This is a genomic window from Streptococcus mitis subsp. hohhotensis (genome assembly GCF_000722775.1).
GTDB classification, from domain to species: Bacteria; Bacillota; Bacilli; order Lactobacillales; family Streptococcaceae; genus Streptococcus; species Streptococcus carlssonii.
On the sequence record NZ_JPFZ01000009.1, the window covers coordinates 921,244 to 978,914 of the forward strand.

Annotated in this window: 49 protein-coding genes and 1 pseudogene (2 of these 50 only partly in view); 1 reads left to right on the forward strand and 49 read right to left on the reverse strand. The window is 40.5% G+C overall.

Going from position 1 to position 57,671, the window contains the following annotated elements; translation table 11 throughout:
* The 30 genes and pseudogenes from SK608_RS07130 to SK608_RS07270 form a co-directional block, all read right to left on the reverse strand.
* Positions 1 to 3,705, reverse strand: the 5' portion of a protein-coding gene (locus SK608_RS07130) for a ZmpA/ZmpB/ZmpC family metallo-endopeptidase (RefSeq protein WP_033677666.1). 2,352 nt of this gene lie to the left of the window's left edge; the window shows 3,705 of its 6,057 coding nt (coding positions 1–3,705); its start codon is at positions 3,703 to 3,705; the stop codon falls past the left edge of the window.
* 2 nt (positions 3,706 to 3,707) lie between these two features.
* A complete protein-coding gene (locus SK608_RS07135) occupies positions 3,708 to 4,271 on the reverse strand; it encodes a TIGR01440 family protein (protein WP_000659516.1) in 564 nt (187 codons plus the stop codon).
* Positions 4,272 to 4,385: 114 nt separating this feature from the next.
* Entirely contained in the window at positions 4,386 to 6,077 is a 1,692-nt protein-coding gene (locus SK608_RS07140; RefSeq protein WP_033677667.1) for a cache domain-containing sensor histidine kinase, read from the reverse strand.
* Complete coding sequence (locus SK608_RS07145; protein WP_000222629.1) at positions 6,074 to 6,811, reverse strand: response regulator transcription factor; 738 nt, start codon at positions 6,809 to 6,811, stop codon at positions 6,074 to 6,076. The genes SK608_RS07140 and SK608_RS07145 overlap by 4 nt, the downstream gene beginning before the upstream one ends.
* Positions 6,812 to 6,881: 70 nt before the next feature.
* Positions 6,882 to 7,994: a peptide-methionine (R)-S-oxide reductase MsrB gene (msrB, locus tag SK608_RS07150; RefSeq protein WP_000998572.1), complete on the reverse strand. Its 1,113-nt coding sequence runs from the start codon at positions 7,992 to 7,994 to the stop codon at positions 6,882 to 6,884.
* Positions 7,995 to 8,003: 9 nt separating this feature from the next.
* A complete protein-coding gene (locus SK608_RS07155) occupies positions 8,004 to 8,567 on the reverse strand; it encodes a redoxin family protein (RefSeq protein ID WP_000759252.1) in 564 nt (187 codons plus the stop codon).
* Between the two features lie 13 nt (positions 8,568 to 8,580).
* A complete protein-coding gene (gene ccdA2 / locus SK608_RS07160) occupies positions 8,581 to 9,291 on the reverse strand; it encodes a thiol-disulfide oxidoreductase-associated membrane protein CcdA2 (RefSeq protein WP_000368754.1) in 711 nt (236 codons plus the stop codon).
* Positions 9,292 to 9,620: 329 nt separating this feature from the next.
* Entirely contained in the window at positions 9,621 to 10,520 is a 900-nt protein-coding gene (locus SK608_RS07165; RefSeq protein ID WP_033677670.1) for an Rpn family recombination-promoting nuclease/putative transposase, read from the reverse strand.
* A 141-nt stretch (positions 10,521 to 10,661) separates the two neighbouring features.
* Positions 10,662 to 11,213, reverse strand: a pseudogene (locus SK608_RS07170) (GNAT family N-acetyltransferase).
* Positions 11,214 to 11,560: 347 nt separating this feature from the next.
* On the reverse strand, positions 11,561 to 12,385 hold the full coding sequence (nadE, locus tag SK608_RS07175) for an NAD(+) synthase (RefSeq protein WP_033677672.1): 825 nt from the start codon (positions 12,383 to 12,385) through the stop codon (positions 11,561 to 11,563).
* Complete coding sequence (locus SK608_RS07180; RefSeq protein ID WP_033677674.1) at positions 12,382 to 13,842, reverse strand: nicotinate phosphoribosyltransferase; 1,461 nt, start codon at positions 13,840 to 13,842, stop codon at positions 12,382 to 12,384. The genes nadE and SK608_RS07180 overlap by 4 nt, the downstream gene beginning before the upstream one ends.
* Before the next feature lie 115 nt (positions 13,843 to 13,957).
* Positions 13,958 to 14,446 carry a DUF6773 family protein gene (locus SK608_RS07185; RefSeq protein ID WP_000247409.1) on the reverse strand — a complete coding sequence of 163 codons (489 nt, stop codon included), beginning with the start codon at positions 14,444 to 14,446 and terminating at the stop codon, positions 13,958 to 13,960.
* Positions 14,436 to 14,909, reverse strand: a complete 474-nt coding sequence (locus SK608_RS07190; RefSeq protein WP_000797307.1) for a DUF6773 family protein — start codon at positions 14,907 to 14,909, stop codon at positions 14,436 to 14,438. The genes SK608_RS07185 and SK608_RS07190 overlap by 11 nt, the downstream gene beginning before the upstream one ends.
* Complete coding sequence (locus tag SK608_RS07195) at positions 14,899 to 15,108, reverse strand: helix-turn-helix transcriptional regulator (RefSeq protein ID WP_000164725.1); 210 nt, start codon at positions 15,106 to 15,108, stop codon at positions 14,899 to 14,901. The genes SK608_RS07190 and SK608_RS07195 overlap by 11 nt, the downstream gene beginning before the upstream one ends.
* A gap of 198 nt (positions 15,109 to 15,306) precedes the next feature.
* Entirely contained in the window at positions 15,307 to 15,717 is a 411-nt protein-coding gene (locus SK608_RS07200; protein ID WP_082242443.1) for a GNAT family N-acetyltransferase, read from the reverse strand.
* Between the two features lie 98 nt (positions 15,718 to 15,815).
* Positions 15,816 to 17,153, reverse strand: a complete 1,338-nt coding sequence (locus SK608_RS07205; protein ID WP_033677676.1) for an amino acid permease — start codon at positions 17,151 to 17,153, stop codon at positions 15,816 to 15,818.
* Positions 17,154 to 17,365: 212 nt separating this feature from the next.
* Positions 17,366 to 17,848: a transcription elongation factor GreA gene (greA, locus tag SK608_RS07210; protein ID WP_000818750.1), complete on the reverse strand. Its 483-nt coding sequence runs from the start codon at positions 17,846 to 17,848 to the stop codon at positions 17,366 to 17,368.
* A 61-nt stretch (positions 17,849 to 17,909) separates the two neighbouring features.
* Positions 17,910 to 19,652, reverse strand: a complete 1,743-nt coding sequence (gene mltG / locus SK608_RS07215) for an endolytic transglycosylase MltG (protein ID WP_033677677.1) — start codon at positions 19,650 to 19,652, stop codon at positions 17,910 to 17,912.
* An 80-nt stretch (positions 19,653 to 19,732) separates the two neighbouring features.
* Positions 19,733 to 20,227, reverse strand: coding sequence for a GNAT family N-acetyltransferase (locus tag SK608_RS07220; RefSeq protein WP_033677680.1), 495 nt, complete (start codon positions 20,225 to 20,227; stop codon positions 19,733 to 19,735).
* The gene (locus SK608_RS07225) at positions 20,203 to 20,685 is read right to left on the reverse strand and encodes a GNAT family N-acetyltransferase (RefSeq protein WP_033677682.1); all 483 of its coding nucleotides are present in this window, start codon (positions 20,683 to 20,685) and stop codon (positions 20,203 to 20,205) included. Before SK608_RS07225 ends, SK608_RS07220 begins: the two co-directional genes overlap by 25 nt.
* A 9-nt stretch (positions 20,686 to 20,694) precedes the next feature.
* Entirely contained in the window at positions 20,695 to 22,029 is a 1,335-nt protein-coding gene (gene murC, locus SK608_RS07230) for a UDP-N-acetylmuramate--L-alanine ligase (RefSeq protein ID WP_033677684.1), read from the reverse strand.
* Positions 22,030 to 22,039: 10 nt separating this feature from the next.
* Positions 22,040 to 22,657 carry a divisome accessory protein ZapJ gene (locus SK608_RS07235; protein WP_033677692.1) on the reverse strand — a complete coding sequence of 206 codons (618 nt, stop codon included), beginning with the start codon at positions 22,655 to 22,657 and terminating at the stop codon, positions 22,040 to 22,042.
* A gap of 47 nt (positions 22,658 to 22,704) precedes the next feature.
* Entirely contained in the window at positions 22,705 to 25,803 is a 3,099-nt protein-coding gene (locus SK608_RS07240) for a pilus expression-regulating Snf2 family helicase (RefSeq protein ID WP_033677694.1), read from the reverse strand.
* Positions 25,804 to 26,433: 630 nt separating this feature from the next.
* Positions 26,434 to 27,393 (reverse strand): Abi family protein, encoded by a 960-nt coding sequence (locus tag SK608_RS07245; RefSeq protein WP_050489917.1) that lies wholly within the window; start codon positions 27,391 to 27,393, stop codon positions 26,434 to 26,436.
* A gap of 290 nt (positions 27,394 to 27,683) precedes the next feature.
* Positions 27,684 to 28,850 (reverse strand): MalY/PatB family protein, encoded by a 1,167-nt coding sequence (locus tag SK608_RS07250; protein ID WP_033677696.1) that lies wholly within the window; start codon positions 28,848 to 28,850, stop codon positions 27,684 to 27,686.
* A gap of 7 nt (positions 28,851 to 28,857) precedes the next feature.
* Positions 28,858 to 29,952, reverse strand: coding sequence for a cystathionine gamma-synthase (locus tag SK608_RS07255; RefSeq protein WP_033677698.1), 1,095 nt, complete (start codon positions 29,950 to 29,952; stop codon positions 28,858 to 28,860).
* A gap of 138 nt (positions 29,953 to 30,090) precedes the next feature.
* Positions 30,091 to 30,330 (reverse strand): hypothetical protein, encoded by a 240-nt coding sequence (locus SK608_RS11745; protein WP_050489918.1) that lies wholly within the window; start codon positions 30,328 to 30,330, stop codon positions 30,091 to 30,093.
* A 67-nt stretch (positions 30,331 to 30,397) separates the two neighbouring features.
* The gene (locus SK608_RS07260; RefSeq protein WP_033677700.1) at positions 30,398 to 30,859 is read right to left on the reverse strand and encodes a hypothetical protein; all 462 of its coding nucleotides are present in this window, start codon (positions 30,857 to 30,859) and stop codon (positions 30,398 to 30,400) included.
* 316 nt (positions 30,860 to 31,175) lie between these two features.
* On the reverse strand, positions 31,176 to 33,134 hold the full coding sequence (locus SK608_RS07265; RefSeq protein ID WP_033677702.1) for a peptide ABC transporter substrate-binding protein: 1,959 nt from the start codon (positions 33,132 to 33,134) through the stop codon (positions 31,176 to 31,178).
* Between the two features lie 207 nt (positions 33,135 to 33,341).
* Positions 33,342 to 34,964 carry a putative polysaccharide biosynthesis protein gene (locus SK608_RS07270; protein WP_033677704.1) on the reverse strand — a complete coding sequence of 541 codons (1,623 nt, stop codon included), beginning with the start codon at positions 34,962 to 34,964 and terminating at the stop codon, positions 33,342 to 33,344.
* A gap of 105 nt (positions 34,965 to 35,069) precedes the next feature.
* Between SK608_RS07270 and SK608_RS07275 the strand changes: the two genes are divergently transcribed.
* Positions 35,070 to 36,515 (forward strand): UDP-N-acetylmuramoyl-L-alanyl-D-glutamate--L-lysine ligase, encoded by a 1,446-nt coding sequence (locus SK608_RS07275; protein ID WP_033677706.1) that lies wholly within the window; start codon positions 35,070 to 35,072, stop codon positions 36,513 to 36,515.
* A 45-nt stretch (positions 36,516 to 36,560) separates the two neighbouring features.
* Here SK608_RS07275 and SK608_RS07280 read toward each other — a convergent pair whose 3' ends face one another.
* The 19 genes from SK608_RS07280 to SK608_RS07380 form a co-directional block, all read right to left on the reverse strand.
* A complete protein-coding gene (locus tag SK608_RS07280; RefSeq protein WP_033677708.1) occupies positions 36,561 to 36,755 on the reverse strand; it encodes a CsbD family protein in 195 nt (64 codons plus the stop codon).
* A gap of 99 nt (positions 36,756 to 36,854) precedes the next feature.
* Positions 36,855 to 37,505 carry a DUF1803 domain-containing protein gene (locus tag SK608_RS07285; protein ID WP_033677710.1) on the reverse strand — a complete coding sequence of 217 codons (651 nt, stop codon included), beginning with the start codon at positions 37,503 to 37,505 and terminating at the stop codon, positions 36,855 to 36,857.
* Positions 37,489 to 38,001 carry a YiiX/YebB-like N1pC/P60 family cysteine hydrolase gene (locus tag SK608_RS07290; protein ID WP_033677713.1) on the reverse strand — a complete coding sequence of 171 codons (513 nt, stop codon included), beginning with the start codon at positions 37,999 to 38,001 and terminating at the stop codon, positions 37,489 to 37,491. The genes SK608_RS07285 and SK608_RS07290 overlap by 17 nt, the downstream gene beginning before the upstream one ends.
* A gap of 86 nt (positions 38,002 to 38,087) precedes the next feature.
* A complete protein-coding gene (locus SK608_RS07295; RefSeq protein ID WP_033677715.1) occupies positions 38,088 to 39,023 on the reverse strand; it encodes a manganese-dependent inorganic pyrophosphatase in 936 nt (311 codons plus the stop codon).
* 92 nt (positions 39,024 to 39,115) lie between these two features.
* Complete coding sequence (locus tag SK608_RS11750) at positions 39,116 to 39,271, reverse strand: hypothetical protein (protein ID WP_033677717.1); 156 nt, start codon at positions 39,269 to 39,271, stop codon at positions 39,116 to 39,118.
* On the reverse strand, positions 39,249 to 39,545 hold the full coding sequence (locus SK608_RS07305) for a GIY-YIG nuclease family protein (protein WP_033677719.1): 297 nt from the start codon (positions 39,543 to 39,545) through the stop codon (positions 39,249 to 39,251). The genes SK608_RS11750 and SK608_RS07305 overlap by 23 nt, the downstream gene beginning before the upstream one ends.
* A complete protein-coding gene (locus SK608_RS07310) occupies positions 39,535 to 40,284 on the reverse strand; it encodes a tRNA1(Val) (adenine(37)-N6)-methyltransferase (protein ID WP_033677721.1) in 750 nt (249 codons plus the stop codon). The genes SK608_RS07305 and SK608_RS07310 overlap by 11 nt, the downstream gene beginning before the upstream one ends.
* Positions 40,285 to 40,336: 52 nt before the next feature.
* Positions 40,337 to 40,699: a S1 RNA-binding domain-containing protein gene (locus SK608_RS07315; RefSeq protein ID WP_033677723.1), complete on the reverse strand. Its 363-nt coding sequence runs from the start codon at positions 40,697 to 40,699 to the stop codon at positions 40,337 to 40,339.
* A 1-nt stretch (position 40,700) separates the two neighbouring features.
* Entirely contained in the window at positions 40,701 to 42,101 is a 1,401-nt protein-coding gene (locus SK608_RS07320; RefSeq protein ID WP_033677724.1) for a bifunctional Cof-type HAD-IIB family hydrolase/peptidylprolyl isomerase, read from the reverse strand.
* Positions 42,102 to 42,181: 80 nt separating this feature from the next.
* Entirely contained in the window at positions 42,182 to 42,685 is a 504-nt protein-coding gene (locus tag SK608_RS07325) for a GNAT family N-acetyltransferase (RefSeq protein WP_033677816.1), read from the reverse strand.
* A 217-nt stretch (positions 42,686 to 42,902) separates the two neighbouring features.
* A complete protein-coding gene (rpsR, locus tag SK608_RS07330; RefSeq protein WP_000068664.1) occupies positions 42,903 to 43,142 on the reverse strand; it encodes a 30S ribosomal protein S18 in 240 nt (79 codons plus the stop codon).
* Between the two features lie 31 nt (positions 43,143 to 43,173).
* Positions 43,174 to 43,644: a single-stranded DNA-binding protein SsbA gene (gene ssbA, locus SK608_RS07335; RefSeq protein WP_000609602.1), complete on the reverse strand. Its 471-nt coding sequence runs from the start codon at positions 43,642 to 43,644 to the stop codon at positions 43,174 to 43,176.
* 11 nt (positions 43,645 to 43,655) lie between these two features.
* On the reverse strand, positions 43,656 to 43,946 hold the full coding sequence (rpsF, locus tag SK608_RS07340) for a 30S ribosomal protein S6 (RefSeq protein WP_001151778.1): 291 nt from the start codon (positions 43,944 to 43,946) through the stop codon (positions 43,656 to 43,658).
* A gap of 163 nt (positions 43,947 to 44,109) precedes the next feature.
* Positions 44,110 to 53,136 (reverse strand): mucin-binding protein, encoded by a 9,027-nt coding sequence (locus tag SK608_RS11755; RefSeq protein WP_050489919.1) that lies wholly within the window; start codon positions 53,134 to 53,136, stop codon positions 44,110 to 44,112.
* Positions 53,137 to 53,705: 569 nt separating this feature from the next.
* Positions 53,706 to 55,049: an asparagine--tRNA ligase gene (gene asnS / locus SK608_RS07360; protein ID WP_033677725.1), complete on the reverse strand. Its 1,344-nt coding sequence runs from the start codon at positions 55,047 to 55,049 to the stop codon at positions 53,706 to 53,708.
* Positions 55,050 to 55,068: 19 nt separating this feature from the next.
* A complete protein-coding gene (locus tag SK608_RS07365) occupies positions 55,069 to 55,434 on the reverse strand; it encodes a VOC family protein (RefSeq protein WP_033677727.1) in 366 nt (121 codons plus the stop codon).
* On the reverse strand, positions 55,427 to 56,614 hold the full coding sequence (locus tag SK608_RS07370; protein WP_033677730.1) for a pyridoxal phosphate-dependent aminotransferase: 1,188 nt from the start codon (positions 56,612 to 56,614) through the stop codon (positions 55,427 to 55,429). Before SK608_RS07370 ends, SK608_RS07365 begins: the two co-directional genes overlap by 8 nt.
* Positions 56,611 to 57,099: a cell wall elongation regulator TseB-like domain-containing protein gene (locus SK608_RS07375; RefSeq protein ID WP_033677733.1), complete on the reverse strand. Its 489-nt coding sequence runs from the start codon at positions 57,097 to 57,099 to the stop codon at positions 56,611 to 56,613. Before SK608_RS07375 ends, SK608_RS07370 begins: the two co-directional genes overlap by 4 nt.
* Positions 57,100 to 57,400: 301 nt before the next feature.
* Positions 57,401 to 57,671, reverse strand: the end of a protein-coding gene (locus tag SK608_RS07380) for an MFS transporter (RefSeq protein WP_033677735.1). The gene runs 926 nt beyond the window's last position; only the last 271 of its 1,197 coding nucleotides appear in the window; its start codon lies beyond the right edge, outside the window; it ends in the stop codon at positions 57,401 to 57,403.

A 57,671-nucleotide genomic window follows, 5' to 3' on the forward strand; every position in this document is an offset into this window, starting at 1 on the left:
AGTCATTAATGGACTATCAGCGGCTAATTTATTTCCTTGATTTACAATCCATTCTTTGTTGTAGAACGGTTGAAGTTTTTCAACATTACGATAAGCAAGTTCACGAGATGCATCATAGTCATCAATATTTTTGTATTGATCAGCTTTACTTACAATATTGTTCAGTTTGTCTTCAATAGGAAGTGTGCTTTCGAATTTATCAGCAGTGATTCCCATTTTAGCAATTAATTCATCAGCTTTTTCTTTAGTTATGCTAGGAATTTTTTTAGAATTTTTATAAGTTGTTTTACCTTCACTTACACCCTCAACACTGTAGTTGCGCTTCGTTCTAGAGTATGTAAAGTAATCATCAGCATCAATATCAGAATGACCAAAGACCATTTCACCAGTCTTAACTTTCATCATAGTGATGTTGTCTTCTATAGCCCCTAGTGCCCAGTTAGTCCCTAACAATCCACCAGACATAACGGCTTCTTTGAGTTCAATAGAGCCTTTTGCTACAGAGTTTCGAAGAGTACCTTCTTTACCTAAAGTATTGTTGTTACCACCGTTTTGAGATGAATATACAATTCCGGCAGCCTTAGCTTTGTTACCTGTGATTTCAGCATCAACATAAGCTTTTTCTACAATACCTTTCCAGTTCTCACCGACAATACCTGTTAAGTAACCACCTCGATTTCCAGCAGCGTGTACTTTACCGATAAATGCAACGTTACTTAATTTTCCACTACCATCAATTTTATTGATAACACCAGATACATCATTATTACCAACAACGTTACCTGTTACTTTAATGTTTTCTACAGTAGCATTATTTTTGATAACATTTGCTATCGGTGCAATCCTATCAGTCCCTGACATGTCGATATTTACATTTTCAAGTAGTAAATCTTTAACAGTACCACCGACAATATCACCGAATAAAGGTCTGTTCATATTACTAATGGTAAATTTATTACCGTCAGTGCTTGTTAATGTTCCTTTAAAAGCATTAGTAACATAAGATTTTCCTGCTGGTTTAACGTTAGCAGCATTGATATTGCTACCAAGCTTAAATGTGCCAGTCGGGTCTTTTTGCATAGCTTTTACAAGGTCGTCAAAGCTATAATATACATCACCTTCGTGTGTTTTTTGTTTTTCAAAGTAATGAACATACTCTTCGTTCAGTGTGTTGTCAGCATTCCGTTGAACTAAGTCTGGTGCTTTGGCAGTAACTTTATATAAAGTTTTTCCGTCTTTTTCTACTTCTTCAATCTTGTCAACAGCAAGTCGTGTAACCTTGTTGTCGTGAGTGGTCACTCGTAGATAAAGTGGGGCAACATCAGCTGGTTTTTCTGTAAGCAAACTAGTATCTGTTTCATTACCGTCAGCGTCCACACTCATCAAGCTTGTTTCTTTGATATTTTTGATTTCAACTTTTTTGAGGTCAATTCTTAGAGGTTCTTCATTCAGAACTACTTCCTCATCGCCTTCACCACGGTCATAAACCATCTTAGTTTCAATCTTATAATCTTTGTAGTATTGCAAATCTGTCAGGCTAGCTGTTAAGTTGTCAGGTGAAACATTCAATGTTTTCACAATCTCATCACCTTTTTTCAAAGTTAAGGTGATAGATTTAATGGCCGCCTTGCTTGGATTTTCTAGACTGTATTTAACATCTGAAGTACGTTTCAAATCCTTAGGTTCAACTGCAGTGAGGGTCAATACTGGTTTTTCAAAGGTCTTGGTACCACGTTTCAAAATTCGGTCTTGAGGTGCCTCAAGGATTTCCTCTGTAACTTTTGGAGCATCCTCTGTTTTAACTCCTTTGATGGTGTTAAAGGTCTCGGTGATTTTTTTCTGACCTTCTTTACCTTCTTGAGCTACAACTTCTAAGCCTTTTTTCAGTTGAGCATCTTCTTCAACTTTTTCCTTAAATGGAATCTTTTCAATACTTTCTTCTACCAGAGTTCCTTCAATTGATTTTGTTCCACGACTTACCTGTTGATTTATAGGCTCCTTGGTCACTTCCGTACTAGTTGAAAGAACTTGGTCAGTTTTGACACCTTCTACCGTTTTATAGGTTGTTTTTGTAACTTGACTTCCTTTTTCACCATTTCGTAGGACAGTTTCTTCGTCTGTATACTTAGTTGGATCCTCAGTCGTTTCAGTTTTGTAGTCAATTTCTGTAGTTGATTCTTCAACAAGGGTTCCCTCAGTCACCTTATACTCAGGTAATTGATCTTGAACAAGTGCTTGACCTTCTTTACCTGCCTCTTGGGTTCCTTTAGACTCTACTATAGCTTCTGGTAGTTCCGGTTGTGTTAGAGCTTGACCTTCCTTACCTGCCTCTTGAGTTCCTTTAGACTCTACTATAGCTTCTGGTAGTTCCGGTTGCGTTAAGGCTTGTCCTTCCTTACCTACCTCTTGAGTTCCTTTAGACTCTACTATAGCTTCTGGTAGTTCCGGTTGCGTTAAAGATTGACCTTCCTTACCTGCCTCTTGAGTTCCTTTAGACTCTACGGTAGCTTCTGGCAATTCTGGATGTGTTAGTGCTTGACCTTCTTTGCCTGCCTCTTGGGTTCCTTTAGACTCTACGGTAGCTTCTGGCAATTCTGGATGTGTTAGTGCTTGACCTTCTTTGCCTGCCTCTTGCGTCCCTTTAGCTACTTGGTGGCTTGGTTCAGTTTGTGGTACTGGAGTTGGGGCAGGTTGCACCTCTTTCTTAGTTCCGACTGCAATGACTTGCGACACAGGATTTTGAACCACTTGGTCTTCAATGACTTCTCTAACTTCTTGACCATTGACCATCGATACTTTAGTTACAAGACGACGCTGACCCTTTACTCCTGCTGTGACGATACGAGTCTGTCCTTCTGCTAGATTCGCATCTGGGCTTGTGACCGTTTCAAACGGAATCTCCACCAAGCTCTCTTCCTGTCTAACCTGAGGCTTCTCAGAAACTGGTTTTGCTTCAACCGCAGGAGCAACTGGATTCTCTACTACAGGTTTTTCGATGACAGTTTCTGGAGTGACAGCAGGTCTTTCTTGAACGACTTCAGTTTTCTCGATTTCTTTTGAACTTTGCTTTTCTACTGGCAACTGAGGATGGTCAACTGAAGCTGGTCTTGATGGATGGAGTTCCGCTTCCTTAAAGTATCCAATATACTCATAGCCATCAATGTGGATAATCCCTTCAGCCAAGCCTTCATGTGTAGAGGCTGAAATAGTTTGGTTATAAGAAAGCAATTCTTTATTTTCAAATGCAAATGTCCCATAAGGTACAAAGGTACTAGCTCCTAAAGAACCAATCAAGAGAACACCTAGAACTTCTCTACGACCTTTTTTAGACACCAAAAAGACTGCTAGAGAAGCCGTTGCCAAGCCAAGACCTGCTAGGGCTAGCTCCTTACTTCCGGTATAGGGAAGTTGTTGACTGTTAGTTGCCTTCTTACGATAAACTACATAAAGAATATCATCATCTTGAAATTCTGTAGGAACCTCATGGTGAATCAGGGTTTTTTCAGACTCGGTCAATTCCTGCTCCGCCAAATAACGGTAATGAACACTATGAGCACTGCCAACTTCATTGGCTTGAACCTTATCTACTGAAAGGGCACTGGCTCCAAAAAGGAAGGCTCCGATGGCTACAGGACCTACCCCAACAGTTAGCTTACGAATCGAATATTTGGTGATTTTTTCTAGTTGTTGTTTTGTTTTTCTCATTCTCACGACTTTCTAATAGAATCTTGTGGATAGTGCGCACGCGCACCTCCAATTAATTTTGGACGACTAGCCAGCGCCGTTACGTGGGCATGACCAATTTCTCTCAAAAGAGGGCGAATCGGAACCTGAACATGCTTAACATGCATGCCAATTGCAGTGTCTCCGATATCCAATCCAGCATGGGCCTTGATAAATTCAACCTCAACTGGATCCTTCATAAACTTGAAGGCTGCCAACTGACCTGAACCTCCTGCATGAAGGGTAGGAAGGACACTGACGATTTCCAGACCAAACTGCTCTGCCACCTGACGTTCAACGACGAGGGCCCGATTGACATGTTCACAACCTTGAACAGCTAGATGAATTCCTTTTTCCTCTAAGATATCTAGGATGGTCTTCACAATGATTTCCCCAATTTCTTGGCTGGATTCCTTGCCAATCTGACCACCTATCACTTCACTAGAAGAAAGGCCCAAAACAAAGATGGATCCCTGCTTCAAATTGGCCTTTTCCAATACATCTTTTACAATCTGGCTTGTTTCTCTTTGAATGTCTTTTTCCTTCATACTTGATACCTCTTTTGTCATTATCTATCATATCGTTTTTTCTACTTTTTAGCAAGATAGACAACCTAGAAAGCTTGCCCAATTACGCATAAAACTCCCAGAATTGACTGGGAGTTAGCTAGTTTCTATTCTATTTATGTATATTTCAACTGTCGTACCTTTTGAGGGAATAGAATCAATCTTCATTTGGTAATCTTCTCCAAAATGAAGTTTGAGCCGCTGATCAACATTTTGAAGACCAACTCCCCCACGTTTGAGTTGACTTTGACTACTATCGCTAGCATCTTGGAAACCAACGCCATCATCCTCAATACGGATGACCAATCCTGAATCCTGTTTCTGAACAGAAACTTTAATATGACCCTGACCTTCTTTTTCCTTAATGCCATGGTAAAGGGCATTTTCTACCAAGGGTTGTAACACCAGCTTGGGCAAGACTAAATTATCAAAGGCAGGATTTTCATCAATCTCATATTCCAGCTTATCTCCATAGCGTTGTTTCTGGATAAAGAGATACTGGCGAACATGATTGATTTCGTCAGACAGAGAAATCAAGTCCTTGCCTTGATTGAGCGCTAGGCGGAAATAGGTTGCCAAAGACTTGGTCACCTGCACCACTCGCTGACTATCTTGAAATTCAGCCATCCAGATGATGGTGTCCAAAGTGTTATAGAGGAAATGCGGATTAATCTGACTTGATAGGGCTTGAAGTTGGTACTGACGGGTCGTTTCTTCCTGCCTGCGAATATCTGCCATCAGCTGATCAATCTGATCCAACATGGCATTGAACTGACGAGTCACTTCTCTCAGTTCATAAGCACCAACTTCCTTGGCACGAAGATTCTGATTACCAGAAGCGATTTCCAGCATAGTTTCTCTCAAGTCATTCAGAGGAGCAATCCAGCGTTTGAGACTGAACCACACCAAGCAGAGACAGGCAAAAAGAGATGTGAAACTGGCTACAAGCAAGGTCAACATGAGTTGACTCCGAACCTGGTCTAACTTCTCCAACGAAGACACGCCAAGCACCGTCCAATCAGTTCCAGCAATCTTTTCTTGACTGACATAGGATTGGTGGTCTGGAGTGTAACCCTGCCCTGTCTTAATATAGGGTTTCATGACCTCCATTTCGCTAGACGAGCTGTAAACTGTATGTTGAGGATGGTAGACAAATTCATGATTTTCATTGATGATAAAGGCAAAACCCTGCTGGCCCAACTGTAGCTGGTTGAGATAGGCTTCCAGAGTTTCATAAGAAATATCCAAACGAAGTACACCCAGATTGGCTCCCTTTGCATCAACAAGTTCTTGAGTGACAGAAATGACCCACTGACTATCTGATTTACGAGCTGGAGTCAAAACGGGCTTAGCCCCCTGATGAATGGCCTTTTGGTACCAATCCTCAGCCATCATATCAGAGGAAGTTTTCATTTGCACACTATCATCTGTAGAAATGACCTGACCTGATTTGGTGACCAGAACTACCGTTTTCAAGTCTTGGTCTGCCTTTAAGATGGTCAAAAACAGATTTCGGATTCCCTTGACCTTGTCTTGACTGGGATTCTCAGCATAGGCTAGGACATCCGTCTGCTGGGTCAAACTAGTCGAGGTGGTTTCTAATTTTTTGATATAAGACTGGATAAAGTGGCTAGTTTGGCTGATAGTCGTCTGGCTATTGCCTTCAATGGTAGCCTCAATAGCTGATGAACTAGATTGATAGTAGAAAGTCCCAACCAGAGCTAGGAGAATGAGAAAGACCAGAAAGATGGAAATAACCATTCTGACTAGAAGAGAAGAACGCTTCATCGACCTCCCCCTTTCTTAAACTGACGAGGTGTCACACCTGCAATCTGTTTAAAACGTTGGGTAAAGTAGTTCATATCTTCAAAACCAACCTTTTCTGCGATCTCATAAATCTTCAAATCTGTAGTTAAAAGCAAGAGCTTGGCTTGTTTGACACGTTCTCTCACCAGATAATCCTGAAAAGGTAGGCCCAACTCTTTCTTAATCAAAGAACTCAGATAAGTCGGACTAAAGCCCAAGTCACTGGCCAAAGACTTTAAACTAAACTGGCTATCAGCCAGATGGGACTGGATTTTCTGGGCCATGTTTCCTTCAAACTTATCAGTTAATAAATCTTGTAACTGCTCTTCTTTTTCTTCCTTATCCAACTTTTGCTTGATTTTCCTCAACATTTCCTCAATATCCTGACGAGAAAAGGGCTTGAGCAGGTAGTCATCCACACCGAGTTTGACGGCAGACAAGGCATAATCAAAATCATCGTAGCCAGTTAAAAAAACCAAATGCACCTGAGGATAGGTTTCTCGGACCAGACTGGCTAACTGGATGCCATTTAGCTGAGGCATGTTGATATCGGTTAAAATGATATCTGGCACCTGCTTTTGTATCAATTCCCAAGCCTGTCTTCCATTTTCAGCTTGACCGATGATTTCCATATCGTAGGCTGCTACATTAACCAGTTTGGTCAAGCCTTGTCTTACCAGATATTCATCTTCTACAATTAAGATTGTATAGGTCATGCTTCTCTCCTTTGTCACTTACTAGTATCAGTATAGCAAAATTCTCCTCTAACTGCTTAGGAAAGCCCTCTTAATCGACATAATCTAGTAAATAAGCGTAGCCTTTTTCTTCCATTTGGTCTTTGGGAATAAAGCGGATAGAAAGGCTATTGATACAGTAGCGCAAGCCACCCTTGTCCTGTGGTCCATCCGTAAAGACATGGCCAAGGTGAGAATCTCCAACTCGGCTCCGCACTTCCATGCGTGTCATATTGTAAGACTTATCTTCCTTGTAGGTAGCCACATCTGGACTGATGGGTTGGGTGAAACTAGGCCATCCGCAACCAGACTCAAACTTATCCTTTGATGAAAAGAGGGGTTCGCCAGTTGCTACATCCACATAGATACCAGATTCAAATTTATCCCAGTAACGGTTTGAGAAAGCCCGTTCTGTTTGATTTTTCTGGGTAACTGCATACTCCTCAGGTGACAGGGTCTTTTTCAATTCCTCATCACTTGGTTTGGGGTATTTGCTGGCATCGATGACGGGGTAGGCCGCCTGATTAACATTGATATGGCAGTAGCCATTTGGATTTTTCTTGAGATAGTCTTGGTGGTAATCCTCAGCCACTACAAAATTCTTCAAGGCCTCCTTTTCAACTGCTAGAGGTTGGTCGTATTTCTTAGCCACCTCATCAAAGACCTGGTTAATCACCTCTAAATCCTTGTCATCTGTGTAATAAACACCAGTACGGTACTGGGTTCCCACATCATTTCCTTGTTTATTTTTGCTGGTTGGATTGATAATACGGAAGTAATGAAGCAGGATTTCCTTGAGGGAAATTTGCTTGGCATCATAGGTGACATGAACAGTCTCCGCATGACCTGTTTGATTAATCAACTCGTACTTGGTTGTTTCCCCTCTACCATTTGCATAGCCTGAAACGGCATCCGTCACTCCGGGAACTCGAGAAAAATACTCCTCAACTCCCCAGAAACATCCCCCAGCTAGATAAATTTCGTGCAAGTCTGCATCTTTACTCACTTCTCTTTTTTTCACTGTTTTTCCTCCTTGGCTAACTGCCGCTTTCTCAATTTGCGAGCTATCTGTCTGCCCTGCATTTCGCATCAATAGAAAATAGAAACCGGTTATGGCTAGGAAAAAGATTCCTGCCAAGACAAACAATTTTACTTTATCATTCATGACCTTTCTCTACCCCATTTCTTTCAATGTTTTTAAAATCATATCCTTATCCATAAAACCAGGTTGCGTTTTGACTAGCTTACCTTCCTTGTCTATAAAGGCTTGAGTTGGATAAGAACGAACACCATAACTTTCCAAAAGTTTGCCTGACGGATCAATTAGAACTGGGAAATTTTTATAATCCAAGCCCTTGTACCAGTTCTTAAAGTCAGCTTCTGCTTGTTCACCCTTATGTCCTGGTGACACTACCGTCAAGACCACATAGTCGTCTCCAGCAGCCTTAGCAATTTCATCCGTATCTGGAAGACTGGCTAGACAGATGGAACACCAAGAAGCCCAGAATTTGAGATAGACTTTCTTTCCCTTGTAATCAGACAAGCTGTATGTCTTGCCATCTACTCCTGTCAGTTCGAAATCAGCAACTATCTGACCCTTGGTGGCAGTTTGTGAACTGACTTGTTCTGTTTTGGTTTGCTCCTTCATAGTAGCTTCGTCTGACATATTTTTAGCCGAACAGGCTGCCAAGCAACAGATTGAGCCGACTCCAAGGAGACATGTTTGCCATTTTTTCATTTCTCTTTCCTCTCTATTCAAATAATGTAGTCAAAATGGAAGCATTTCCCAAAAGCACCAAGATTCCCATCACGATAATGAGGAAACCACCCACTTTTTTGAAGGTTCCGAGATAAGGATGGAGCTTTCGGAAATGTTTCAAAACATAGCTGGAGGCTAGAGCTAGAAGCAAGAATGGTAGTGCCAAACCCAGCGTGTAAACCAACATGAGACCAGCTCCCTGCCAAGCACCTGAACCACCTGAAGCCGCCAAGGCTAAAACAGAGGCCAGAACCGGCCCTACACATGGCGTCCAAGCAAAACTAAAAGTCAATCCTAGTAAAAATGCCTGACTATAGCCCTTCCCCTTTTGCCCCTGTCTCTGTAATTGTAGCCTTCTTTCCTTGTAAAGTTCCTGAAAATGTAAGACTTCCATCTGGTGCAAGCCTAAGAGAATGATAACCGCACCCGTCACATACTGAAACCAAGAAGCATAAAGCAAATTGCCTAAAAAACCAGCTCCATAACCCAGCAAGATAAAAATAAAGGAAATCCCCGCTATAAAGGCCAGAGTTCGCAATAAACTGACAACTGAGATTAAAAATTTGCCACTAGAAGCCTGAGAACTATCTTTGTCATCCAGTAAGACCCCTGCATAGACCGGTAACAAGGGTAAAATACAAGGAGAAAAGAAGGAAAGAATTCCAGCAAGAAAAACACTGATAAAAAAGATTATATTATCCATTGCCTTCCTCCATTCTTTGATTTGATAGGACTATTATAGACCCAAAACTCCAGAAAAAACAGGGACAATGATAGGGAAAAATAGGAATTTAATCAGGTTATACTTCAAATAAATCAAAAAAACATGAGTAAAAGGGTAAGCTATCTTAGTTTTTTGAGCCAACATTTAGTAAATTAAAAAACAGATTCTTCCATCTATCGCGGAAAAATCTGTCATTGATTTACTGATTTACAAAAACTCCAACCACGGTTTACGAACCTTATCTTTGCTGGTTCCTCTGTATTTTTTTAGTTCTAAGAACGCCATTTTGACCATTATTGGTAATAGTCTTACAGCAAGGCCTCAAACTCAGCAACGGTCATTCCCAATTGCTGGCTGGCAACCTCAGGTGTTAGAAGACCTTGGCGAACTAGATTTACTAAACCTACTTTTAACCCCTCTTCGATCCCCTCTGCACGGCCACGTTCTAATCCTTTTTCTTCAGCTTGTTCCAAGGCATAGTCCTGTGCCAACAATGCCTGTTCTTCTCGCATACGTAGCTGACTAAACATTTTCCTGTCCTCCTCGGACCAGCTCTTGTAGTCCAGCAGTTGGTCTGCTTGGCTGATGGCTCGCTCGGGTTCTTGGGTAAAGGGCTTATTACCGAAAAACTCCAACCACGGCTTGCGAACCTCGTCTTTGCTGGTTTCTCTGTATTTTTTTAATTCCAAGAATGCCATCTTGACCAGATGGTTTTCTTGACCATTATTTGTGATAGTTAAGACTTCACCTGTCGTGTCCTCTCGCATACTAAAGCTGTGAAAAGCCAAGTCATCTTGAAAGTAGTTGCTGTCCACAATAGCAATAGCATAAACTGGTGCGATGTGTTTGTAACTCTGGTGTGTATCACCTTCTCGTTGACGAATTTTTTCTAGGTTTTGATTGACCTGACTGCACAGGTAAGCCCACAGGCGATTGATGAAAAAATTCTGATGATGAACTTGAATTTCAATGATAACTTGCGTACCATTATCCAACTCCGCCAAGACGTCTATACTGGTATAGAAATCCTGTGCCGAGTAAGGCATGGAAGGCAAGACATGAATATTGCTTCCCTCCAAAATGGTCACATTTTTGGCTGGTAAATCCAACATATCGCGAATAAATTGACAAGTGATTTCTGGATTGCTAAAAATCTTCTTAGCAACCAAATCGTTGGTCGGGCTAATGCCCGGATGACGTACAGTCATATTTCTTCTCCTTTCATTATAGCACATTTTTAAATCTAGGTTTACTAGATTCACTGCTACTATCTATTTATTCGGAAAAGAAAGGATAAATGAAATAGTATATAAAAAATAAGAACAACGGATAATCGATAAATGTTAAGCTTATCTATTCTCCTTGCTTATCTGATAATAAATAAGGTCCGCAAGATAGCCTTCTCTCTCTACACCATTGGTAATAGTCTTTAGATAGGACATTCCAGCCTTCTCCATGACACGACCTGAAGCTGGATTGAGACTGGCATAACGTGCCTTGACTTCTTGAAAACCTGCTTGAGTAAAACAAAAGTCCAAGACAGCTTTCAATGCCTCTGTCATAATCCCATGTCCTCAGTAAGCCTTGCCTAGCACATAGCCAATTTCACAAGAAGAATTGTTCTCATCTATTGCAACGATGCTGATATCTCCTATCACTTGTTTTGGGTCTTCTTTGAGGCAAATGGCCCATTTGTAATAGTTGGGATTAGTATAGGAGGCAACCCAATTTCGAATCGAGTTTCGAGTGATTTCGACATTAGAATGGGGATCCCAGGTAACATAGGTCAGATTCTCAGCGGATGAAGCCCAATTCTGAAACATGGCTTCTGCATCACTTTCCACAAATCTTCTCAAAATCAAACGTTCTGTCTGTAATATTTGCGTACCGATTGCTTTCATGACGCTACCTCGCTTTCTGATAGATGATTCTATGTCCAATCTCAATTTAAATTTATTTTGCTTTTGAATTTCAAGGTAATAAGCTAAAAAGGTCCACTGGACCTTCTTCGCTTTCTTATTTCTAGGCTCAGGGTAAAAAGACTAAACTCAGTAATAACTAAAAAACAAGTTTTTCATCTAGTTCCTTGACGCAGCCGCTGTCTGGTTTGAAATGCGCTCTAGCAAGCTTTTTCAAACCTAGTCATCGTAGCGGGGGTGAGACGACGAAATCGAACTCTGTGAGTTACCAGACCTACTCTCACTTTCTTATTTCAAGGTGAGAGGCTGAAAACCTCCACTGGAGGTTTTTACTCCCAAAAGTCATCGAATACGGTGATGGGTAAGTGGCGTTTGTGTTGGCCTTTGTGCCACCAGTTTTCGATTCTTGCTTGGGCTTCTGGGTTAATTGTTTTGCCTTCTAGGTAGTCGTCAATCTCTTCATAGGTGACTCCGAGGGCTACTTCGTCAGCTAGGCCTGGTTTGTCTTCTTCTAGGTCTGCTGTTGGGATTTTTTCATAAAGTGCTGGGTCTGCACCAAGTTCCTTCAAGAGTTGTTTTCCTTGACGTTTATTGAGGCGGTAAAGAGGGAGAATATCCGCACCACCGTCACCAAACTTGGTAAAGAAACCTGTGATATTTTCCGCGGCGTGGTCTGTTCCAATGACCGCTCCGCTATGGGAACCAGCAAGGGCATACTGAGCAATCATACGGCAACGAGCCTTGATATTTCCCTTGTTGAAGTCTGAAACAGGGCTTCCTGTCGCTTCAACTGCAGCTGTCATGGCGTCAGCTGATTCCTTGATATTGACGACTAAACTGACATCAGGCTGGATAAAGGCAAGGGCTTTTTGAGCATCTGCTTCATCAGCTTGCACTCCATATGGCAGGCGGATAGCGATAAATTTGTAGCTGTCATCACCCGTCTCTGCTCGCAGTTCTTCCATAGCTAATTGGGCCAATCGACCTGCTAAGGTTGAGTCTTGTCCCCCAGAAATCCCAAGTACAAAGGTTTTAAGAAAGGGATGTTTTTTCAGGTATCTTTTTAAGAAATCAATGGAACGACGGATTTCTTCCTGGGCATCAATCACTGGTTTGACACCCAGCTCTTGGATAATCGTTTCTTGCAAACTCATTCTTCTTCTCCTTCACCAAGAGCTTCCTTGCGCATTTTGTCAATCAAGTCCATCTTGTCTTGCCATACATCACGCGCCAAATCCACTGGATAATGCTGCGGATTGAGCACGCGCTTGTACTCATCCCAAAGCTTGTCAAATTCCTTACGAGCATAGTCCTGAATCTCAGTCAAACTAGGCAGGTTGTAAATCAATTTTCCGTCTTTGAAGATATCCACCAAGAGAGGCACAGCATCAAAATTACGAACGGTCTTCTTGATGTAGGTATAAGTCGGATGGAACATCTTGATTTCTGTCATGCTGGCAACATCCACACCATCATAAGTGATATAATCGCCTTCTGACTTACCTTTTTCACGACTGGTAATGCGCCACACCTGCTTCTTACCTGGCGTAGATACTTTTTCTGCATTATTAGACAGCTTAATGGTATTGCGCATCTGACCATTTTCATCTTCGATTGCAACAATCTTATAAACCGCCCCAAGAGCTGGTTGGTCATAGGCTGTAATCAGCTTGGTACCCACACCCCAGACATCAATCTTGGCCTTTTGCATCTTGAGGTTGAGGATAGTATTTTCGTCCAAATCATTAGAAGCATAAATCTTAGCCTCTGTAAATCCAGCCTCGTCCAGTTGCTGACGAACTTTCTTGGAAATGTAGGCAATATCCCCAGAGTCAATCCGCACACCCATAAAGTTAATCTGATCGCCCAGTTCACGCGCCACCTGAATGGCAGCTGGAACTCCGATGCGAAGGGTGTCATAGGTATCCACAAGAAAGACGCAATTTTTGTGGGTCGCAGCATAAGCCTTAAAGGCCTCATAGTCGTTACCATAAACCTGTACTAAGGCATGAGCATGAGTACCCAAGACAGGAATGTCAAAGAGTTTACCAGCACGCACGTTGCTGGTCCCATTGGCACCACCAATCACCGCTGCGCGTGTTCCCCAGATAGCTGCATCCATTTCTTGAGCCCGACGTGTCCCAAACTCCATCAAAGGCTCATCTTCAATGACTGAACGAATACGAGCTGCCTTAGTCGCCACCAAGGTCTGGTAGTTGACGATGTTCAAAAGAGCCGTTTCGACCAATTGACATTGGGCTAGAGGGCCTTCCACCTGCACAATCGGTTCATTAGCAAAGACCAAGTCCCCTTCTTGGGCAGAACGAACGGTCAACTCCAACTTGAAATTGCGAAGATAGTCCAAGAATGCCCCATGATAGCCTAGCGACTCCAAATAGGCAATATCACTATCTGAAAAATGCAAATCTTCAAGATAACTCACAATTCTTTCCAAACCTGCAAAAACCGCATAGCCGTTCTTAAAAGGCTGTTGGCGGAAATAAACCTCAAAGACCGCCTTTTTATTGTGAATCCCTTGGTCAAAGTAAACCTGCATCATGTTGATCTGGTACAAGTCCGTGTGCAATGTCAAACTATCATCTGGATACATACTTTTCCTACTTCCTTAGCTAGAAATACATGAAAATTTTCAAGAACTTTCATGTATTCCAATAAATTAGTACTATTATAACACATTTTGGCTGGATTGAGAAAAGAGTAACAAGCTATTCTCCACTCTCCAGTTCATCCATATCTTGTTCAAACTTTTTCTGAGCCCATTCGCCATAGCTCTTCAGACCAAGATTGCCGATAAAAACCCAAGGAAGGTAAATGACATAAGTAATTGCCCAAGCAGATAGGTATTTAAGGTTCAAAGGATTGTGCTGATAAATTTCTATATTGAATTGATAATTCTGCAACATCAAAAGAGCCGTAATCGCCAAGGTTAGGAAAAAACAACCCAAAATCGTAAAATGAAAACGACTATAGTAGGTCACTCCCAGATAACGGGCACGATTGAAAAAGAAGAAAATTCCTACTATCAGAGTATAGACTAGAAAATTCGAATTAAAAAGAGATGGAGCCAACACTGCCACCAAATAGCTTAGAAGTACAAGCCCAATAAAGAGTGAAAAAGACTCTGCCCCAGCTTTATTGATTAGTTGTTCTTCTCTTTCGTCAAGTAATTGATAATGAATGAATTTATTTACCATCTTCTTCCTCCCAAACTTGCTGATTTCTGCGATTCAAGTATAGGATAACTCTATCCATAGAAAAACTCCCAACGAGATAGATGATAACTGCTAGAACCACTTTTAGGGAGTACTTCCAAGTCAATAGATTGACCAGTTCCTCGCGATTGCCAACGATATCAATCAATAAAATCACTATAGAGAATCCCAAAGCAGATAAAATTCTTTCTTTTCCAGTATTCTCAACAATATCTCGAATGTCAATTCCAACATACATGCGGCGAATAATGGCATACAAACCGACTCCAATCAATAAAAGTAATTCTGGTAAATAGGACAAAAGTGTTAAATTGAAAATATAAACTTTGGCAAAAATTTCCAGTGCCAAAAATAGGCAAATTCCCAAGAGAATTTCTCCTGAAATGTTTCCGTCCAATTTTTCCGTACGTTCATCTTTAATCACAAGTTTCTTTCTATTTTTCATCTTCTTCCTCCCAAAATAATTGATCTAAAGTTTTGCCTAAGCATCTGCAAATGGACTGGCAGAGGGAGAGACTAGGATTGTATTTCCCAGCTTCAATCAGACCTATAGTCTGCCTAGTAACACCTACAGCTTCTGCCAAATCCCCTTGTGTTAAATCACGCTCCACCCGAGCTAATTTTAATTTTAAATTTTTAGTCACTAGCGTCCTCCTTCAACATTTTAAAAAGTTGCGCTTCTTTTAAAAATATTATACCATATATCTAACTTAATGCAATATATAAATGTCATTTTGTAATATTTTATTAACAAAAAAACTCTCTATCATCTTACATGATAAAGAGTATTCGTTCTTATTTGATACTTAGCTAAGCTCCTCTTCAAAGGATAGAAGTCTAGGTCACAAATCCTTTTGGTAATAATATCTTTGCCCAATGTAGGGATAGTCTTGTAAGGTAAAGACTTCTTTGTAGCCATGCCTTTTATAAAAATCTGGAGCTTGAAACTGGTAGGTATTGACAAAAGCAAAACGACAGTTTCGATTCTTAGCTTCAGTTTCTGCTTGCTGCAATAGCTTTGAACCGATTCCTTGCCTTCTCAGTTCCTCTTTTACAAATAAATACTCGATTTCTAGCCAATTTCCAAAAGTCTCTGCTATCAAACCTGCCAGGAGATTGCCCTTTTCATCTTCGACATAAAGATTAAGTGGCTCACTTTCAGCTTCTTCTCTTTTTGAACGGTTATAAGCACGAATCAGATTCCCTATTTCTTGTGATTTATGGGATTCCTTATTTTCCAATCTAAAGTACATCTAAACCTCCTCGAAACGATTACAGCTTGATTATAGTCCTATTTCAATAGACTGTCAAACTAGAAAAACTCACCAACCTGAGTTGATGAGTCTTTAATCTATTTTCTAAATTTCCACTGGCTGTAAATCCCGAAACCGATAATCCAAATAGCTGAACCGATTGCTCCGACAAATGTAGACTCTTGTAAAAAGAGGGTTACAAAGACAAAGGCAAAGAAGAGCATGGTTAAAGGATTTAGGAAACGATAATGGGGCATGAGATAACCATCTGCCATAAAGTCTGGTGACTTGCGGTATTTAAGGTGAGCCACCATAATCAAGATATAAATGGCGATATAGACACCTGATGATGATGCCGTAATCAAGGCAAAGGCATCGGAAACACCTGGCAATACGTTGATAAAGGCTGCTAGGGCAATCAAAATTGCTGAGGCGATGATGGCATTTTGTGGTACGTTGTGACGGGAAAGAGTATCTGCCTTGATAGCCTTTAAGAATGGATTGGGCGAATCATGGGCAATCTGATACAAATGACGACCTGTTGAATAAAGGGTTGAGTTAAGGGCAGATGCTGCTGAGGTCAAAACGACGAAGTTAATCAAGGCTGCTGCCCACTTGATACCGGCTAATTCAAATACTGTAACAAAAGGTGAATCAGCAGAAGCAAGCTCACGCCAGGGAATGATAGCCATGATGGCTAAGAGGGCACCACCGTAGAAAAAGGCGATTCGCAAAGGAATTTCCTTAACAGCTTTTGGCAAGACCTGACGTGGATTTTTGGTTTCAGAAGTTGTTACTCCAATAAACTCAATCATTAGATAAGCAAAGAAAACCATCTGAAAGGCCATGACAAAGTTCACTCCACCATTTGGGAAGAGGGAGAAATTGTCGGCAATATTAGCTAAACTTGCTACTCCATGAGGTGTCTTAAAGCCTGTCAAGACCATAAAGACCCCTGTGGCAATCATGGCTAAAATAGCCACAATCTTGACCATCGCAAACCAAAACTCAACTTCACCAAAGAGCTTCACCGCAATCAGATTAACCAAGGCTAGAATGGTCAAAAATCCAATCTCAATCATCCAACTTGGCCAGCTAGGGAACCAGAACTGAACATAGTGAGCGATAGCTGTGATTTCCGCCATACCGATAAAGACAACGGATAGCCAGTAAGACCAAACTGAGAAATAACCCCAGCCCTTACCCAAATGACGCGTGATAAAGTTGATAAAGGTATGTTGCTCAGGATCTTGATAAAGCATTTCCCCAACCGCACGCATCATGAGAAACATAAAGGCTCCAGTAATCATATAAATCAGTACAATGGAAGGACCTGTTAGGCTGATAGAGCGACCTGCTCCCAAAAAGAGTCCTGTTCCAATTGTTCCCGCAATGGCCATAACCTGCACGTGACGATTGGTCAGACCACGCTCCATCTTATTTTTTTCTTCTTTGAACTCATATCGTCTCCAATTCAATTTAATTTATACTCAATGAAAATCAAAGAGCAAACTAGGAAGCTAGCCGCAGGCTGTACTTGAGTACGGCAAGGCGACGCTGACGTGGTTTGAATTTGATTTTCGAAGAGTAGCAAAATGGAAAAAGGAGTGAGTGAAGCGCATTGCCTCCCCACTCCTTTTTTCTGTTTTTAGGCTGTTTTTTCAACTTTCAAGATTTTTACATCATAACTACCAACAGGTGTTTCAATAGTTGCTGTGTCACCTGTTTTCTTACCAATCAAAGCTTGTCCAATTGGACTTTCATTTGAAACCTTACCTGCAAAGGCATCCGCACCAGCTGAACCTACGATAATATAAACTTCTTCTTCGTCCTCACCAATTTCTTGGATAGTGACTGTTTTACCAATCGCTACTTCGTCTTGGGCAACTGAGTCACTATTGACGATTTCAGCATAACGGATTTTTGTTTCCAAGCTAGAGATTTGTCCTTCGACAAAGGCTTGTTCATCCTTAGCCGCTTCGTATTCACTGTTTTCAGAAAGGTCACCGTATGAACGGGCAATCTTAATGCGTTCTACCACTTCTGGTCGGCGGACCAATTTCAATTCTTCTAATTCTTTTTCAAGTTTTTCCTTTTCCGCAAGGGTCATAGGATATGTTTTTTCTGCCATTTTTCTCAACTTTCTTCTGATGATATTTTCTAACTAAAATTATGTGAAGCATCACATAATTTTAGTTTGTTTGGTTTAATTTGCTGTTGACATGTTCAGCGACATTACGATCATGCTCCTCCTGAGTAGTAGCATAATAGACCTTACCATCTGTAACATTAGCTACAAAGTATAAGTTATCACTCTTAGTCTGATTAATACTTGCCTCGATGGCATCCAAGCTTGGACTATCTACTGGACCTGGCATCAAACCAGCTTTCGTATAAACATTATACGGTGAATTAATTGTCGTATCAATTCCAGCATCATCAGCAAGACTAATCTTCTGACCAAGTTTTCCTTGAGCATACAAGATGGCAATATTGCTTTGAAGTGGCATACCAAGATTCAAGCGATTGTAGAATACACCTGCAATCAACTTACGGTCTTCCGTCTTAGCTCCTTCTTTTTCGACAAGAGAAGCAATGGTCAGCAATTCATTGACCGTTAAATTCTTAGACTTAATCGTACTGTAATGAGGTGCCAAAGTCTTGTCCATAGCTGCCAACATCTCATCAATCAAGCTTTCAATAGTTGTACTTTCCTTGATAGAATATGTAGCTGGGAAGAGGAAACCTTCCAAACGGTAACGAACGCCACTTTCCTTTGTAGGCAAGCTTTCAAGTAGACTAGGATATTTGGCAACTTCTTGACTAATAAAGTTGTCATCTTGCACTTTAGCCAAGAAAGCATCCGCTGTCAAAGGCTCTTTGAAGTCACCTTGCAATTGACCTACCGCTTGTGCCATTTGATCAATCGTATAACCTTCTGGAATTGTTAAATTCGCAAGCGCAGGTTCTTGAGCTTCAGCTGTTCCACCTTTTTGCAATTCATGGATGATATCTTCTGTACTCATACTCTTTTGCAAATTGTAATAGCCAGACTTCAAATCTGAATAATTTTTATATTTTGCATAAAAAGCAAAAATCACTCCGTGTTTAATCAAACCAGACTTTTCAAGAGTTGAACCAATTGTTTGAACATTAGCTCCTTCTGGGATTTGCACTGTCACATATTGTTTAGATGAAGCATCCACAGGCTGTAAAGATGACTGAACATACTGATAACCGAAGTAAGCACCTGCTGAAATCAAACCTAGGAATATAAGTAGAGAAATGAAGAAGGCCTTAAATCCTGATTTTTTCTTCTTGGGTGACTTAACCGTCTCACGACGGCTACGACGTGGAGTTGCAGGCATTTCTTCTACAACTTTCTTTTCCACTACTGGTTTTGAAGTAGGAACTTCTCTTTTTACCTCTCTCTGAGCTTCTGTCTTATAAGAAACAGCTACCCTCGTTGGGATTTCATTAAATTCCTTTTCTACTTTTCTAGGACTAACAGGTCCTGGAGTTGGTCTTGATACTCCCTCCGCTGATGGAGTAGAAGGTCCTTCTTGACTCGGGTGACTAGAAGCAAGTGGAGCTTGTCTTACAGCCTCTTCTGCGGGAGAAGAAGGCACATCTTGACTTGGATGACTTGGAACACCAGGAGTTTCTCTTTGAATCTCATCTGCTGGAGAAGCTGGTACATCTTGACTTGGGTGAGTAGGCACGGTAGGAGCTTTTCTCATAATCTCCTCTACAGCTGATAGAGAATCTTCCATTAACTCTTCTATCGACTGGTCATTTTTAGAAGAAAATTGGGGTTTTATTGAAGCTAAATCAACTTTTTCCTGATCTTCTTCATGTTTTTTAACTCGTTCTAAATCTCGTAAAATCTGCTCTTTAAAGCTTAATTTTTCTTCTTCTCTTGACTTTTCACTCAAAAGTTTTTCCTCCTCGTTGACAATCCATAATATTATATCTTAAAAATCTAGGAAAAGCAACCTATGATGCCTTGTCTTGCCTATTTTTTAGCTTCCCAAACCATATCATACCAGGTTTCCCCTGCAAAGGTTGACTGGGACAGGCCTTCATTGACAAATCCGTGTTTTTCATAGTAGGCGATGAGATAGTCATGACAGGTTAGGTTAATGCCTTCTCTCTCATCTTCAAGAGCAACTTCTTTCAAGGCTGTTAGCAATTTCTGACCCAGTCCAAGACCCTGTACTTCCTTGGCAATAGAGAGACAGGTCACAGAGATATAGCCACCAGTCTCATGACTATAGTCTTTTATTTCTTCTGTAAAAGACTGGTCTTGTAGATAGCGGTGAGGGACAACTGGCCCTTCGATATAACCAATAATCTTACCTTCTTTTTCCGCAACCAGAAAAGAGGTCTGAATTTCTCGCAAATGTGCCTCAAAGACAGATCGAGGAATGGCTTCTTCGACTGAAAAATTCTCTAGTTCAATCTCGACAATCCGATCCAAATCTTCTAATCTTGCTTTCCTAATTTCCATTGTGCCTCCAGATAAAAGGGATTAAACCAAATCATACTATAACCCTGGCTAGTTGCATAAAGGGAAGTTTCTTCATCAATAAAACCGTTCATTTCAAAATAGTAAAGCAGCTCATCAGGACTCTCCAAACGAATCCCCTTGTACTCCAGCTCAACTGCCACCTCTTTCAAGGCTGCAAGAAGAAGTGTTCCCAAGCCCTGTCTCTGATGGTCAGACTCAATGACTAAAGAATGTACTTTTAGACATTGCGGATTGTCTGGCTGAGGACCGCTTAGAATATAGCCTAACAGTTGATTTTCATCCCTAGCTAGAAGAAAGGTATCCGCAGACTTACGGATACTTTCTTCTAAAATATGGGAAGGTTGCCGCTTTTCAGCTGGAAAAGATGAAGCCTGAAGTGCCTCCATCTCAGCCAAATCAGCATCACTTGCCTGAATGATCTTAATTGGAATTTCCATAAGAATATCCTACTGAACATTGCTTGTCAAGTTAGACAAGAGACGTTCAAATGAATATTCATAGGTTTGGATATCTCCTGCTCCCATAAAGACATAGACAGCATTGTCATGGTCAAGGAGTGGAGAAACATTTTCAACAGTGATGACTTGGTGTTTTTTGTTGATTTTTTGGGCTAGGTCTTCTACCTTAACATCACCATGATCTACTTCACGAGCTGACCCATAAATTTGCGCTAGGTAAACAGCATCCGCTTGGTTCAAAGCGTGAGCAAATTCGTCCAACAAGGCGATGGTTCTTGTAAAAGTATGCGGTTGGAAGACTGCTACAATTTCCTTGCTTGGGTATTTCTGACGAGCCGCATCCAAGGTCGCAATAATTTCTGTTGGATGGTGGGCAAAGTCATCGATAATCACTGTGTCATTGACAATTTTCTCAGTGAAACGACGCTTAACACCGGCAAATGTTTTCAAGTGCTCACGCACCAAGTTCAAATCAAATCCTGCTGTGTAAAGAAGACCAATAACGGCTGTCGCATTCATGATATTGTGACGACCAAAGGTTGGGATGTGGAATTGACCCAATTCTTGTCCACGGAAATGAACGGTGAAGGTTGAACCAGTTGTTGAACGAAGAAGCTCACTAGCTACAAAATCATTACCTTCTGCTTCAAAACCATAATAATAAATTGGTGCATCAGACGTAATTTTACGCAATTCTGCATCTTCACCATAGACAAAAAGACCCTTGGTAATTTGTTTGGCATAGTCATTAAAGGCATTGAAAACATCCTCTAGACTTGTGAAATAGTCTGGATGATCAAAGTCAATGTTGGTGATAATAGAGTATTCTGGGTGATAAGGCATAAAGTGGCGTTCATATTCGTCAGATTCAAAGACAAAATATTTGGCATTGGCCGAACCACGACCGGTCCCATCTCCAATCAAGAAGCTGGTATCTGTAATGTGAGACAAGACATGAGACAACATACCTGTCGTTGAAGTTTTTCCATGTGCTCCAGCTACTCCCATGCTAACAAAGTCACGCATAAAGCTACCTAGAAATTCATGGTAACGTTTGTAGCTGATACCATTTTGGTCTGCATAGGCAATTTCGACATTGTTATCTGGACGAAAGGCATTTCCAGCGATAATTTCCATATCACCGTCTAGATTCTTTTCATCAAAAGGAAGAATAGTAATTCCTGCCTGCTCAAGACCACGTTGAGTAAAGTAGTATTTTTCAACATCTGATCCTTGAACCTTGTGCCCCATTTGGTGCAACATCAAGGCCAAGGCACTCATCCCTGATCCCTTAATTCCGATAAAATGATATGTCTTTGGCATGTTTTCTCCCCTATTCTGTAATTCTAGTCAGATTCAACTCTTGGGCAACCCGACGTTCTTGTTCTGTTTGTTTACTTTTTTTATTGTAGATTTGGCTCTTCTTTAGAAAATCATAGTTGTTTTTCTTTGGAGCAGGTGCTGACACTTCTTCATTCTTGGTAGGGATAGAATGAACTTCTTCCGCCAAGATATAATGAGACTGGGTCAATTTTTGGCTATATTTGACAAATTCACCAGGATTTTCCTTTTGGAAAGGAGCTGTCGGTTGGTTACCCTGTCTAAGAAGACCTGATTTAGAATGACGTCTCGCACGGCTGAAATCCTGAGTTAGATAGTTAGCAGAGCGTTTCTTTTTCAAGTCTGCACGCGCTTCTTCACGCGCCACCTCTGCATAACTCTTTCCTTCTTTTTTAACCCCTAAAGGAGCTTTTTTAGGTTTCTCGACTTGCTTTTCAATCGGTTTGACTGGTGTTTCTTCAGCAATAGGAGCCCATTCTAAATAATTTTTATCTCGATACTCACCCTTGATATTACTGATCAGATCAGACTCATCGTACAAGTTCATGACTGGCATTTCAGTCAGCATGACCTCGTCATCTGACACCAATGGAAATCGTTCTTGTTTCATTTTCTATTTCCTTTCAACACTTCATTATAGCGTATTGTCTTGATTTTTCAAGTGCTGGCTTCAGAAATTCCCAAAATTTCTCTAATTTCTGCTAGGGTCAGACTACCACGTGACTCTGTGCCGTCCAATACTTGTGACACCAAATGTTTCTTCTGTTCTTGTAGTTCCTGAATTTTTTCTTCAATAGTTCCCTTGGTTACCAAGCGATAGACCTCAACCGTTTCTTCCTGTCCCATCCGATGGGCACGGCCAATGGCTTGCGCTTCCACCGCAGGATTCCACCAAAGGTCAACCAAGATAACCGTATCAGCACCTGTCAGGTTCAGACCGACACCACCAGCCTTGAGGGAAATCAGAAAGGCATCTCTTTCCCCTTGGTTAAAGGCTTTGGTCATGTCTTGTCTTTCCTTGGCTGGGGTTGAACCCGTAATTTTAAAGGAAGTCATGCCCAAGTCTGGCAATTCTTGTTCAATTTTCTCCAACATTCCCTTGAACTGAGAGAAAATCAAGACACGGTGTCCGCCGTCTGCCACCTGGACCAGCAGGTCTCGGAGACTATCCAGTTTGCCACTGGCTCCCTGATAATCTTCCATAAAGAGGGCAGGAGTGTCACAGATTTGGCGCAAGCGCATCAGACCAGATAAGATTTCCACCCGACTTCTCTGAAATTCCTGATCTGACACTTGAGCTAGACGGTCCCGCATCTGTTGCAACTGGGCTAGGTAAATAGCCTTTTGCTGGTCTTCCAGTTCATTCTTATAAACCACTTCAATCAAGTCTGGCAACTCAGTCAGAACTTCTTCTTTCTTTCGCCGCATCACGAAAGGTTTGATAAACTGAGCAACGCGCTCAGCTGGCAATTTCATAAATTCTTTCTTGCTTGGCAAGAGTCCTGGCATGACGATTTGGAAAATAGACCACAGATCACCCAGATGATTTTCAATCGGTGTCCCTGACAGGGCAAAAACTGACGGCACCACAAATTGTCTCAAGGTCTGGGCAATCTTGGTCTGGGCATTTTTCATGACCTGAGCTTCATCTAAGAAAAGGAAGTCAAAGGACATCCCCTGATAAAGCTCACTGTCCTGACGGAAGGTAGCATAGCTCGTCACATAGATTTGATGGCTCTCAGCAAGAATCTCTTCACGACTAGCTTTCAAACCATGAACAATAGCCACATCCAACTGTGGGGCAAATTTCTGAAACTCATCTGCCCAGTTGTAAATCAAACCTGACGGTGCTAAAATCAAGACTCGACTTTCTTTTGTCACTTGACTGGTCAAAAAAGCAATGGTCTGCAGGGTTTTACCCAATCCCATATCATCAGCCAAAATCCCACCAAAACCATAATGATGGAGCATTTGCAGCCAGCCGATTCCCTTTTCCTGATAATCTCGCAAATCAGCCTGAACCTGAGTTGCTTGTCTAGGGAAGTCCTCTGGATGCGTCAAATCGTGAGCCAGATTCTGGAATTCTTGTGAAAAAGAAACACTATCTCGCCCCTCAAAAAGATGAGCTAAACTGTAGGCCAAGGATTTCCGAGCCTGCAAGGCCCCATCATTTAACTCAAATTGCCCCAATTCCCGTAAATCTTGGCGAATTTTCTTGGTTTCTTCATCGAAAAAGTAGACTTGGTTAGACGAATCAATATAAAAATCTCGATTATCAACCAAGGCCTGCATAGCTTGGTCAATTTCCTCTTGGGCTATATCTTGAAAATCAAACTGGATTTCCAAGAGACCTCCCTTGGAAGCAATCTGCACTTGAGGGCTTGCTAGGTTATAGAGTTCTTCTAACTTGTCTGATAAATCAACATTCCCGAGTTTTTCAAAGACTGGAATGATTTCGTGGAAGAAATGATAAACAGACTCTGCTTTTAGGGCCTGACGCCAAGATTGAAAATCTGCTTCAAAGCCAGCTGCCAAACAGACTTGGAAAACTCTTTCTTCTAAGTCAGCATCACTCGAAAATGGTAATTCTTCTAACTCTTGTCGGCTAGATACCTGCCTATCCCCATAATCAAACTGAATTTCTAAACGAATCCGATTATCCTCTTCCCTATCAAAATAAAAAGAGGGCGCAAAAGTTTTGATTTTTAACCGTTCTGGAGCTGAAACAGTGCCCATCTGGCCAAAGAGCGTTAAACAAGAAGCTAACTTATCTCGGTCACTGCTATCAAATTGCAGGTATTTCTTTCCATGTTGATCCAAAGGCAGCGCTTTGATTTCCTTGAGAAGACGCATCTGCTGGTCTGTTAGAAAATAAACCTGTCCTTTATGGAAAAGCACAGCTCCCTGATAAAAGACATTGACCCTAGGACTCTCACTGATTTCCATTTCAAAATAATCCGAGTATTCTGTTACTGTAAAGGCAAATAGATTGGCATCAGCATGCATATCCTGAAAAAGCAGAGTCTGATAGCTATCCACTTGATGGTCAAATTGAAAATGAGGCAAGGTCATCAGTAAATTCACACCCTGCTCAAAAAAAGTCAGAGGGAAAAAGAGATGCCGACCCTGGTTTTGGAAAAAGAGGTCTGGAGCCTGTCCTTCCTCCATCAGTCCACGCAAGAAAGTCAGAAGTTCTTGGCTGGCCTCATCAAAGGTTTCCCAAGAAAGAGACTCCTCATAAATCTTGCCAATCATATAAGACTTTCTCTGCTCGACAATCCTTAAAAAGAGTGGAATATCCCGAATGACGTAGTATTTTTGGCTATTGATTTGCCCGATTCTCAGAGTCCACAAGATATGATTGGTTCCTGCTTCCACCTGACCCACAGTCGATAACTCATAGGCACGTTCTGATTTTGGAGACAAGATTCGGTCCAAAAATTTGCCACCCAAGGTCACCTTGGTTTCAACAGCCTCTTTTTCTTCATGACCTTCTTCCAGACTTTGCAAGATTTCCTGACCACGCTCATCATTTTTCAGAAAATGCTCCAACGCTGCCAAATGCACACAGTAGCCCCTCTTTTGGAAAAAATCGCAAGCACAAAAAACCAAATCATCCTCTAAACTATAGCGCAGTTCTTCTTCTGCCACGCGAGCGTAGAGCCGATTGTTCTTTTCCTTGATAATGTCAACCTTACCAGTTTCATAAAGGGCAACGCCTTCGATACGGACTTTCCCCGGAATCAATTTAGCCATATTTTTACCTTTACCTTATCTTTTTATTATACCATATTTTCCCCTATGAAAATAGCCTTCTAGGGATACTTTTCTCCTAGAAGGCTGGATTTTTTAAAGTCGTAACTTCTCAAAGTAACTTCCATCTCTCTCCCAAAACTAGAAGTTAGTCTAAGACGGATTTCCACTGATTTCACGCATTTTTCTCATACTAAAAGCTAGGGTTGTGGGAAACTGGAAGTTAGTTTTAGAAGTTACCCTCTATACTATACCGGCGGCCGGGGTCGAACCGGCACGTCCTTGCGGACACTGGATTTTGAGTTCTAACTCAATGTTTTTATATCAATTAAAATAGCATGCAATCAACAATTTTACTATTTAAAAATATATGATTTTAGCTGAATTTACCAATTATGGTATTTTTGTGGAAATTACTATATAATTCATTCATATTTTTATTAAGTACTTTCAGAACTTTATATAAAATTTTTTCAAAAACAATAACAGTTTATTAAGAACGCCATTATGAATTTTACTTTCATCAATTTGGCTTAAATTCACATTTTTAATTATTAAACAATCCTTCCAGCATTCCGGAAAACCAATTTTAGTTTTTTCTATGATACTGCTAGTCATAAATTTTCTTTCAATTTAGTTAATAAAGGTATCCCACTCATCATGAATGCTTGAATTATGACAAATAAGAATTTGTTTTATTGCCAGCATATAGGCAAATAAGTCTTTATTATCTCCTTGTTTCTTCCCATACATTTTTATCTTCCGCAAAACTGGTGTATAGAATCTTGGAACACCCACATTAAAGTTACGTGCGTATAATCTGCCATAATGTGCACAAACATTCCTAATAAACCATGTGGCAGAAATCCAACTTTTACTTGCAGATATAATATGGTCCTGCATGTTAGCATCATTTTTATAATAATCATTACTAAGAAACAACTCTTCAACCCATAAACTATAAAATTTATCATTCAACTGCTCAATTATTTTAGTTGTTTCTCCAAAAGTCAGCTCAGGTACAACAACCCAAAAAGGAAACTTGCAATCTTTATTACTCACATGGTGACTTATTGGAAGAGATTTAGCTTTTAATTCAAATAATCTCATTCCAATTCTTTCAATAAATTCCTGATAATCATTTTCATTTTTATAAATTGATTTATCTAAATAGCACTCGCCTTTTTGTAAATTCCCTTCATAATTACTACATAAAGTATGGATAATAGAAGATTTGATTAACAATTCTATTTTACCAGTAAATTTCATCAAATTTTCTCTCAAAAATGAATTGAATTCATAAAGTTCAATACAGTCTTGAAAAGAAAAAGTAGTATCTTCTCGTTTTGGTAAACACTTTCTGTATATTGAAAAATCATAATAATTTGTCTGAAAAAGGAACTGTTTAGCGAAAGCCTCATCAGACTCATTAATTATTACTTTAGCACCTGTTTTCTTTACTGGTCTAGCAAGCTTCTTCTTCAACTTATCAAATTCAAGAAATTCTTTCATTGAAGAGTTTTTATCAGGGGCTAGTGCATAATATTTGACAGAAATATTTTTTACCTTAATCTTTTCATCAGTTGTATTCATCATTCACCCTAAAAAAAAAGCCTCACAAAACTATTTGATTGATTAATCAAAGGGAGCCTTGGGAGTTCTTGTACAATTATTATAGCCTAATCCCTATTTTTTGTAAACCCCCTTTCCATACCACCAAATGTAGTAGCTCCAATCTTTTTTAACCAAAAAACTCCATATATAGTGCTATTTTTAGACGCAAGAACACAAGATATAGATAGAGGTCTTCAAGACCTCTATCTATTGTGTTTTATAAGTGAAAATATTTTTTAAAAATATTTAAAAAATAATAAAAACGATTTTTAAAGTTTGGCAAAAGTCGTCACAATCCGCTGACACACTTCTTGCAGCAGGGATTTGGGCATGGCTACATTGAGACGAGCATGGAGACTCCCTTCCTCTCCAAAATCCAAACCACGGTTGAGGATAACCTTGGCTTCATTTCTCAAAAGCTCTTGCAATCTTTCATCAGTCAGGTCATAGGCTGAAAAATCAAGCCAAATCAAGTAGGTTCCTTGCGGTTTCATGACCTTGATTTTAGTCTCTTTTCCAAATAAATCCACCACATAATTGATGTGGTCTTCAAAGACTTGCTTGAGTTCCTCTAACCAATCCTTCCCATAGCGATAAGCAGCTTCTGTCGCCAAATAGCCCAAGCCTGAAATTTCATGCTGGTTATTGGCTAACTGGCGTTTCTGGTAAGCCAGTCTCAACTTAGGATTTTCAATGACTGCATAGGAATTTTTTGTCCCAGCAATATTAAAGGTTTTAGTGGCACTGGTCAAGACGATCGCAAATTCTTTAAAGTCAGGGTTGACAGTATTGAAGGAATGATGCTTGTGACCAAAGAGGGCCAAATCTTGGTGAATCTCATCTGAAACCAAGAAAATACCATGTTTTTGACAGAGTTGACCAATCTTCTCCAACACTTCCTTTTCCCAAACACGTCCACCAGGATTGTGAGGATTGCAAAGAATATAGAGTTTGACCTCCTCTTCCACCAAATCCTTCTCCAGTTGATCAAAGTCAATCTCAAACAGACCATCCTTTTCCACCAAAGAATTGGTAATCAATCTACGGTTGTTCAACTTGACACTGCGTGCAAAGGGTGGATAGACAGGTGTGTTAATCAAAACCGCCTCGCCTTCTTTTGTAAAGGCTTGAATAGCTGTTGAGATGGCTGGTACCACACCCTCGATAAAGACAAGAGCCTCTTTGTCAAAGTGGTAACCGTGTTGTGTGGCTTCCCACTTTTGAACTTCCTTAATTAACTCTTCACTGGCATAGGTATAGCCATAAACCAGTTGATCAGCGTAAGTTTGCACGGCTTGGCGGATTTCAGGCAAGACCACAAAGTCCATATCCGCTATCCAAGCTGGTAGAACTTCACTATCCGTTTCCGCCTCTTTCCATTTATAGGTATGGTGCCCTAAACGATTGGGCAAACTTGTAAAATCATATTTTCCCATCTTTGTCTTATCCTTCTAATGCTTGGCGCAAATCTGCAATCAAATCTCTAGCATCCTCAATCCCAATTGACAAGCGCAAGAGGTCATCTGTCAAACCATAAGAATGGCGTACTTCTGCTGGAATATCAGCGTGAGTTTGCGTCGTTGGATAAGTAATGAGACTTTCTACCCCACCCAAACTTTCCGCAAAAGAGAAGACCTTGAGACTGTTCAAAATATGAGGAATGCGTGTTTCATCGGCTACTTTAAAGGAAATCATCCCCCCTCGACCAGTGTAGAGAACTTCCTTAACTGCTGGAGAATCCTTCAAAAAGTCAACCACTTCTTGAGCATTGGCTGTTGAGCGCTCCATACGAAGAGACAAGGTCTTGAGACCACGAACCAATTGATAACTGTCAAATGGAGACAAGACTGCCCCTGTCGTATTGAGATTGTAAAAGAGTTTCTCGTATAGTTCTAAACTATTGGTCACAACCACTCCAGCCAAGACATCATTGTGTCCTGCTAGATACTTGGTTGCTGAATGGAGAACGATATCTGCTCCATCTTCAATCGGACGTTGGTAGATAGGGCTGTAGAAAGTATTGTCCACCACCACTTTGGCACCCTTAGCATGAGCTAATTTGGCTAGTTTTTCGATATCAAATTCCAACATCAAAGGATTGGTTGGTGTTTCGATATAGAGGACATCCACGTCCTTTTCTAACTCGGCAATCAATTCTTCTTCTGTATTGGCATAGTTAAAATGGAAACGGCCTTCCTGCTCCACTTGGTTAAACCAGCGGAAAGAACCACCATAAAGGTCACGGACAGCCAAGACCTTACTTCCTACTGGAAAGACGCTAAAGGCCAGTACAATTGCTGACATTCCTGAGCTAGTAGCTAGGGCATAGTCTGCTGACTCAATAGCCGCCAAGACTTCTTCCGCCTTACTGCGAGTTGGGTTTTTGGTGCGCGTATAGTCAAATCCAGTAGATTTACCAAACTCTGGATGCTGATAGGTCGTTGAAAAATGAAGCGGTGTCACCAAAGCTCCTGTCGCTTCATCTGATTTAATGCCCGCCTGGGCCAAAATTGTGTTGATGTGTAATTCCTTGCTCATACAATACCTCCAAATCTATAGTAACTATTGTACCACTTATTTTCATAAACTCATTTTCTTCTTTTCAAGAGCTAGTTATAGTTTAAAACTATAGACTTATACTCTTCGAAAATCTCTTCAAACCACGTCAGCGTCGCCTTACCGTAGGTATATGTTACTGACTTCGTCAGTTCTATCTGCAACCTCAAAACAGTGTTTTGAGCTGACTTCGTCAGTTCTATCTGCAACCTCAAAACAGTGTTTTGAGCTGACTTCGTCAGTTCTATCTGCAACCTCAAAACAGTGTTTTGAGCTGACTTCGTCAGTCTTATCTACAACCTCAAAATAGTGTTTTGAGCAACCTGCGGCTAGCTTCCTAGTTTGCTCTTTGATTTTCATTGAGTACTAGCTAGTAAAGCTAAAAAGAATCCAGAAAAGCTTCCAGATTCTTTTGTGAAAATGATTGCTAGGGTTTACTGTGAACGAAAAAATCCTGTTGGGCTAAATAGTCATAATGGTCTTTGTTAAATTGATACTGGCCCACATGCTGACTAACCTGACCGACATCCACGGAAAAAATGTAGTTTTCATTTTGATAGTTCCAGTTCAGCCTAACTGTATTCAAAACTGTCTTATAAGTAAAATCTTGAACTTGATTCCAAGGCATCTCTACGACTTGATTAGAGCGATTTTCAGTTATATCACTGATGTCCATCAAGTAGATTCCCTTAGGTGTGAATGCCAGAATCTTAGGCTTCACACTCGACTGAACATAGTAGGAACCACCTATAATGAAAAAATCAATAAAGGATTTCAACAATGTCTTTTTCTTAAAAGCCATCAGAAAATTCTTTTGCCCTTCAATGCGACAAGTTAAAAGAAATGATGCAATCTGTTTTTCTGTTGCAAACTCCATAATAGCGCCCATGATGATACCTCCATAACGATTAGTAAATAGGCAGATAAGAACTCTTCACATAAAAGAAGAACTTATCATTTGTTACGTTTTATCTTACTTTTTTAGTAGACAGCATCCCTCCTATAAAATCATTCTAGCATGTGCATACTTCAGTTAACACTGGGTAGATTTTCGAAAATAGTTTTTTACAATCTTTTATTATATTCATTATAGCATAAACCCAGTAAACCAATTAAAAAATGTACGCACTTTTCTTCCAAATTTGCCATCATTCTATTAAAAAACGACAGTTTCCTTCGAAACCATCGTTTTTCTTGAAAAATCCTTATTTGACATGTTTTGCCAATTCTTCTTGGGCTTTTTTATTAGATTCTTCTTTTTCTTTCAACCATTTTTCTTTGGCTTTTTCATATTCGTCTTTTGTAACTGTCTTATCTTGTACTTTGAGATATTTATATGATTCGATACCTTTATTACCAGCTAATGAATATGGTGTTGAGAAAGGAACAACTTTTCTCAATGTTGGTGTTCCACCCTTAGAAACATTTGGAATCGCTAAAGCGCTATCCACCAACCAAGCTTGGGCATCTGCATACTTTTCATAGCGTTTTGCAAGATCTTGTTCCTTATTGGCTTCTTCCAACATTTGAGTGTAGACATCCAATCCAACAGCCTTGGCCTTGTCATTGGCTTCACCTGGCTCTAAACCTAGATTTTGCATCAAACCACCAGAATTAAGGTTGAAGACATCAAGATAGGTTGAAGGATCTTGGTAATCAGGACCCCAACCACCGTTGTAAAGATCATAATCCTTCTGAGCTGCTGTCTGAGCCAAATAGCTTGTATTGTCATAATCTTCAGTAGTGAGTTGTTGAATATCAATTACAACGTTCTCTGCACCTAAAGCTGCTTCAATAGATTGCTTCATAGAATTTGCCTCTTGAACACCCTGTTTAGCAGCTTGGTCAACTGTCATGTCCAAGTGGATAGGGAATTGAATTCCTTTAGCTTGGAGTTCTTTCTTAGCCTCTGCAAATTTAGCCTTGGCTTTTTCAGCATTGTAGTATGGATCTTGGGCATCAGCAAAGTTGATTCCTTGCCATTCTTTACCGTAGTTAACCATTTTAGACGCAACTACTTCACCAAAGTCTTTGCCATTGATACTTACGAAGTTTGGTGGAACGACTAGGTTACGCAAAATCTTGGTTGCACCATCCTCTCCTTGAGATTGAGCCCCGTAAGCTGTCCGGTCATAGGCAAAGTTAATGGCTTGACGGAAGTTTTTATTAAGAACCGCTTCCTGAGTCGATTTCTTTTCAGCATCACTTGTCTTGGAAGTGAATTTATAAGATTTTCTATCTAGGTTAAAGTTTAAGAAATAAGAAGTGGCATCTTGCAAGCTATAGATGATATTGTCCTTATTCTTTTCTTTAATACCTTCAAAGCTTGCACTATTTGGATAAAGGCGAGCATAACTATAAGCTCCCTCAACAAAGTTACGAGCTAGTGCATCTTGGTCACTACCATCATAATAAGCCAATTTCACATCATCTACAAAGACATTTTTAGCATCCCAGTAGTTCGGATTTTTCTTGAATTCAATGACAGATTTTGAAACAAAGGATTTCATCAAGAAAGGTCCATTGTACAAAATACTAGATGGGGCTACCTTCCCAAAATCATCACCTTTTGATTTCAAGAAATCCGCATTGACTGGGAAGAGAATGGTTGAAGTTGTTTTTGAGTTCCAGTAAGATTCTGGTCGTGTCAAGGTATATTGAACCGTTTGGTCGTCAAGAGCCTTGACTCCGACAGTTGAAAAGTCGCTTGTTTTCCCGTTGATATAGTCATCTAAACCAGCAACGGATTCTTGCACCAAGTATAAGGCTTCGGATTTTTTATCTGCTGCATATTTCAAACCAGTTACAAAATCTTGGGCAGTTACAGGAGCATATTCATCTCCATCTGCAGTATACCATTTAGCATCTTTACGCAGTTTGTAGGTATAGGTCAAGCCATCCTTGGATACACTCCAATCCTCTGCCAAAGATGGGATATAATTCCCATACTGGTCATTTTCCATGAGCCCATCTACCAAATTAACCACGATATCATTGGTTGTTGCCCTGTTTTCTGCTAGATAATTCAAACTAGACGGATCACTAGTATAAACATAGTTATATGTTTTTGACCCTGTGCTGGAATTTCCACAGGCACTTAACAAAATACCTGCACTTAACACGACACCTGCAAGCGTTGCATACTTGGCCTTAGACTTTTTCATCTCCAGAACCTCCTGATTTAAATATTTGTTTTATTATACAGTCTAACTACTTTTTAGTCAAGTGTTTTTTGACATAAAATTCAATTACTTTCGTTATTTATTCTCTGTTTTACATTTTATATCCAATTCTAACAATAAAAAATGAATAAGAGAGTGTTTTGGTTTTTAAAAAACTCAACTTATTCATTTTATTTATAAATTATTTTTCTAAGAAATTTTTAATTTTACTCGCAGGCGATCTGCTTGGGCTTTTCCAATCACCTTATCCAACAAACGGGTACGGAGACTCATGACCCCGTATACTCCTCCACCCATGGCACCGACAAGGGATACATAAAGGAAGCTCCACAAACGTCCACTTGGTTGGAATACAAATCCTAAAATCCACTGGATGGCACCGACACCGATGAACATAACAAAGGTCAACAAACTGATTAAAATGGTTCGCTTCAAAATCACCTTGCGCTTAACACCAGTTACTTGACAAATGTCCCGATACATCAAGACATTAGGAATAACGAGGCCGATTGTAGTGGAAATCAAGGGTCCGTAACTGTGGAAGAGGGCGATGGTAGGTATTTGCAAGACCAGCTTGGCAATGGAACCATAGATAAAATAGAGAACTGCCTTGCGGTTGCGGAACATGGCCTGAAGCATTGGAGACAAGACCATGTACAAGCCTAAAATAGTAGACTGCAAAACTGCAAAGACAAACAAGCCCATGGCCAAACTATCTGGCTTCCCATAAAAGACTGTGTAGAGGGGTTCTCCTACCATGACCACTCCAACCGTTGCTGGTATCAGGAATACGAAAAGCATGGTAATGCTGTCCTGAACGAGACGAGAAGCTGCCTTCAAATCCCCCTTGACATAGTTTTCAGTCAAGAGTGGTAAACCGACACCCCCAATTGAAACCCCAACAGAAATCAAAATCATCGTGATTTTATTAGGATTGGCTGAGAAATAAGAAAACATGACAACCAAGTCCTCGTTGCTGTAGTTGGTAAACCAGCTCATACTATTGATAAAGGTCAGCTGATCCAAAATCTGGAAGAGCTGGATGGCAGACCCTGTCAGGATAAAAGGAATGGCTTCCTTAATAGTATCAACCAAAAGACGCTTGCTGTTAATCTTATCCCCTGTTTCAAATACTCTTTTGAGTAAACCTTCTTGAGCAAGGAAATAGACCAAAACTGCAAAACTAGCTACCATGCCGACAAAGGCCGCAAAGGTCGATTGGGTAACGGCTGCTAGGTAATCTCCTGAACCGAGCTTCATAATGATAAAGGTTGCTAAGAGCATCCAGATAACACGAATGACCTGCTCAGCAATTTGACTCATGGCATAAGGTTTGAGGTTATTCATCCCTTGGAAAAATCCTCGGATAACACTCATAGACGGGAAAATCAAGACTCCCCAAGCCAAGCTTTGCATGATCGGTATCAAGTCTTTGCCTACGCCAGACAAGTCTGCTAGCCAAGGAGCAAAGACATACAAAACTAAAGCAAAAACGAGGCCAAGTCCTGTCATAAATCCTAAAAAGCTCCGAATCAGGGCAAAGCTATGCTCTTCTTCTCGCATGGTATTGTACTTGGCAACTTGCTTGGCCACCGCAACTGGAATCCCTGCTGTTGAAACCAGCAAGAACCAGGCATAGATGTTGTAGCCCATGGTAAAGAGACCATTAGCCGTAGCCGCATAAGACCCCATCCAGATGTACCAAGGGATAATATAGATGGCCCCGAGCAGGCGACTGATAAAGTTACTAGCCGTTAACCAAGCAGTCCCCCGTAACATCTGGGCCTGCTGGTGATTGTTTTCGTGCGACATAGATTCCTCATTCAATTTTGATAACTAGGAAAAACTCCTTATCTTCCATTATAAACTTTTCCTTGTTACTTGTAAATTTGTGACTTTCGGTTTACAATAGAAAGTATGATTAAGATTGAAACCGTATTAGATATATTAAAGAAAGATGGTCTATTCCGCGAGATTATCGACCAAGGACATTATCACTACAACTACAGCCATGTCGTGTTTGACACCATCTGCTATGACAGTCGCAAGGCCAAAGAAAAGAGCCTCTTTTTCGTCAAAGGTGCTGCCTTTAAGAAGGAATTTCTGATTTCTGCCATCTCTCAAGGTCTCGATTGGTATGTGGCTGAAAAGGACTATGAAGTTGGTATTCCTGCCATTATCGTCAGTGATATCAAGAAAGCTATGAGTTTGATTTCTATGGAATTTTATGGAAATCCACAGGAAAAACTCAAACTCCTTGCCTTTACTGGTACTAAGGGTAAGACAACAGCAGCCTATTTCGCCTATAACATTTTATCTCAAGGGCATCGCCCTGCTATGCTCTCGACTATGAATACAACTCTAGATGGCAAGACTTTCTTTAAGTCTGCATTGACAACTCCTGAGAGTATTGACCTCTTTGATATGATGAATCAGGCTGTGCAAAATGACCGTACCCACCTCATCATGGAAGTCTCCAGTCAAGCCTATCTGGTCAAACGTGTCTATGGTCTAACCTTTGATGTGGGAGTTTTCCTCAATATCAGCCCAGACCATATTGGCCCGATTGAGCATCCGACGTTTGAAGACTACTTCTACCACAAGCGACTCTTGATGGAACATAGCCGAGCAGTCATCATTAACAGTGACATGGACCACTTCTCTGTACTAAAAGAACAAGTGGCAGATCAAGACCATGATTTCTATGGTAGCCAGTCTGATAACCAAATCGAAAACTCCAAAGCCTTTAGCTTTTCAGCTACTGGTAAACTCTCTGGAGACTATGATATCCAACTGATTGGCCACTTCAACCAAGAAAATGCCGTTGCTGCTGGACTTGCTTGCCTCCGTCTCGGAGCTAGTCTTGAGGACATCAAAAAAGGCATCGCTGCAACCCGCGTTCCTGGTCGTATGGAAGTTCTCACCCAGAAAAATGGAGCCAAGGTCTTCATCGACTACGCCCACAACGGTGACAGTCTGAAAAAACTCATCAATGTGGTTGAAACTCATCAAACCGGAAAAATTGCTCTGGTTCTGGGTTCAACAGGAAACAAGGGAGAAAGTCGCCGTAAGGACTTTGGCCTCCTCCTCAATCAACATCCCGAGATTCAAGTCTTTTTGACTGCTGATGACCCCAACTATGAAGACCCAATGTCCATTGCAGATGAAATCAGTAGCTACATCAATCATCCTGTTGAAAAAATTGCGGATCGCCAAGAAGCCATCAAGGCGGCAATGTCCATCACTGAACAAGAACTCGATGCTGTCATTATTGCTGGTAAGGGAGCCGATTGCTACCAAATCATCCAGGGAAAGAAAGAAGCCTACCCAGGAGATACAGATGTCGCAGAAAATTATTTATAAGAATAGAAAAAATCAAGGGAAAATGAAACCCTTGATTTTTTACTATTATTTAGTAAAAACGTTTTTCAAACCTTCAACGGCACCTTCTACAGCACCTTTAGCATCTTCTACAACGTCTTTTGCCTTAGCAACTGTTTTTTCAACAGCGCCTTCTGCTTCAGTCTTACCATCTCCAGTAACTTTACCAAATCCTTCTTTGATAGCGCCTGTTGCTTGTTCCAATTTGTTTTCAAGTGACATATGATTGTCTCCTTTAGTTTTATTCCGATATGTGTTACCGGTTACATATAGTTTATACCGAATACTAAGGAAAGTCAAACAATGTGCTCAGAAAAAAAATCAGGCCAAGTAGAAAGTTAATCTTTCCTTATCAAAATCGACGGCCAACTCATACTTTCCATCTTCATTTTGAATAATATAACCTAGGACAACTAAACTGTCCACAAAGATATCACGGCGTTTCTGCATCAGTTGATCTTTTTTGAGAAATTTTAGCAAAAAAGTTGTCATATATTTGAGAGCATACTCAGGATTAACATCTCCCAAAATGGCATAAAGTTCCCGCTGTTTTTCTGTCAAAGGATACTGATGTTTGACATTGTAGAAATAATTAGACAGGGTCATTTTAGTGCGCGCAAAGTCCGTCTTTTCAACTAAAATAGCTGCATTGGTTTGATTGCGCAATTCCGTCTCAAAACGCTGCTCCAACAAAGTTTGATAGATCGGACTATCTTCTTTAACAAAAATCTCTTGATCCAGTTCGAGACTATCGAGTGATTCAAGCATAGGAAGATTAAGGTAATAACGCTTATTTTCTCGTAGAATCAAGCCTGCCTTTATATACTCTTCCATGAGTTTATCAACTGCAACATCTGGAAATTGAGCCTTAATTTCTCGCAAAATAACATCCTCATGCTGGTCCAGATAGCGGATCAATTCTCTAAAAAATGGCTGTCTCGTCAAACGAGATGGATTAAAAATCTGAATCATGAAGATTCCTTTCTTTACTTTCTAACAGAGGCGATGTTGCCAACTGACTAGGATTGGTCCCAGCTTGGTTCAGAGGAACAGGAAGACCTAGTTCTCTATAATACTCTCTCCAAAAATCACTAATCTCCTGAGTCCCATCCCCAAATTTCATAGGAATGGTTTCAAAAATCGGTAGGATTTCTGCTATGTACTGGGAACAGTAGAAACCATGTCCATCTGGATAGAAAGAAGCATTATAAGGAGCTCCAAGATGTTTGCAAGCTTTTTCCTTCACAGACTGGATATCCATTTCTGGGTAAATATATAGGTCGTACAAGTGATTGGACTCAAAGAAGTTTGCTGGTTCCTGACAAACAACACCAGCCTGTCCACTAGCGTGGTAAATCATCCCATCCAAACAAATCGCAACATGGTTATAGCTGCCTGTGGAAGTCTGGATGGCCTGTCCCATATCTGACTCATCTCTCACAAAAATCAAATCGCCATTTTCTAACATGCTTCACTCCTAGAAAAAAAGGAGCCGAAACTCCTTTCGATATAAGGCAAACTAGCCTTTCCTAATTTGAATTAACACTCAAAATCTTAAGCATTGAAGCTTTCAGTCAATTGAGGTACCACTTGTTTCTTACGTGAAACAGCACCAGCAAGGAAGGCGTGGTTGTCTGCAAGTTTGAAGTTGAAGGCTGCTTCAACCTTGTCCATGTTAGCACCAAGTGCTAGGATTTCTGAGTTTGAGTTGACGATATCTGTAATCATCAAGACAAAGTCAGAGTAGCCGTTTGCTGCGTTAGCAGCTTGCATTGCAGCTTCAATTTCTGCTTGACGTTCCAAAACTTCAGCGATGTCAACTGTGTTCACTTGGGCAACACGGACATTATTTCCGTTCAATTCAAAAGTCTTAGCATCGATGTCAATCAATTCTTCAGCAGATTTGCTAGCCAAGTTTGTACCAGCTTTCAACATAGCCAAACCATACTCTTCCAAGTTTACACCAGCTAATTCAGCCAATTCTGGAGCGATGACTGTATCTGTTGGGTGTGTTGTTGGTGATTTCAAAAGAAGAGTATCTGAAATCAAACCTGAAAGCATCAAACCAGCAATCTCTTTAGGCACAGCTACACCATGTTCTTTGAACATACGATAAACGATTGAAGAAGCTGACCCAACTGGCTCCAAACGCATGTAAAGTGGGCTTGCAGTTTCAAAGTTAGCCACGCGGTGGTGGTCCACCACACCATAGACTTCTACTTCAGCGATATCTGATACAGATTGTTGGAATTCATTGTGGTCAGTCAGGATAACTTGCTCTGCACCTTCTGCTTTAGCAGAAGTGATAACACGCGGTGCTTCCACACCAAAATAGTTCAAGACAAAGGCTGTTTCTTCATTTGGAGTTCCAAGGGCAACAGCTTCCGTATCCAAACCGTAAGCTTCTTTTGCAAGGTAGGCAAAGGCTACAGATGACCCGATGGCATCTGAGTCTGGATTTTGGTGACCAAATACTAGAATCTTAGACATGATAATACCTCATTTTGTTTATTCTCTTTATTGTAGCATTTTTTTCGCTTTTTGACAAAAGTAAGAGGAGTCAAAGAGCTCCTCACGATTCTTCAAAATAACTGATACTCTTCGAAAATCTCTTCAAACCACGTCAGCTTCGCCTTGCCGTAGGTATGGGTACTGACTTCGTCAGTTCTATCCACAACCTCAAAGCAGTGCTTTGAGCAACCTACGGCTAGCTTCCTAGTTTGCTCTTTGATTTTCATTGAGTATGAGCAAATTTCTATCTTGATTTTCAGATAAAAATCTTTCCTTCTGTGGCCTCTTCTTACGCTTGAGAAGGGCTTCTGCCGACATGGCTTCTGCCTTACTGGCAAAACCTTGAGCATAGATAAGTTTGACTGGCAAGCGTGCTCGTGTGTATTTGGCTCCTTTCCCACTATTGTGGACAGCGAGACGTTTTCTCACGTCAGTCGTATAACCCGTGTAGTAGGAACCATCACGGCACTCCAGCACATACATATAAGCCTTATGATCCATAATAAATCTCTTCGAGTTCAGGCGTATAAGAGCCATCATCATTGTGAACAATGAGAGGTGGCAAGACCTTAAAGCCACTTGTTGAACCATCCTTGATAGCCTCAATCAAAAGCATATTGGCTTCCTTTTCTCTTTTTGGATAAACAAATTGCAGGCGCTTAGGAGCTAGATTATGCCGTTGTAAGCTGTCCAAGATATCTAAAAGTCGATCAGGACGATGAACCATAGCCAAGCGCCCATTAGATTTAAGAATACTCTGGGCACTACGACAGATTTCTTCCAAATTAGTCGTGATTTCGTGGCGCGCCAAGAGATAATGTTCACTCTCGTTCAGATTAGAATGAGGATCTACCTTGAAATAGGGTGGATTACACAAAATCATATCCACCTTACTTCCCTGTATACGAGAAGGCATATTTTTCAAATCATCACAGATGACCTCCATCTGCTCTTCTAATCCATTCAAACGGACAGAGCGTTCAGCCATATCCGCCAAACGCTCCTGAATCTCAACAGCCAATATCTGTGCTTGAGTACGAGTGCTAGCAAATAGCCCAACTGCTCCATTTCCAGCACAAAAATCCACTATCAACCCCTTTTTAGGAAAACGTGGAAAGCGTGACAAGAGAACACTATCCACCGAATAACTAAAAACCTCTCTATTTTGAATGATTTTGATATCTGTAGAAAAGAGCTGGTTAATGCGCTCTCCTGATTTTAATAATTGTTCTTCTTCCATGGTCCTATTATAGCAAATTTATATTAACATTACAAAGAATATAGATTTCTAACTAATTCTTCTGCTTCTTCAAATGTTGAAGGGCTTCTTTGGTCCAAATTGGCATCATTCTTTTGAGAGGCGCAAAGCCGTAGTTAAAGCGGTCGCTTGAAAAGCGTCTCCGTCTAGGAAACTGGTGCTTTTCCTCCTCCAAAGTGCGGATAGAAAGACTAGCTTTTCCTGTAAATTCATCTAAATCCACTACTTGAACTTGAACTTCTTCATCGACTTTCAAGGCGTCATGAATATTTTCAATAAATCCTGTTCGAATCTCTGAAATGTGAATCAGCCCCGTATCACCCGTCTCTAGCTCAACAAAGGCACCGTAGGGCTGAATCCCTGTAATACGCCCCTTTAGCTTATCACCGATTTTCATCTTAGTCCTCGATTTCAATAGTTTCAATCACAACATCTTCAACTGGCTTGTCCATAGCCCCTGTCTCAACAGCAGCAATGGTATCCAAGACAGCGTAAGAAGCTTCATCAGCTAGCTGACCAAAAACAGTATGACGACGGTCTAGGTGAGGTGTCCCACCTTGGTTGGCATAGATTTCTGCGATCGGTTCTGGCCAACCTCCACGAGCAATTTCTTTCTTAGAATAAGGCAAATGTTGATTTTGCACGATAAAGAACTGGCTGCCGTTGGTATTTGGACCAGCATTGGCCATGGAAAGAGCACCACGGATATTGTAAAGTTCTTCTGAGAATTCATCCTCAAAAGATTCGCCGTAGATTGACTCGCCACCCATACCAGTTCCAGTTGGGTCTCCACCTTGAATCATAAAGTCCTTGATAATACGATGGAAAATGACACCATCATAGTAACCATCTTTTGAAAGAGCTACAAAGTTAGCCACTGTTTTAGGAGCATGTTCAGGGAAAAGCTTGATACGCAAGTCTCCGTGATTGGTCTTAATAGTCGCGATAGGACCTTCTGCTGTTTCAATGTCTACTTGTGGGAAATGCAATTCTTTTTCTACCATACCAAATCCTTCTAAGGCATCAAAAATGCCATCTTCTTCTAATGTTTTTGTAATATAATCTGCTTTTTCTTTGATGTTATCATGAGAAATTCCCATGGCGATGCTGATTCCAGCATAATCAAAGAGTTCCAAGTCATTCAGCCCATCTCCAAAAACCATGACGTTCTCTGGTTTCAAGCCAAGGTGTTCCACAACCTTTTCCACACCCGTCGCTTTGGAGCCTGAAATCGGCACAATATCAGACGAATGTTGATGCCAACGAACCATGCGAAGTTTATCTGAGAGACTGTCAGGCAAGTGCAAGTCGTCTCCTTTATCTTCAAAAGTCCACATCTGATAGATGTTTTCTTTCTCATGAAAATCAGGATCTACATCTAAATCAGGGTAAATTGGATTGATAGCTTCACTAATCATATCGGTGCGAGTCGACAACTTGGCATCATGACTCCCAACCAAACCATACTCAATTCCTTCTTGCTTAGCCCAAGAGATATACTCCTCAACATCTGACTTATCGATCTGATGTTGATAAATGACCTGACCTTTTTTATCTTCGATATAAGCCCCATTCAAAGTTACAAAAAAGTCAGGCTTGAGTTCACGAATTTCTGGCACGACACCAAAAATTCCTCGTCCAGAAGCAATACCTGTCAAGATTCCTTTCTCACGTAATTGCTTAAAAACAGCTGGGATTGAAGCTGGAATAAAACCTGTCTTTGAATTCCTCAATGTATCATCAATATCAAAAAAGACAATCTTGATTTTCTTTGCCTTGTATCTTAATTTGGCATCCATCTCACTACCTCTTTCAATCTAACTCTTTCCATTATACCATAAAGTAGAGAAATCCCACATCCCAATAAAATCCTTATCTCTTATCCGAATTCCTTTACTAGATACAAAACCAAATCATCATTATTTTGGCTAGTTGCATTCATTTCCAAGGGTTGATTTCGATACCAGACACCTGTCCCATCTGGAATGTAGCCCCGTCTGATATACAATCTCTGTGCAGGGCCATAGCCTAAGTGCAAACCTACACCAAGAGTGACCTTACTCGAAACAACCTTGACTCGTTTTTCTGCTTCTTCTAGCAGTTGATTCCCAATCCCTTGATTTCGAAAAGGCTCAAACACATTAAAATCTGATAATTCTGGATAGACTTCTGCAAAAGGACCATGTTTAGCAGAGGGCAAAATGGTAACGTAGCCCGCTACAGCACCATCAATCTCTACAACTAAGACTTCTCTCTCCCCACTTTCCTGTTCCAGAAAATATCTAGCCAAAATTTCCTCTCTACCAGGCCAACCTTGATTCATAAATCCATGAGATAAGGATTCAATATCAGACTTAATCATATTTCTAATCGTACAATTCATCTTTGACTTACCCACCTTTACTCTTTCTATTACTATTATAGCATGCCAAGGTCAGAAAAAAACTACCTCGTGAAAAAAGACCCAACCGGGTCTGAAAAAGAGGTCCACTGGACACCAACTCGCTCTCTCATTTCAAGGCTCGTGAAAAAAAGACCCAACTGGGTCTGAAAAAGAGGTCCGCCCGGACCTGAAAAAAAGACCCGTCGGGGTCTTTTCTTTAATCTTCGTTTACAAAAGGCATCAAAGCCATTACGCGAGCGCGTTTGATAGCTGTTGTTACTTTACGTTGGTTTTTAGCTGAAGTTCCTGTTACACGACGTGGAAGGATTTTCCCACGTTCTGAAACGAAACGGCTAAGAAGCTCAGTATCTTTGTAATCAACATATTCAATTTTGTTTGCTGCGATGTAATCAACTTTTTTACGGCGTTTGAATCCGCCACGACGTTGTTGAGCCATGTTTTTTCTCCTTTATAATTTTACTTGTCCATTAGAATGGTAAATCATCATCTGAGATATCCAATGGATTTGTTGCTCCAAATGGATTTTCATCACGTGAAAAGTCTGGTACTGAATTTGTAGGTGCTGAATAGTTTGAACTTGGTGCAGAATAAGCTCCACCTGTGTGACCCTCACGCACACTACGGCTTTCCAACATTTGGAAATTCTCAGCCACGACCTCTGTCACGTAGACACGTTGTCCTTGCTGGTTATCGTAACTACGAGTCTGGATACGACCTGTCACCCCGATAAGTGAGCCTTTTTTAGCCCAGTTAGCAAGGTTTTCAGCCTGTTGGCGCCACATAACGACATTGATAAAATCAGCCTCACGTTCGCCATTTTGACTCTTAAATGTACGGTTTACTGCAAGAGTAAAAGTCGCAACTGCTACATTTGATGGGGTATAACGCAACTCAGCGTCACGTGTCATACGCCCTACAAGTACAACATTGTTAATCATAGTTTACCTTCTTACGCGTCAGTTTTGACGATCATGTGACGAAGAATGTCAGCGTTGATTTTTGAAAGACGGTCAAACTCTTTAAGAGCTGCGTCGTCGTTTGCTTCAACGTTAACGATGTGGTAAAGTCCTTCACGGAAATCTTTGATTTCGTATGCAAGACGACGTTTTTCCCAAGATTTTGATTCAACAACAGTTGCACCGTTGTCAGTCAAAATAGAGTCAAAACGTGCTACCAAAGCATTTTTAGCTTCTTCTTCAATGTTTGGACGAATGATATAAAGAATTTCGTATTTAGCCATTGATATGTTCCTCCTTTTGGTCTAATGACCCCAAGACTTTGCAAGGGGTAAGTGAGGTTCGCTCACAATAAACTATTATACTAGAAAAAAATTTTTTACGCAAGTAAAAACACCGAAATAAAAAAAGAAGATGACGAATCATCTTCTCAAAAACTATGAGTTTTTAGTCTTCTTTTTTCTTGCGAGCAAGAAGTCCAAATCCACCTAGGGCTCCCAGAAGTCCAAGCGCTGCAAGACTAGCGTTAGCTTCTGTACCAGTATTTGGCAATTCTTTTTGACCATCAACATATTTAGGTGTTGCTGGTTGTTTTGGTTGCTCGGGTACTGTTGGCATTTCTGGAGTCACTGGTTGCTCTGGGGTCTCTGGCTCTTGTGGAGAAACTGGTTGTACTGGTTCAACTGGTGTTGGAGTTGGCATCTCAACTTTGCGGAAGATATGTCTGATATTTCCATTTGAACCTGTCACAGTCTTCACATATTCGTAACCTGGAATTCTTCCCGGTTCTTTAGAACCTGGCTCAGTTGGTTTCAATGGATTTCCATTCTCATCAGTCCAAGTAGTTGTATTTTGCTTACCTGGATTTGGTTGAGGAACAGGTGAAGGTGTTGGAGCTGGTGTTGTTACTTTTTCGTAGACATGTTCGATGTCGCCATTTGGAAGTTTCTTCGTTTCTACAAATCTATATTCTGGGATGTCTTTCTTATCTACTGTTCCCGGCTCACTTGGATAGTTCGGAATCTCATTACCTTCTTTATCTTTGAATGAAGTCATAACTTTTTCGTAGACATGTTCTGTATCTCCATTTGGAAGTTTCTTCGTTTCTACGAATCTGTACTCTGGAATGTCTTTCTTATCTACTGTGCCTGGCTCACTTGGATAGTTCGGAATCTCATTGCCTTCTTTATCTTTGAAGAATGTACTTACTTTTTCGTAAACGTGTTCAGTGTCACCATTTGGAAGTTTCTTCGTTTCTACAAATCTGTACTCTGGAATGTCTTTCTTATCTACTGTGCCCGACTCACTTGGATAGTTCGGAATCTCATTACCTTCTTTATCTTTGAAGAATGTATTCACTTTTTCATAGACATGTTCTATATCTCCATTTGGTAGTTTCTTCGTTTCTACGAATCTGTACTCTGGAATGTCTTTTTTATCTACTGTGCCCGGCTCACTTGGATAGTTCGGAATCTCATTACCTTCTTTATCTTTGAAGAATGTATTTACTTTTTCGTAGACGTGTTCTGTATCTCCATTTGGTAGTTTCTTCGTTTCTACGAATCTGTACTCCGGAATATCTTTCTTATCTACTGTGCCCGGCTCACTTGGATAGTTCGGAATCTCATTACCTTCTTTATCTTTGAAGAATGTATTCACTTTTTCATAGACATGCTCTACATCTCCATTTGGTAGTTTCTTCGTTTCTACGAATCTGTATTCTGGGATGTCTTTCTTATCTACTGAACCACTTTCTTTTTCTTTGATTTCATTTCCATCTTTGTCTTTAAAGAATGTTGTTACTTTTTCATAGACATGTTCTACATCTCCATTTGGCAGTTTCTTCGTTTCTACGAAGCGGTAACCTGGGATATCTTTCTTAGGTTGTTCACCGTCTTCGCTTGGATAATCTGGAATAGATACTTCTTTACCATTCGGATCAACTGTCACATAAGACGTTGTAATCTTAGTATAGTTGATTGGTGTATCTTGACTCGGATCAGTTGGTAATGTTGGTGGCACATAACCTTTTGTTGGATCTTCTGGATCAACTGGTTTCAACGGATTTCCATCTTTATCTCTTGGAATGTAACCTGGAACATAAGGAATTACAATATCTTCCGTTGGTACACCCGGTTTAGTTGGATCACCATTTGGATCATTTGGATAATCAATACGTGGAGGATTTGTTTGTCCTGGCACGTTTGGAATCCAGGCTCCAAGTTTCTTATAGACCACTTTTTGAATGATATCTTTGTCTTCAGCCTTAACAGTTTGATCCTTAGTAGATGCTTCAATATCTCCACTTACTGCAATATAACCTTTAACAAGTGGAAGTTTGTTACCAGAAAGAACATCCGTTGTAGCTGCTTTCCATTCGCCGTAAGTAACTTCACCTGTCACCAAGTTCACCTTAGCATCACGAGTAAATTTAACTGATGAAGTCACAGAAGTAGTAACCTCTTTACCATCTCCATCAACATAAGTAATTGTACGAGTTACTTCTTCTGAAGTTGTCAATTCCTTAACGCTTTCAGGCCATACTGGTGAGTTTGGATCCTCTGGATCAATTGGTTGACCTGGAACTGGTGTCACATCACTTGGAATAACTGGAACAAGGCGTGGTTGAACAGTAACAACAAATTTTTGAATAGCTTTTGTATCATTATCAAATGATTGCTTGCTGCCATCAGCTTTTGTAAACTCATCAGACACAAGTTCGTAGCCAAGTTTTTTCAGTGCGTTGATACGTTCTGCAGTAGAGTAGTTCATTTCAGAACCAGAATCACCTTGAAGGATATCCACCTCACCAAGAATTGTTCCGTTAGTATCTTTGTAAGTTACAGTTGCAACCTGTATATCAGACTTCACTTCATAAACAGTTGGTGTATACTTAGCTTTCGCTACAGTGCCATTAGTATCCTTACGTACAATAGTTACTACTGTTGCAGTTCCAACGAAATCTTTATTTGGTGTGAAGGTTACCTTACCTGTTGCATCAACAGTATACGTTCCTTCGTTTGGAACTGTTTTACTTGTTGTACCATCTTCAAATGTAGCAGGAACAGTATTGTCCATTGGTACATCTTTATGACCAGGTACAAATGTTGGTGTACCAGATTGAGGAGTGTTCTTAGGACCTGTAGAACTTGTATCCACACCTGTTGGTGTAACTGGTGTTACAGTTGGAGTGTAACTTGACTCAACAGTTGTACCATTTGTAGGATCTGTTACAACTACTTTAGCTGAATCTGGTGTGCCAACGAAGTCTTTATTTGGCGTGAAGGTTACTGCACCAGTTGGATCGATTGTATATGTACCAACTGTCTTACCATCCTTAGTAGCTGGGATAGTTGTTTCCTCAGTTCCAACGAACTTAGCTGGATTATCTGTTGTTGGTTTCAACTCAGTTCCATCAGCATGTTTATATGTTGGAGTACCTGTCTGTGTCTTACCTTGGATATCAGTTGATGTAGCAGGTGTTGTAGTTGGTGCTACTGGTGTATAGATAACGTACACTGTACTATCAGTTGACTCATTTGTTACCTCAAGGCTTGTAACAGTTTTCTTATCATAAGTATAATTAGCTACTTCTGGAGAAACTACCGCCTCAAGAGTTTGTGCTGCTGACCAGTCAGTATATTCCACATTTCCTGTTACCAAGTTAACGCTTGCGCTACGTGTGAAGGTTACTGTTTGAACTTTATCAGCTGTTACTTCTTTACCATTCTCATCGTTATAGCGGTACTTGATTGTACGAGTAACTGTTTTAGTTAACTCAAGATTTTCTGCAGTACTTGGCCATACAGGTGAGTTTGGATTTTCTGGATCCACTGGTTGTCCTGGAACAGGTTTCTCATCATTTGGAGTCACGGGTTCCACACGTTGTTTAACTGTTACCGTGAAGTTTTGATTCACCGCTGTGTCGTTGTCAAAAAGCTTATCAGCTGTCGTTGCTACAATGAAACCATCTTCTACTAACGTATAGCCAGCTTTTTCAAGAGCTGCAATTGCTTTTTCACGATTAGCAAAGTCGATAGCACCGTTATAAACACCTTCTACTGTCTCAACAGCTGCTGCTGGAACTTTAGCTGAATCTATAGCAACTTCTGCACCAGTTGTCACATCATAGTAAGAAATAGTTGCTGTTTGAACATTCTTTCTATAAGTATATGTTACAGTAGTTGTATCATTTGTAACCTTACCTGAAACATTCTTGGTACCTTCATCAACCGTACCATTTGTTGTTACCACTTTAACAAGAGTGTAACCAGAAATTTCTTTTGGTTCAGTCGTGAACGGAGTCGTCACTTTTTCGTTATTTACTGGAGTTGTTGAAGGAGAGATAATATTACCCTCTTCATCCTTATACTCAACAATGACCGTTCCATCTTCAGCAACAACAGTTGGAGTGTAAGTAGTTGTTACAGTAGTACCGTTGATATCTGCAATTTGTACACGTACTGGTGTAGCTTTGCCTGTAAATTCTTCAGTTGGTTGGAATGTAATGACATTAGTTGTTTTATCAAGAGTGTAAGTTCCTTCACCATCAACCGTAACTGTAGTTACAGCATTTCCATTCGCATCAAGAAGTGTCAAAGTACTCTTATCAAGAGCTACTGATTTTGGTTGACCATCTTCGCCTAATACTTCAGATGTTTCTCCTTTGGCGAAGTTCAAAGTCGTAGCATCTGTATCAGGAATGTCAAAAACAATTTGTGATGTTTGCGCTTGACCTTGCTTACCAGCTGTCGCTGATTCTTTAGCTGTTGGGACTACAGGAACTACTGTTGGAGTATAAGTAGCTGTACCTGTGATGACTGTTGATTCACCTTTTTCATTAGTAATAGTAGCTGATGCTTGAACTGTTACTGGTGCTGGTGTTCCTTTATAAGTTGCAACTGGTTGGAATGTTACTACACCTGTTGTTGAATCAATTGTATATGTACCAACATTTTCAACAGTCATTGAAGTTGCAGTCGTTGGATTTCCAGTAGCTGGATCTACAAGTTTGTAATTTGATACTGGAGCACTCTCATCTGATGATGAGAATAGTGGTGTCTCTGACTGCTGTTCACCTTGGATATTCTTAGATGTTACATTTTTACCAGTAATCGTGATTGGTGTTACTGTTGGTTTATAAGTAGCTGTTGCTGTCTCACCATTTGAATCTGTTGCTTGAACAGTTACTCCTGTCCCTTCTCCAGTAAATGTTGGGACTGGTACGAAGGTTACAACACCTGTTGTTGGATCAATTGTGTATGTTCCTTCATTTGCAATTGTAACACTAGTAGTTGGTTGCATCGTTGATGGATCAACCAACTGACGTGTTGCAATCGTTACTGATGAATCTGACGTTTCAAATTCTGGTGTTCCAGTTTGTGTTTTACCTTGAACGTCTTTAGATGTTGCGTTCTTAGCTGTCATAGTTACATCTGTGACAGTTGGAGTGTAAGTAGTTGTTACAGTAGTGCCATTCGCATCTGCAATACGTACACTAACTGGTTTTGTAACAGTTCCTGTGAATGTTGCGACTGGTTGGAATGTAATAACATTTGTCGCTTTATCCAGTGTATAAGTTCCCTCATTTTCAACTGTTACAGATGTTACAGCATCACCGTTTGCATTAAGAAGAGTTACTGATGCTGTATTAAGATCAACAGATTTTGTTGTATTTGCATCAATAGAAACTGTTCCTTTAGCAAAGTTTACAGTTGTATCATCTGTATCTGCTGCGTCAAACTTAATAGCAGAAGTTTGGGCTTTCCCTTGAGGTCCAGTTGTTTGAGAAGCTACTGCGGTTGGTGTTACTGGAACTACTGTTGGTGTGTAAGTAGCTGTCGCAGTTGCAGTAATATTAGCATTGTTAGCATCTGTACCTAGAATTGCAGTTAGTTTAACAGTTACTGGAGTTGCTGTTCCTTTGAATGTTGGAAGTGGTTTAAAGGTTACAACACCTGTTGCTGGGTCAATTGTATAAGTTCCCTCATTTTCAACTGTTAAAGTATCAACTAGACTACCATCAGCGGCAACCAACTTAGCTGGTGATGTTGCACTTGGTGAGATGGTTGAACCGTCACCTACAGAAGTAAAGGTTGGTGTTCCTGTTTGAGTAGCTCCTTGGATATCAGATGATGTAACGTTGTGACCTTTAATCGTGTCTGTTACTGTAATGTGGTAAGTAGTTGTAGCAATTGAAGAACCTGCACCTGAATCTGTACCTGAATCTGTACCATCCAAAGTAGCCGTAACAACATTTCCGTTACTATCAATAACATCTACAACAACTGTATACACACCCACTTCTGATAAAACATAATTACTAGCTAATGTGTAAGCTGCAGCATCTGTCTTTGTATCATATACTTTTTGAGCTCCAGATGGTGATGTTACTGTCAAACGAGTAATGTAAGTCGTTTTACTATGAGCAGTATCTTCTTTATCTGCAATCGTAACTGCAGCTTGTGCCGCATTACGAAGGTCAACAGTTATCCCCTTAGTTGATTCATAGCTTGTTGATGTTGCAGTTGGTTTTGTGTTGATGATAGTTGCAACATCTGTATTAGTAGCTTTGCGACCTCGAATTTCACCGCCAAATCCTGATGAAGTCATGATATCCCATGATTTATCTCCAAGTTTAGTAGCTGTCACAGTAGAACCATCTGAAGCAGTCCATGCATCTGTATACTTATCATAAGTTACTGTCACAGACATCCCATCTTTAGATGTTTCATTTTTACTTGCAACTGTTGTTTTATGACGAGTTACCGCATCAAGACTCTTAATTGTTCCGTCAGTTTCAAATGTGCGCGTATATGTATAAATATAGAAGTTTTGAGAACCATCCAATTGAGCTTCAACATAAACTTGACGTTTTGTCAAAGTATAAGTCCCGTCTGCATTCGTTGTCTGAACTGTAGTATAATCTGCTGGAAGTTCCCAGTGACCTGTTTTAGAATTCAACGTAGCTACATGAGTAGTATTATCTACATCTGTTAGTGTTACTTTATTACGTAGGAAAGTACCTTTGATATTTTCAGTAATTGCTTCAACCTTGATGTTATCCACTCCAGCTGTTGCAGTTGCAGCTTGTGTAACTGGAATATTAATTTTTCCACCTACTGTCCCCAAATTTGTCCCTACTGCTGCAGCCGTATTGGTTGTTGTTACTGCATTGCCATCTACATCTTCTCCTGATGCAACTACAACCCAACTTCCATTTTGATTTTGAAGAACAGTCTTCGTTCCATCTGGCATGGTAACTACAGCGTTTGTTGCACCTTTAGAAATAGTCACAGGAACAGTTTCTGAGTAGGTTTCAATATTCAAAGCTTCTACTTTTGGTTTAACGACAACTGTAATATTCCCTTGAGCTTCCTGACCAGATTGAATCCATTGTACATTTGATCCATTAACACTGTTGTAATCTTTAGCAAATGTTGATACATAGTAGACCCCTGCTTCTGTCAAAGTACCTGATAATTGGCCAGACGAGTTATATGACGATTGACCATCAATAGATACAGACTGCGGTTGGTTCTTTGGATCCATCTGGTAGCTAACACCAGGAATTGTTGTTGCTGTTTCATCAAGAACTTGACTTCTATTATCTACATTGACACCAGCAATACCAGTTACAGCAGTTCCATATTGTTGACGTATAGTTGTCGTTGTACCATTAGCTTTGGTATAAGGTACATTTGCTCCTTGTCCACGCATTGTGCGCGCCCCTGATGGATCTTGATACTTGATGTCAATATTAATGTCTTGACCAACTGTACGTTCGTAAACTGCATTATCTGTCGCGATAACTGGTGGAGTTGTATCCATCCAGCCTACCCAACCCATACGCATATTTACAAATCGAGTTGTCACCACCGCACCTGTTTTGCTGTTTGTAAAGGTTGCGTTAACTTTGAGATCTTGTACCCCATTTTCAAGATTACTTGTAATAATCCCTTCAATGACATCATTTGTAGCATCATATACAAGACCATTAGGTAGGTTATAAGGTGTAGCAGCACCTACTGATCCATCAATACCTGTTAAAGACCAACCTTTTTCAGCCGCTTCATCTGTCACTCCAAATCGTGATCTTAGACCTGGAATATAAACACGATCAACACCTTGTTCATATGCTAATTTATAAATTTCTGTTGCAAGGAATTCATAAGCTCCATTATTTGAGAATATACTAGCAGAACCACCTGAGATTCGCATTCCACTTGGACGAAGTTGACCTTTCCAAAGCTCTGCTTCTTTGGCTAGTTTTTTAGCCATTTCTGGAGAAAGGGGATAATCCATACGTCCCTTGTTATTGTGACCTGTTGAACCACCCTGGTCAGACGTTAAACCATTTGCAGGGTTAGTTTCTGAGCCATCACGTTGGTTAGAATAGACAACAACTTCTAAACCTTCAGCAGTCCCACCAGTTACACGAGTATAGGCATTCAACTCTCCTGCACTTGCAAAACCGTCAGTAGACGCTTTCCCATCAGGATTGAATTTATAGATATCTTTACCTGTAGCAGTTGCTGCAGTTACAACCGTGGCATGAGTGGCACGCGTACCGTTTGCATTAACGGTTGATTCAGCATAAAAATTTTGTGCTGCCAACGCTACAGCAAATTTCCCATCACGACCAATTCCTGATTTTTTCAGTTCACTATAAACTGCAAGGATAGACTCATTCAAGCGTGAAAGTTGAGCATCCACTTGTTCCTTTGTGACACTCTTATCAGCTAAAAGTACTTTTGATTCGTTAAGTATAGCTTGGTTCTTGGCTACCGCCGCTTCAATTGCTGCTCGATTCTCTTCTGCTACTTCCTTCTTACGGAGTTCTGTAACCGCAAGTGTATTGGTTACATCTGCTTCTGATGTAACTTTATCGAGTTCCGATTTAGCTTCTGAAAGAGCTTTTTCAGCTGGAGTAGCTTTCTTTTCAACTTCTTCTTTAGCCGCCTTATCCTTATCAGCCTGTTCTTTCTCTAGTCCTAGTTTGTTTGATTCAGTTACAACTGTTCCCAATGCAGAAAGAATCTCTTTTTGAACATTTACCTCTTCTTGCTTGGCAGCTTCATTTGCCAAAACAGCTTTCGCAGTAGCTAAAGCTTCACGAACATTGGCTACAACTGAGGCATCCGCATACTTAGCATTGGATAATGCAGCCTCTAAATTTGAAATACTCGTTTCAAGAAGTGACTTATTTACTTTAACTTCTTCTTTCTTGGGTGTTTCAGTTGTCATATCAACCAACTGGATATTACTTTCTCCTAATTCTGGAGAAGAATTTTCTACTTTTTGAATATTTTCTTTAGAGTCTGAAACTGGATTTTGTTCAGTAGCTGAAACTGCTCCATTTCCTAAGAACATTAAACCAGCCGCAATCGCTACTGATGCTGCTCCAAAACTGTATTTACGAATACCGTAACGAATATACTTTTCCGTTCTAAAATCTTGTTGTTTACCCTTCATTTAGAGTCACAACCTCCTTTATGCATATTTTTTTAATATTGAATTGAAATATACAGACAAATAAAAAGCCCCCCCCCCTCGAATTTTTTAGTAATATTAAGAGGTTATCATTTTAAAAAGGTTGCCCAATAATTATCAATATCACTTAATATTGTATCATGCCACTATTATTAATTCAAGTTTCATGTCTATATATATTTATTGTTTCAATTTAATACTTCCTTGAAGAAACCAGTACATACATCAGTTTTTAAACAATAAGATCAATGTACTAAGATACGAAATTCTATTCTAAACAACTAATAGTATGTTTCTAGCACAAATTCAATTTTATAAGAAAAGGAAGTAAATATAGTGGATTAAAATAAGATATGAACAAACTGATTAAGAAAGGCAAATTAATTTCTAGAAATATTTTAGCAGACACAGTGTACTGTTCTAGATTCAATACACTATATTTTCACGAAAAGCGCATATTATCAAGAGCCGATTTTGAAAACCTGATAATATTTCCTTTCGTTTCTAGAGATTTCTATAGAAAAAAACGCCACATAGGCGTTTTTCTATTCTTACGGTTTGATACGGTGCAACATACGTGGGAATGGAATAGCTTCACGGATGTGTTTTGTTCCTGCCGCGAAGGTGACCATACGCTCGATACCGATACCAAATCCACCGTGTGGTACAGTACCGTATTTACGAAGGTCAAGGTAAAATTCATACTCTGTACGATCCATGCCAAGTTCATCCATCTTAGCAACTAATGCATCGTAGTCTTCCTCACGCATAGATCCACCGATGATTTCTCCATAGCCTTCTGGAGCAAGCAAGTCTGCACAAAGCACACGTTCTGGATTTCCAGGAACTGGTTTCATGTAGAAGGCCTTGATGGCTGCTGGATAGTTCATAACAAAAGTTGGCACACCAAAGTGGTTTGAAATCCAAGTTTCATGTGGTGAACCAAAGTCATCACCATGCTCAAGATGTTCGTAGTCAGCATCTTCATCATTCTCATGCTCTTGCAAGAGGTCAATGGCTTGATCATAAGTGATGCGTTTGAAAGGCTCTGAAATGTAGCGTTTCAAGAGTTCTGTATCACGTTCCAAGGTTTCTAAGGCTTGAGGCGCACGGTCAAGAACACCTTGAAGAAGAGCTTTCACATAAGCTTCTTGCAAGTCAAGTGACTCATCATGTGTCAAGTATGAGTACTCAGCATCCATCATCCAGAACTCAGTCAAGTGACGGCGTGTTTTTGATTTTTCAGCACGGAATACTGGACCAAAGTCAAAGACACGACCAAGAGCCATAGCCCCTGCTTCTAGGTAAAGCTGACCTGATTGGCTCAAGTAAGCTGGAGTTCCGAAGTAGTCCGTTTCAAAGAGTTCTGTTGAATCTTCAGCCGCATTTCCTGAAAGAATTGGGCTATCAAACTTCATGAAGCCGTTCTTGTCAAAGAACTCATAAGTTGCATAAATGATAGCGTTACGGATTTGCATCACCGCTACTTGTTTACGAGAACGGAGCCACAAGTGACGGTTATCCATCAAGAAGTCTGTCCCGTGTTCTTTTGGTGTGATTGGGTAGTCTTGAGATTCACCAATCACTTCGATGTCTGTAATGTCCAACTCATAGCCAAATTTAGAACGTTCGTCTTCTTTAACAATACCTGTCACATAAACAGAAGTTTCTTGGCTCAAGCGTTTGATGACATCAAACTTCTCAAGTCCCACTTCTTCACCAAATTTTTCTACAAAGTTTGGTTTAAAGGCCACACCTTGGAAGAAGGCTGTTCCATCACGCAATTGCAAGAAGGCAATTTTCCCTTTTCCTGATTTGTTGGCAACCCAAGCGCCAATCGTCACTTCCTGACCAACATAGTCTTTTACATCAATAATCGTTACACGTTTTGTCATTATTTTTCCTTTTTCTTTTTTATTCTTTATGGCAAACCACTTCTATATTGTTCCCATCTGGGTCAATCATAAAAGCAGCGTAGTAAATCGGTTGCTCACTGCGATAACCAGGAGCTCCATTGTCTCGCCCACCTGCCTCTAAACCAGCCTCATAACAAGCCTGAACTTCTTCCTTATTTTCTGCTAAAAAAGCAAAGTGAATAGGATCTTGTGTCCCCTGAGCCAGCCAAAAATCACCACCAGGATGAGGGCTATTTGGGGCAAGAAAACTGATTAGAGAGGTAGTCTTAAAAGCTAATTTATAGCCCAAAGGAGCGAGAAATCTCCTATAAAAATCTTCTGAAATTTGTAAATCCTTTACCTTAATTTCAAAATGATCAATCATTCTCACTACCCATAAATGCTTTCAAGCGTTTAACTGCTTCTTTAAGCGTGTCTAGGTCTGTCGCATAGCTGAGGCGTACATTTTCTGGTGCTCCGAATCCTGCTCCTGTTACCAAGGCAACTTCAGCTTCTTCTAGGATAGCAGTTGTAAAGTCTGTCACATCCGTATAGCCTTTCATCTCCATGGCCTTTTTGACATTTGGGAAAAGATAGAAGGCCCCTTGCGGTTTGACCACTTCAAATCCAGGCACCTCAGCAAGAAGGGGATAGATGGTGTTTAGTCGTTCCTCAAAAGCCTGACGCATGTTTTCTACAGTATCTTGCTCACCTGATAGAGCCTCAACTGCTGCATACTGAGCTACTGCTGACGGATTGGAGGTTGTTTGACCTGCAATCTTAGACATGGCAGCGATAATGTCTGCTTGACCGACGGCATAGCCAATCCGCCAACCTGTCATAGCATAGGTTTTAGACACACCATTGATGACCACTGTTTGCTTGCGAATCGCTTCTGATAGGCTAGAAATCGGTGTGAACTCATGACCATTATAGACCAAGCGACCATAAATATCGTCTGCTAGGATGAGAATGTCATTTTCTACAGCCCAGTTTCCGATTGCCAAGAGTTCCTCACGGGTGTAAATCATACCTGTCGGATTAGATGGTGAATTCAGCACCAAAACCTTGGTCTTGTCAGTGCGAGCCGCTTCTAACTGCTCTACAGTCACCTTAAAATGATTGTCTTCCTTAGCAGGAACAAAGACAGGAATCCCTTCAGCCATCTTGACCTGATCTCCATAGCTAACCCAGTATGGGGTTGGGATGATGACTTCATCACCTGGATTGACCACTGCCATAAAGAAGGTATAGAGAGAATATTTGGCTCCTGCAGCGACTGTCACTTGATTTGGCGCCACAGAATAGCCGTAAAAGCGCTCAAAGTAGCTATTGACCGCTGCCTTTAGCTCTGGCAGACCTGAGGTCACTGTATAAAAAGAAGCACGCCCATCTCGAATCGATGCAATGGCGGCATCTTGGATATTTTTGGGAGTAGTGAAATCTGGCTCACCCAAGGTTAGAGACAGGATATCTCTTCCCTCAGCCTTCAGCGCTTTGGCACGGGCTCCAGCAGCCAAGGTCACACTTTCTTCCATTTCTAAAACACGGTTGGATAGTTTCATAGGCCCTCCTTATTGACCAATGCTCCTGTTTCAAAATCTACTAGATAAAAATCAGAGCCTGACTTAACTTCCCAAATTGGCTTATCTTGATAACGGCCAAAGGTAATCTTGTCAATCTCGCCAGCTCCTTTTTCCTTAGAAACAGCTTCTGCTTTTTCTTGTGAAACACCCTGATTTAGCTGATAAACGTAAATCTTATGGTCATCTTTTCCAATCAGGACAGCAAGTGATTCTTGTTTTTTATTACGACCAAGAACGCTGTAATAGGATTCTAAGCCATTGTATAAGTCAACCTGATCAGCCTGCTCTAATCCTGCATACTGCTGAGCTAATTTTTCTCCTTCACTTTTAGCTGTTTGATAAGGTTTCATACTCAGAAACACTAGATACAGAAAGGAAGCACTGATAACCACAAACAAAATCGTCATCCCTAGACCATACTGCCACAGTAGATTATTTTTTGCTTTGTTTTGTCTTTTTTTCACTCGTCTATTTTACCATCTATTAAGCTTTATTACAAGTGAATGCAAGAATACTCTTCGAAAATCAAATTCAAACCACGTCAGCTTTATCTGCAACCTCAAAGCTGTGCTTTGAGCAATCTGCGGCTAGCTTCCTAGTTTGCTCTTTAATTTTCATTGAGTAATAAGAAACCAATTCTATTTCTCCCTTCAAAGCAAACCGATTTTTCTTGATTAAAACCGATCAAGAAAAGTAAAGACAGCTCCAAAATCAACCTATTAAAAAACCTGAGCCTGGCACTCAAGTTTTCGTAAGTTTTTTAATCTATAGAATCACTTTATCATCCATTCTTTTAGCCATTTTTCCTAAAAAGATAGCCAGTAGAAGGCCAACCATAACTAAAAAGAATCCTAGATAAAGAAATGTTACTACAAAGCCTAAATGGTCAATCAACCAGCCTGTCAGTGGGAAGAAGACAATCATACTCAGGCTAAACATCATAGAGTAGACACTTAGCATGGTTGCCCTTACTTCACTTGGGAGGCGCTCTTGCAAATCATTGTCAAAAATCGGCTGAAAAAGAGCATATAGAGCA

What these genes read in the sequence shown, in the direction of transcription:
- SK608_RS07280 (WP_033677708.1), bottom strand. Translation starts at nt 36,755, where the DNA reads ATGTCACTTGAAAACAAATTGGAACAAGCAACAGGCGCTATCAAAGAA.
- SK608_RS07180 (WP_033677674.1), bottom strand. Translation starts at nt 13,842, where the DNA reads ATGTATCCAGATGATAGTTTGACATTGCACACGGACTTGTACCAGATC.
- SK608_RS07320 (WP_033677724.1), bottom strand. Translation starts at nt 42,101, where the DNA reads ATGGATGCCAAATTAAGATACAAGGCAAAGAAAATCAAGATTGTCTTT.
- SK608_RS07185 (WP_000247409.1), bottom strand. Translation starts at nt 14,446, where the DNA reads ATGGTAAATAAATTCATTCATTATCAATTACTTGACGAAAGAGAAGAA.
- SK608_RS07370 (WP_033677730.1), bottom strand. Translation starts at nt 56,614, where the DNA reads ATGAAACTATCCAACCGTGTTTTAGAAATGGAAGAAAGTGTGACCTTG.
- SK608_RS07365 (WP_033677727.1), bottom strand. Translation starts at nt 55,434, where the DNA reads ATGATTGATCATTTTGAAATTAAGGTAAAGGATTTACAAATTTCAGAA.
- SK608_RS07290 (WP_033677713.1), bottom strand. Translation starts at nt 38,001, where the DNA reads ATGTTAGAAAATGGCGATTTGATTTTTGTGAGAGATGAGTCAGATATG.
- SK608_RS07270 (WP_033677704.1), bottom strand. Translation starts at nt 34,964, where the DNA reads ATGTCGCACGAAAACAATCACCAGCAGGCCCAGATGTTACGGGGGACT.
- SK608_RS07325 (WP_033677816.1), bottom strand. Translation starts at nt 42,685, where the DNA reads ATGAATTGTACGATTAGAAATATGATTAAGTCTGATATTGAATCCTTA.
- SK608_RS07155 (WP_000759252.1), bottom strand. Translation starts at nt 8,567, where the DNA reads ATGAAAAAATGGCAAACATGTCTCCTTGGAGTCGGCTCAATCTGTTGC.
- SK608_RS07220 (WP_033677680.1), bottom strand. Translation starts at nt 20,227, where the DNA reads ATGGAAATTAGGAAAGCAAGATTAGAAGATTTGGATCGGATTGTCGAG.
- nadE (WP_033677672.1), bottom strand. Translation starts at nt 12,385, where the DNA reads ATGAGTTTGCAAGAAACGATTATCCAAGAGCTGGGTGTCAAACCAGTG.
- SK608_RS11745 (WP_050489918.1), bottom strand. Translation starts at nt 30,330, where the DNA reads ATGAAAATCAAAGAGCAAACTAGGAAGCTAGCCGCAGGTTGCTCAAAA.
- SK608_RS07145 (WP_000222629.1), bottom strand. Translation starts at nt 6,811, where the DNA reads ATGACCTATACAATCTTAATTGTAGAAGATGAATATCTGGTAAGACAA.
- SK608_RS07205 (WP_033677676.1), bottom strand. Translation starts at nt 17,153, where the DNA reads ATGGAGCGTGGTCTGACCAATCGTCACGTGCAGGTTATGGCCATTGCG.
- SK608_RS07265 (WP_033677702.1), bottom strand. Translation starts at nt 33,134, where the DNA reads ATGAAAAAGTCTAAGGCCAAGTATGCAACGCTTGCAGGTGTCGTGTTA.
- SK608_RS07240 (WP_033677694.1), bottom strand. Translation starts at nt 25,803, where the DNA reads ATGGCTAAATTGATTCCGGGGAAAGTCCGTATCGAAGGCGTTGCCCTT.
- rpsF (WP_001151778.1), bottom strand. Translation starts at nt 43,946, where the DNA reads ATGGCTAAATACGAAATTCTTTATATCATTCGTCCAAACATTGAAGAA.
- ccdA2 (WP_000368754.1), bottom strand. Translation starts at nt 9,291, where the DNA reads ATGGATAATATAATCTTTTTTATCAGTGTTTTTCTTGCTGGAATTCTT.
- msrB (WP_000998572.1), bottom strand. Translation starts at nt 7,994, where the DNA reads ATGAATGATAAAGTAAAATTGTTTGTCTTGGCAGGAATCTTTTTCCTA.
- SK608_RS07285 (WP_033677710.1), bottom strand. Translation starts at nt 37,505, where the DNA reads ATGATTCAGATTTTTAATCCATCTCGTTTGACGAGACAGCCATTTTTT.
- ssbA (WP_000609602.1), bottom strand. Translation starts at nt 43,644, where the DNA reads ATGATTAACAATGTTGTACTTGTAGGGCGTATGACACGTGACGCTGAG.
- SK608_RS11750 (WP_033677717.1), bottom strand. Translation starts at nt 39,271, where the DNA reads ATGAAAATCAAAGAGCAAACTAGGAAGCTAGCCGTAGGTTGCTCAAAG.
- SK608_RS07260 (WP_033677700.1), bottom strand. Translation starts at nt 30,859, where the DNA reads ATGGGCGCTATTATGGAGTTTGCAACAGAAAAACAGATTGCATCATTT.
- SK608_RS07310 (WP_033677721.1), bottom strand. Translation starts at nt 40,284, where the DNA reads ATGGAAGAAGAACAATTATTAAAATCAGGAGAGCGCATTAACCAGCTC.
- murC (WP_033677684.1), bottom strand. Translation starts at nt 22,029, where the DNA reads ATGCCAAAGACATATCATTTTATCGGAATTAAGGGATCAGGGATGAGT.
- SK608_RS07165 (WP_033677670.1), bottom strand. Translation starts at nt 10,520, where the DNA reads ATGACTGTACGTCATCCGGGCATTAGCCCGACCAACGATTTGGTTGCT.
- asnS (WP_033677725.1), bottom strand. Translation starts at nt 55,049, where the DNA reads ATGACAAAACGTGTAACGATTATTGATGTAAAAGACTATGTTGGTCAG.
- greA (WP_000818750.1), bottom strand. Translation starts at nt 17,848, where the DNA reads ATGGCAGAAAAAACATATCCTATGACCCTTGCGGAAAAGGAAAAACTT.
- SK608_RS07225 (WP_033677682.1), bottom strand. Translation starts at nt 20,685, where the DNA reads ATGGAAATTCCAATTAAGATCATTCAGGCAAGTGATGCTGATTTGGCT.
- SK608_RS07275 (WP_033677706.1), top strand. Translation starts at nt 35,070, where the DNA reads ATGATTAAGATTGAAACCGTATTAGATATATTAAAGAAAGATGGTCTA.
- SK608_RS07200 (WP_082242443.1), bottom strand. Translation starts at nt 15,717, where the DNA reads ATGTACTTTAGATTGGAAAATAAGGAATCCCATAAATCACAAGAAATA.
- SK608_RS07245 (WP_050489917.1), bottom strand. Translation starts at nt 27,393, where the DNA reads ATGAATACAACTGATGAAAAGATTAAGGTAAAAAATATTTCTGTCAAA.
- SK608_RS07315 (WP_033677723.1), bottom strand. Translation starts at nt 40,699, where the DNA reads ATGAAAATCGGTGATAAGCTAAAGGGGCGTATTACAGGGATTCAGCCC.
- SK608_RS07305 (WP_033677719.1), bottom strand. Translation starts at nt 39,545, where the DNA reads ATGGATCATAAGGCTTATATGTATGTGCTGGAGTGCCGTGATGGTTCC.
- SK608_RS07190 (WP_000797307.1), bottom strand. Translation starts at nt 14,909, where the DNA reads ATGAAAAATAGAAAGAAACTTGTGATTAAAGATGAACGTACGGAAAAA.
- SK608_RS07255 (WP_033677698.1), bottom strand. Translation starts at nt 29,952, where the DNA reads ATGAGCAAGGAATTACACATCAACACAATTTTGGCCCAGGCGGGCATT.
- rpsR (WP_000068664.1), bottom strand. Translation starts at nt 43,142, where the DNA reads ATGGCTCAACAACGTCGTGGCGGATTCAAACGCCGTAAAAAAGTTGAT.
- SK608_RS07135 (WP_000659516.1), bottom strand. Translation starts at nt 4,271, where the DNA reads ATGAAGGAAAAAGACATTCAAAGAGAAACAAGCCAGATTGTAAAAGAT.
- SK608_RS07295 (WP_033677715.1), bottom strand. Translation starts at nt 39,023, where the DNA reads ATGTCTAAGATTCTAGTATTTGGTCACCAAAATCCAGACTCAGATGCC.
- SK608_RS07235 (WP_033677692.1), bottom strand. Translation starts at nt 22,657, where the DNA reads ATGAAACAAGAACGATTTCCATTGGTGTCAGATGACGAGGTCATGCTG.
- SK608_RS11755 (WP_050489919.1), bottom strand. Translation starts at nt 53,136, where the DNA reads ATGAAGGGTAAACAACAAGATTTTAGAACGGAAAAGTATATTCGTTAC.
- SK608_RS07140 (WP_033677667.1), bottom strand. Translation starts at nt 6,077, where the DNA reads ATGAAGCGTTCTTCTCTTCTAGTCAGAATGGTTATTTCCATCTTTCTG.
- SK608_RS07250 (WP_033677696.1), bottom strand. Translation starts at nt 28,850, where the DNA reads ATGGGAAAATATGATTTTACAAGTTTGCCCAATCGTTTAGGGCACCAT.